Source organism: Pseudomonas sp. 382 (assembly GCF_002759075.1).
In the GTDB taxonomy this organism is placed as follows: domain Bacteria; phylum Pseudomonadota; class Gammaproteobacteria; order Pseudomonadales; family Pseudomonadaceae; genus Aquipseudomonas; species Aquipseudomonas vlassakiae.
On the sequence record NZ_PEMX01000001.1, the window covers coordinates 1 to 55505 of the forward strand.

The window sequence follows — 55505 nt, forward strand, 5'->3', positions numbered from 1 at the left end:
CCGTATGCCTATCTCAAGGACGTGTTGACGCGACTGCCAACACAGCGGGCTAGCGAGATTGAGGCTTTGCTGCCGCATCAATGGGAACCGGCCTGACTTACGCAAGGTGAGTTGGGCGGACGCTTACGTTCGAAAGCCAGAACGATGAGATGGTCGTGGTTCGCGATATTGAACTGTACTCATTATGTGAGCATCACATGTTGCCGTTTATTGGAAAGGCGCATGTTGCTTACCTGCCAACAGGGCGTGTATTAGGTCTTTCCAAAGTGGCACGCTTAGTTGATATGTTCGCCCGCCGTTTGCAGATTCAAGAGAATTTAACCAGACAGATTGCATGTGCCGTACAGGAAGTGACTGACGCTGCAGGGGTTGGGGTGGTTATCGAGGCTAAGCACATGTGCATGATGATGCGAGGTGTAGAAAAGCAGAACTCGGTGATGATTTCGTCGGTAATGCTTGGTGAGTTCCGAGAGTCCCCGACTACCCGGTACGAATTCCTGAAGCTCATTGGGCGACACACCTGAAAACTGATCCTGAGCCTTAGAGGAGTGACGTACCAATGAGTACTGTTTTCGATTCGTTATCTCCACGTCGCTTTACAGTCTTGGGTTACAGTGGATTGCTACCATTTGTTGGTTTGACACTGCTGATTTGTTTGGCGGCTGAGTATCGAGAGTTTCTATCTGTTGCATTGGTTGGCTATGGGGCTGTGATACTGAGTTTTGTGGGGGCTCTGCATTGGGGGTTCGCTATGACGCTACAGGGCTTGCCTGCGGCTGAGCGACAGGAGAGGCTCGTGTGGAGTGTGGTTCCAGCCCTTATCGGTTGGATTGGCATGTTGTTACCTGCGCCATGGGGCTGCTTCCTTTTATGCTTTGGCTTTATTGGACACTTTTGGCAAGATCGTAAATTGATGAATTTTTTGCCTGAGTGGTATTTACCTATGCGAATGAACTTAACGATTGTGGCGAGCTTGTGTTTGATCATTGGCGCGCTTGTAGTGTCTTTTGAAAACTGAAACTACTGTTCCGGTGTCGGTGCCTAGGTAACAATTGAAGCGTCACCAGCCAGGCCCTACCAACCCTATCGTTCGCAAATGTTGGCCCGGGGCGCTGGCTCTCCAGGCTCTATACGAAATTCCGAGAAACCCAATCGCCGCCACAAGATCACAGAGATTTTGTAGAGTCCCCTCGCCATTAACGAAAAGGAATTCTGTGATGGCAAAGCGTTACGGACTCTCGGACGAAGTCCGCGATTGCTGTGCCAGGCTGGCTATGCACCAGGGATCACCGCAATCCCCAATGCGTTGATTGGATCGGGTGCCAGATGGCTCATTAGCGGTTGCGTAGGGTATCTAGAGCAGGAGACCAGATGGAATGGCCACATCGGGTGCAAGCGACTGACTCCTGCGCCTCGTGGTAAGTCGGGAATCCGCAGTTCACGCAGCAGTGGAGGCCTGCAGTCGGGGGTGATGCAAACTCTGTCCGGTGTTCTTCAGGGAGCACCGATAGGCCAGGATGAGTGTCTTCAGCATCGTAAAAATAAAGGCTGAGATCCCCATCGGTTTCCAGCAGGCCAAGACGTACCTGGCCCAAGTGTTCCACACCTTGTTGACGAAGCTCCATGAACAGTTCATTGGAGGATATGTTCAGGTTCCGCAGAGAATGGATTTCGTACATCCCGTCTTTTACCACCGTGATGGGTAAGCCATCGATCCACGCCTCACAGGTTTTGCTTCGCCGCATGAGGTAGAGGGTGCCGCGATAGAGCAGCAATAGCGTGAGGAAAACGAGCGCGACCGGAAGCAGGGGCACATCTTCGTAAAAGGTCACATCGCCTGCTGCAGAACCAAGGGTAAGAATGACGACGAGTTCGAATCGGGAGAGCTGTCTGATTCCACGTCGGCCACTGAACTTCAAGAAAAAGAATACGGCCAGGAATGCTGCAGAAACCCGCAAGGCAACCTCGAGAAGGAAGGTTAGCGGGAGCTCGCCTATCAGCATCCGTTGCAGATCGAATGTGACCATTCTCTATTCCATTTTCATTGTTGTTCAAGCAGCGGGCAGGCCGCTCCTCTAGCGCTTGCTGATCGTTATAGAGAGTCTCGAAACCAACGAAGAATTCAATTCCGGTCGCGATCGGCCACGAAGCATTCGCGCTTGAGCACCTCTACAGGCGGCGGTTTGATCGCAGAACAGATAGCCCAGGCAATCATGGTCCACGAGTTGTTCGGGATGCAGCGGAGTCCCTTTGCGTGACCTCAGAGGTCTTCGCCGAGATCCAGACTTTGGTAGATGGCCAAGCGGACTGCGGGGGGGGCGTTTCACGCTAGCGGATACGCCGTCAAAGCATGCGCGGCGGTTATCAGCAGCCCGGTTGATGTCACGATTACCTTTGGGTCCTTAAGCAAATGTCACAGGTCATGCACGCTGAACTCCCTTCGATTGCAACGCGTCCCTCGCAAGAATGCCTCTCAAAACCGGCATTCACTTCCAATCAGCTTCGAGGGTACAACGATGGAAAAGACCGACCAAAGCTCGACATCCCCACCCGGCAACCTCCAGGACCACGTGCATGCCATCCATCAAGAGGCCGGAGCGTTGCTGGGTGAAGCCAGGCACCAGGGCAGCGAACAGTTTGAGCATTATCGCGATACTGCAGCCGACCAGCTCGATTCGCTGAAGGAGGGTGCGCGATCAGCGGCGTCGGCGCTGGAAGGCAACGACAGCCTGGGTCTCTCGCACTATCTGAGCCAGGCGGCTGAATATGTGGGCGAGTTCGCCGAACAGGTACGTCACGAAAGCGCCGAGAGCCTGCTGCAACGCAGCGCACAGCTTGCCCGCAGCAACCCGGCACTGTTTCTGGCCGGTAGCGTTGCAGTCGGCTTTGCCGTGTCACGTTTCCTCCGAGCCAGTGCCACCCAGGAACCAGACCGTCCTGCGGCTGCGGCTTTCAGCCCGCCGCATCCTGCGCAGCCAGAAACACCTGACAGAGGCAGCGACATATCCACCAGCACTCTTTACACCCCGAACGATCCCGTTGGGACAGGTGCCGGTACGCCAGTCAGTGGCAGCCCGTTCGAGCGCGACCCGCTCAAAGGAGGTGAATGATGAACAACGATCCTTTGCATAACACAGGCTTGCACTCCTCGGAAAACGATTCGGTCGGCGTGGGTGGGCTGCTGCGCCAATTGATGCGGGAAGTGCCCGAGCTGTTCACCAAGGAACTGGCGCTGGCCAAGGCTGAATTGCAGCACAACCTGGCCACCTTGAAGGCGGGTACGGCGGCGGTGGCAGCCGGGGCGATCGTGGTGCTGGCGGGCTTTGTCATCCTTCTGATGGCGGCGGTCTACGCGTTGGCGCTGGTGGTCGCGCCGTGGTTGGCAGCGTTGATCGTCGGCGCAGTCACGGTAGTGATTGGCTTCATCATGCTGCAGTCTGGCAAGAAGCAATTCGAGCCCGGCCATTTGGCACCTGATCGCACCTTGCATGCCATGCAACAGGACAAGGACACGCTGAAGAGGAAATTGCCATGACCACTCCTTTCGAGACTGATGCGCAAAAAGACCCGCAGATGCTGGAGCAGGAAATCAACGCCAAGCGCGAGCATATCAGCGACCTGGTGGACGCACTCGAACAGCGCCTGAGCCCAGGCCAGATGCTTGACCGGGTGTTGGCCTATTCCAAAGGCCATGGTGGCGAGTTTTTCCAGAACCTCGACACCACGCTCAAAAATAATCCGGTACCCGCTACCTTGACGGTGCTGGGCCTGGCATGGCTGGGCCTGAACCAGAACCGCCCGTTCAACCCTGGGCCGGCGCATGACGGTCCCGGATTGGGCGAGAAACTCGGCGATGCCGTAGACACGGTGAAAGATGCCTTCGCCCATGCCGGAGCAGCGATGCACGACGCAAGCCAGAAAGCACGCATGAAGGCCCATGACGTGCGCGATCGGGCCAGTGAGCTGGGCAGCGGTGCGCGCGATTCCGTGGGTGCGTCAGCTGATACCGTGCGCAGTACCGCACACAGGGTCGCGGACCAGACCACGGCATTGAAGGGGCAATTCGATCATCTGCTGCAAGAACAGCCGCTGGTGCTGGCAGCCTTGGGCATCGCCCTAGGTGCGGCATTGGGGGCGGCGCTACCGAGCACGCACAAAGAAGATCAACTGATGGGCGCCAGCAGTGACCGGTTGACCGATACCCTCAAGGCCAAGGGCAGCGAGGTGAAGACGTCGGTCGAGCAGTCTATCCATCAGGCGGGTGATGCCGGGTCATCACAGGCGGGCCGCAAAGCTGAAGGCTCTGACCTTTCTGCCGGGCTGGGTTTCACCCCATGATTGGCAAGCCCATGTCTCGCCAGCCCTTTCAGTATGCAAAGGGCTGGTGTTCATCCCGATCGATTATCAGTAACGGGTAAGCAGGGAGGATCAGCATGATCCATCTGGGATGTGCGGGCTGGAGCCTGCCAAGTCGCTATACCGAGCACTTTCCACAGTCGGGGTCCCACCTGCAACGCTACGCTGGCCAGTTGAACGCTGTGGAGATCAACAGTTCGTTCTACCGACCCCATCGGCCAGAAACCTATGCTCGCTGGGCTTCGTCTGTGCCTGAGGATTTTCGCTTCGCAGTGAAGGTACCCAAAAGGATCACCCACGAGCTGCGCTTGCAGGGCTGCGAGAGCCCGCTTGCCGAATTCCTGGCCCAATGTGGGCAACTGGGTAGCCGCCTGGGATGCCTGTTGATACAGCTACCCCCGTCGCTGATCTATGATTACGCCGTTGCGCGGCGTTTTTTCGAAAGGGTGCGTGAATGCTATGAAGGCCCGCTGGCTCTGGAGCCGAGGCACAGCAGTTGGCATGACGCACAGGCGTTGTTGATGGAACAGCAGGTAGCTCAGGTTGCGGCCAACCCAGCGCGATTCGGCACCGACGCATCGCCGGCTGGATGGCCAGGCCTGAGCTATTGGCGCTTGCACGGCGAACCGCGGATCTATCACAGCGAGTATTCGGGTGAGTACCTGAATGGTTTGGCTGAACATTTGCGCCTCAGTTGCGCAGCCGGACACCGCACATGGTGTATTTTCGACAACACTGCCTCGGGTGCAGCGACCGCCAATGCGCTGCAGTTGCAGCGCTGTTTGTCGATGCAGGCAGGTTGAGCCTGTTCAAAGGAAACCCGCGGCCAGTCAAGAAAGGGTGAGGCTGCGGATCGGATACTGAAAAGCCCCAGGAATGTAATGAGAAAGTACCTCACCGTAGCAATCGCACTGCTGGCCCCGCTGGTGCTCTGCGCCTGTTCCACACCCGGCACAGCAAAGCCGCCAAGTGAAACGGCAAACACAGCGCCCAGGTACCTGAAAAGCGACCTGTATGGCGTCTGGTACTCCAACGCCGATGATGGCACGTCCCAGGCGCTGGCGTTGTTGCTACTCAGGGCAGACGGTTCGGCCACCGACTTTCTGATCCTCAGCGAAAAGAACTCAATGCAGAAGATCGTGCAGCAGTCGTCCTGGTCGTTTGATGCTGAACACAACAGGTTCGAGCAGACCGTCAGCGAAGTTTCCATCCAGAAAGGCAAGGCGCCCGCAGAAGTCACTCATCCCCACGAAGTCATCCGGGCATCGGTCGAGCTGGTCAAGCTGGACAACAAGGTGATGGGCATCAAATTCAAACGGGACGATGGCGAGGTCACCGGTTACCTCAAGGGCAGCGCCGCCATGCTCGAAAAGCTCAAGCACATTCAGTAAGCGCGCTTTGCCATGGCTCTCGCTAGCGACGCAGTTCGGTGGCGAACTGCGCAGCCTTCAGCTGTAGCTGCGCAGGCCCACCCCAGAAGGCGCCGTGGCGCACGATCACCCGTTCATGAATGGCTGCCGCCACCGCCGCTGCTGCATTCGGAGCCTTGAACAGGATGAAGCTGGCTTCATTGCCGACCTTCAACCCGTAATCCTGCTTGCCCATCACCCCGGCGCTGGCCACGGTCGCCATTTCCAATGCTACGCGCAGCTCCTCGTCGGTATTGAAACCAGAGCGGTAACTGACCAGCATCGCCCGCTGCAGCATGTCGCCGTTGCCATAGGGCCACCAGGCGTCCTGGATATTGTCGTTGCCAGTGAACACCCGCACGCCACCGGCACGCAGGCGCAGCACAGGCGGGAAGGCGTGGTCGCCGGGTGCATTGGTCATGATCGAAACGCCGGCAAGGGCCAGCACTTCGGCAGTGCGGTCAACCACGGCGTCGCTGACATCACCCAGGCCGTAGGCATGGCTGACCGCCACCAGGCCTTGCATGCCCAGTGCCTGGGTACGGGCGGCGATACGCTCGAGCTGGGCGATGCAGCTGTCGCCGGGTTCGTGCAGGTGAATGTCCACCTTCACGCCATGGCGGTCGGCGATACCGAAAACGATATCAAGCTGGGCGTCGGCGTCGCCGTCCAGGGTGGTCGGGTCGATGCCGCCAACCACCTGCACACCTTCACGCACGGCGGCCTCCATCACCTGCGCGGTGCCAGGGCAGGTCACTACACCGGCCTGCGGGAAAGCTACCAGCTCGATGTCGACCAGGTCTTTCCACTTGTCGCGGGCTTCAAGGATGGCGCGCAAGTTGGCCAGGCCAGTGGTGGCATCGACGTCGACATGGCAGCGCATGGCCAGGGTGCCGAACGAGGCGGCCTGGCGGATCAGCGCGTCGGCGCGCTCGACGATCGGTGGGGCGCTGGCAAGTTCGCGTTTTTCCACGGCCAGGCGCTCGCGCAGGCTGGCGACCGGCTGGTGCGGGCGCCAGCGGTCACCGACAAAGCTCTTGTCCAGATGGATGTGGCCGTCGACGAAGCCGGGCAGCACCAGCAGGCCTTCCAGGTCGATGGTCTCAATGGCGGCGGTGCGGGCGCGGTGCGCGCCGAGGTGGCTGATGCGGCCGCCGCGCACGGCGATGTTCAGGGGTAGCCCATCGGCGTCGATGGCATTGATGAACTCACGGTCGTTCATGAAAGGGGCCTTTGCTTCCCAGACTTGACTAGCGTCATACGGTAGGGATGATCCGGCCCCCTCACAAATTAATTATCAGGATCGACCACAGTGTATTTCTTGATACAGGCAAGGGCCGTTTGCTTACCTACTGCAACGTTGGTGGTTTGGCCTCTGCGGGCAATGCAGCCACCACCGCTTCGATGCGCGAAATTTCCTGCGCCAGTCGTTCAGCCTCCTGATGCTTGCCTTCGGTCCTCAAGCGATCCCGTTCACGACGCAGATTGAGCAGATTTTTCTGTAAGGCCAGGCCAGATTTGTCGTATTGATCCATGTTGCTCTCGCGGCATTGGCGTCCGTGCCGTTGTAGGAAAAGTGGACCGTATCAGTGACAAAATCTTGCAGAAACTGGGGTTTCATACAGGAAAGGGGCGATGCGGCGATTCTGCCTACAGCGCTCGGAAGAAACGTCCTACAAATCCGCCTGCTAGCTGTTTCAATTCATGTGCATTGAATGTCAGCCAAATGCCCGTATTTGCTGAGCTTCGCGGCAGGCCGTCGTCGCCATGAGCGTGGCCAGCGCAGCCAAGGCGTTTTCACCTTGGCTGCAACTTTATGTAGCAATTGCCAGGCGGCACCATCGCCCGGGCGCCTGGCAGTTGGCGGTGGTCACTTGAAGAACTGACTGGGCGTGATACCGAACTGGCGCTTGAACATGCTGGCGAATGCACTGGGGCTGTCATACCCCAGCGTGGCTGCGATATCGACGATGCGTTCGCCCAGAGCGATGCGCTCCAGCGCCTGCATCAGGCGCGCCTGTTGGCGCCACTGGCCGAATGTCATGCCGGTTTCCTTGCGGAACAGGCGCTGGATGGTCTTCTCGTCAACGCCCAGGTGCACACCCCAGTCGGCGAGGGTCGACGTGTCGTGGGGGCGTGCCTGCAAGGCTGAGCAGAGCGTGCGCAGGCGTTTGTCGCTGGGCTGCAACAGTTTCAGCGGCAAGGTCGGCAGCACGCAGATCTCGTCGAGGATCAGGCGCATGATCCGCGCCTCGCGTGAGTCCTCGACAAAAGGGCCAGCGAAGTCGACCGACGCCTTGATCAGCTCGCTGAGCAGCGGCGAGATACTGATGGCCTTGCTTTGCTGCGGCAGTTCGAGCGCCGTATCAGGGCGCACGAACACGCTGCGCATCTTCACGTCACCGACGCAGCGGATGGCGTGCACCTGGCCGCTGGGCATCCAGATGCCGCGGCTGGGTGGCACAGTCCAGCGCTCGGCCTCGGACTCGACCAGCATCAGCCCCTTGATGGCGTAGATCAATTGGTGCTTGGCGTGCGAGTGAGGGGCGATGTACCAGTCTGGCGGGTAGTCGGTTGCCCGGCTGCCCACCTCCCAGGTCCATTCATCGACCTCCATCAGCAGTTCGTGCTGGGGTTTGACCATGATCGTGTCCAGTCCAACAGGCGCGGCCATCTTAGCAGCAGCGGGCAGGCCGTGCTTTCGAGCGGGTGGCCGGCAGCAGCGCGGTGGCCAAGCCCAGCAGCGGCAGGAACGAAATCACCTGGTAGACCCACTCGATGCCATGCAGATCGGCCAGTTCGCCGAGGCCTGCAGCGCCGATGCCACTGATGCCGAACATCAGGCCGAACATCACCCCCGAGACCATGCCGACGCGGCCAGGCACTGCCTCCTGGGCGTACACCACCAGCGCGGCGAAGGCCGACGACATCACCAGGCCGATGGCCACCGCCAGCACCGCAGTCCAGGCCAGGTTGGCGTAGGGCAGGGCGAGGGCGAACGGGGCTACACCGAGGAACGAAATCCAGATCACCGCCTTGCGCCCGATACGGTCACCCACCGGCCCGCCGGCAAAGGTGCCCAGGGCCACGGCAGCAAGGAACACGAACAGATACAGCTGGCTTTGCTGCACGCTCAGGCCGAAGTGTTCGATCAGGTAGAAGGTGAAGTAGTTGGTGAACGACGCGATGTAGACGAATTTGGCGAACATCAGTACGGCGATCACGCCCACTGCGCGCCACATGGCGGCTGTGGGCAGCCCTGGCGCCTGTTGCCCGGCCAGGCCCTTGAGCTGGGTCTGGCCGTGGCGGATGGTCCAGCCAGTGACGCGCAGCAACACGAAGATCGCCAGGGCGGCCGCCAGCATGAACCAGGCGATGGCAGGCTGACCGTGGGGGATGACGATGGCGGCGGTCAGCAGCGGGCCGATGGCGGAACCGGTGTTGCCGCCGACCTGGAAGGTTGACTGTGCGGTGCCGAAGCGCCCGCCGGAGGCCATGCGCGCCACCCGTGAGGCTTCGGGATGGAAGGTCGCCGAGCCGATGCCCACCACCGCAGCGGCGAACAGCAACATCGGGTAGCTGTTGGCGAAGGCGAGCAGGGCGATACCCACCAGGGTGAACAGCATGCCGGTGGGCAGCAGGTAAGGCATGGGGCGCTTGTCGGTGTACATGCCGACCCACGGCTGCAGCAGCGAGGCGGTGACCTGGTAGATCAGGGCGATCCAGCCGATCTGGGCGAAGCTCAGCGAGAAGTCGCTCTTGAGCATCGGGTAGATCGACGGCAGCACGGCCTGGATCAGGTCGTTGAGCAGGTGGGCGAAGGCGGCGGCACCGACGATGCGGACCAGAAAACCCTGGGGTTGGTCGGCGGTGGTGGGTGGGGCCAAGGTGGCGGCAGGAGTCGTCATGGGCGAGGCTCTTTTTCGAATGATGGCAAGGCATTGCCCGACGAAGGTTATCCAGCCGGGCAATGCCTGTCTCACGCCGAACAGGCACCCACTGTCGCGATTCGGACATTCAGTAGGCGGGGGTCGCGTTATGACGTGCCTGCCCTGGCCATCCACTTCAACAGCGTGGCGATCGGTATGCGGCGATGCACTTCGTGGCGCTGGGTATCGCCACCGTCGGCATAACGTTCCCGATAACGGCTGAGGATCAGTTCGCGCCCATCGTCCGAGACGCGGGCTTCGAGCTCGTGCAACAGCACCGGCTGCTCGGCCCGCCCTGCACGCGGCGGAACAGCGACACGGCATCATTCACCGGCAGGCCCTCCCTGGCACTGGTCGGGGCGCTTGCCTGGCGCGCCGAGCCTGCCCTCGAGCACCCGGTTGGCGCGCTGTTGTGCGGTGAAATCGCGCAGGGCCTGATAGTAATCTGGCTCCGTGCGCAGTTTGTCGGTCAGCGGTAACGCCTGCGCCCGGGCATCCACCACGCCAGCAGTTGTTCGACCTGGCCCGGGGTGAGTCGTATGAAGCCTATGACCGCAGCATCGACGTGCAAGTCAGCCGGTTGCGGCGCAAGCTGGAGAGCGACGCGGGTGCCGAACCGTTGATCCGCACGTTGCGCAATGTCGGCTACCTGTTCACTGCCAGCGTGGTCAGGCGATGACGCTGTTGAGCAGGCTGCGCAGGGCCTTGCCGCGGCCACGCATCACCATCGCCCGCTGGATTGCCCTGACCACCCTGACGGCGATGTTCATCCTGCTGTTGCTCAAGGGGCTGTTCAGCCTGCTGCTGAGCGTGTGGGCGCAACCGCCGCTGCTGGAGAGCGGCGTGATCGAGAAGGTCGCCGCGGTCACTCGCATCCTCGATACAGCGCCCGTCGCACAGCGCCCCGGCATCGCCAGCGCAGCAGGCGATGGTTCTTACTCCGTGCAATGGCTGCGCAGCCGTGACCAGGCCGGTATACCGGAACTGGTCGATGCCGAGTTTCGCCAGGGCGCGCCAACCCTGCGGGCCTTGTTGAAACGGCCTCATGCTCGGATCCAGGCCTTTGAAGCGTCCGAACCGTGGGAGTTCGAACCCGCGCGCGGCTACGCCCTGATGATCGAGCTGAGTGACAAACTCGACGCGCCGCGGCGCTGCGTCTACGTTGGCAGGCCGGTGGGTATCAAGCGGGTGCTGGTGAACCTGGTGGACAACGCGGTCAAATACGGTCTGGCGCCTGAGCTGCGGCTGGCGGTAACCGCCGAGCAACTGGAAATCACCGTGCTGGATCGCGGGCCGGGCATCGCGCCCGAGTTACAGGAGCGCGTGTTCGCGCCGTTTTCCGCATCGAAGGTTCGCGCAATCGTGACACCGGTGGTGCCGGCCTCGGCTTGCCGGCGGTACGCGCGATCGTGCTGGAGCAAGGCGGCAGTGTGACATTGGCCAACCGCCCGGGCGGCGGGCTGGAGGTCAAGGTCAGCTTGCCAGTGTGCTGATCAGAGGCTCAGGTGGCTCAGGCCGGTATTCGTAGGCATAGCGCACGGCGGTGTGGTAGTGGTCAGTGGCAGGTTTCCCCGTCTTTGCCAGTTTTCAGGGCTCGACTTCGTCGATGTACGCATCAAAGAACCAGTCAGGAATCTGTTCAGCTCGGTACTCAAGCTCGGTGCCTTCAGTAATCTCCGCCAGCCACACAGCACACTCACCTGAGTTGTCGAATACGTAGGCGCGATTGCTGACTGCGATAGCGTCCGGCAGCAAGTCCAATGCCCGTGCGTAGCGCTCTCTGACTAGATCCGGTCTGACTGGATGCCCACCTTCCTGCACTCGAATGTGTACCCGGTCGATATTGATTTCAGGGTTTTCAGTCGAGACGAAGTAAAGGTAAGTACGGTAGCCCCGCGCTTGGGCACTGCGCATGAACTCGACCTTGCTGGGGTGCGACATGACAGTTTCGAAACTGAAGCTGACACCCTCATCGAGCAAGCGGTGCCGAATGAAGTCAGACAGAACGGAGGCGAAATAGGAATTCACCTTGATCTGCCTGTAGTCGACGCACGAGCCGTGCAGGCCCAGCATTCTGGCTTCATCAGTCAGTTGCTTCTGCCGTATCAGGTAATGATCGGTGTGAAATAGAACCAGCTCAGCCAGGCTGGCTTCGATTTCAAAGACTGCCAGGTCGATAAAGCCATTGGCCTTGGCTTCTCTCTCCAATTCATCGGCATTGACGAAAATTCGCGTGAGGGCTGCCGGCAGGTCAGCCTTGATAGTACTTTTGCCAGATCCATTGGGGCCGGCGAATACCCGCAGCCTGCGGGCCTTCACTGGGTCGGATTCTCGCTCACCTTCCTTACGCTGATCTTCTCGCCAATATTGACTCTGCGCCGGGGTTTGGCCTTGGCCACGACTGTTCTGGAGCCGTCAGCAGCAACCCGCACGAGATGGCCATCATCGGTGCGCAGTACGCCGTGCCGGCTCACTTGCAGCGCCCGCAGATAAGCGGAATGCGTCGCTTCAGTGGCGCAGTCGGGAATCAACTGCTCCAGTGCGTCGAGCTCAGTTTCAGTGGCATGCTTGGCTTTTGCAGCCATGGGTAGATACCTCCAGACAACCTGAAACAGATTGTGTGCATAGGGGACATCATAGCGCTGGCACGGTAAAAAGGCATCAAAGGATGGCATCTTGGCGGTCCTGATAAGAGGTCGTGCCTGAGTGTGGCACGAAGGCGCTTAGCTGTTTTCGCCATGATGTGTAGTCCAATTCTGATTCATTGCCCAATTCGGCCGCTGGCCGCTTCAGCGCAATTGCAATCCTGGACCCACGGACCGGAGCACAACAACCACCAGGAATTGATCGGCATCGAGCGTATCTACACTGACGGCCTGCTATGGGGCGCGGCGACCTTCAAGAACTCGTTCTCCCAGCGCTCTTACTACGCCTACCTGGGCAAGGTCTGGGAGCACGAGCGCTATCCCGTGTATGCCAAGCTGAGCGCCGGCCTGATCGAGGGCTACAAGGGCGAATATGACGATAAGATCCCGTTGAACCACTTCGGCGTTGCGCCGGTGATCATTCCGTCGTTCGGCGTGCATTGGGGGCCGGTGGGGGCCGAGTTCGTGGTGCTGGGAGGGGCTGCGGGGATGATCAACGTAGGATTGAGATTCTGACAGGTAGAGCGCCGCTCCCTCAGGTTCGGCGCTATCCGTGAGGTCAGGCGGTGCCCAGGGTTTTATCCGCAGCCTTGCTGCGCCCACCGAGCCATACCAGCAGCAACCCGGCAGCCGCCAGCACACCACCGGCCATCGGCACTGCGGCATAGCCGAGGTTCAGGCTGATTACCGCGCCGCCCAAGGCTGCGCCAAGCGCGTTACCCAGATTGAACGCACCGACGTTGATCGACGACGCCAGCCCAGGTGCCTCGATGGCGGCGATCATCACCCGCATCTGCAGTGGCGGCACCACGGCGAAGGTGAACATGCCCCACACCAGCAAAGCGATGGCGGCACCGATATGGCTGCCCAGCACCAGCGGCATCAACAGCATGATCACCGCCAGCACGCCGAGGAAGATCCGCGCCGAGCCGTCCAGCGACCAGTCGGCCAGGCGCCCACCCAGGCTGTTGCCCAAGGTGAAGCCAACGCCGATCAGCACCAGGCCAAGGGTGATGAAACTGTCCGAGGCGCCGGTCAGCGCCGCCAGCACTGGCGCCACGTAGGTATACAAGGTGAACATGGCGCCAGCGCCCAGCACCGTGGTGGCCATCGCCAGCAGCACGCTGGGGCGCGCGATCACCGCCAGTTCCTTGCGCACATGTGGCACGCTGCCGCGCTCACCCTTGGGCAGGGCATACCACAGGGCCGCCATGGCCAGCAGGCCGAGCCCCGCAGTGCCAGCGAAGGCCATGCGCCAGCCGACCTGCTGGCCTATCCAGGTGGCCGCCGGCACACCGCCGATGTTGGCGATGGTCAGGCCCATGAACATGGTCGCCACGGCGCTGGCCTGCTTTTCCTTGGGCACGACACTGGCGGCCACCACGGCGCCCAGGCCGAAGAAAGCGCCGTGGTTGAGGCTGGTGACCAGGCGTGAGGCGAGCAGGGTGTAATAGTCTGGCGACAGCGCCGAGAGCAGGTTGCCTGCGGTGAAAATCGCCATCAATGCCATCAGTGCCGCGCGTTTGCCGAAGCGGCTGAACAGCAAGGTCATGATCGGCGCACCGACCATGACGCCGATGGCATAGGCGGTAATCAGCATGCCAGCGCTGGGGATGCTGACGTCTACGCCTTGGGCGATCACCGGTAGCAGGCCCATCGGCGTGAATTCGGTGGTGCCGATGCCAAAGGCACCGATGGCCAGGGCGAACAGGACACGTCCGGCTTTCATGATGCAGCCTCCTGCGCGGTGTGATGAACGCGCTGCAATCGGTATTCGGCGACAGTCATGGCATCAGTCCCAGATCGGTGCCAGGCCTTCAGGGCTGACTTCACGGCCATTGCGCTCGAGCGTGGCGATGCGCGCCATGTCTTGGTCATCCAGGTGCAGGTCGCGGGCGAGCAGGTTGCTGGCCAGGTTTTCACGCTTGGTTGAAGACGGGATGACCGCGTAACCGAGCTGCAGGGCCCAGGCCAGCGCAACCTGGGCGACGGTGGCCTTGTGCTTGTTGGCGATCTCGGCCAGTACCGGGTCTTTCAGCACCTTGCCGTAGGCCAGGGTCATGTACGAAGTGACGGTGATGCCTTGTTCCTTGAGGAACGCGGTCAGCTTGCTGTTCTGCAGGTACGGGCTGAGCTCGATCTGGTTGGTGGCGATTTCGCCTTTGCCGACCACGGCGATGGCCTGGCGGGTCAGCTCGATGTTGAAGTTGGAGACGCCGATCTGACGGGTCAGGCCCAATGTCTTGGCTTCAGCCAAGGCTTCCATGTATTCGGCCAACTCAACGCCGTTGCCTGGGGCCGGCCAGTGGATCAGCAGCAGGTCGACATAATCGGTGCGCAGTTTCTGCAGGCTGTCGCGCAGGCTGGGGATCAGCTTGTCGGCGGCGTAGTTCTCGACCCAGATCTTGGTGGTGATGAACAACTCGCTGCGTGGCACGCCGCTTTCGGCGATGGCCTGCCCGACGTCAGCTTCGTTCTTGTAGATCTGCGCCGTGTCGATGACCCGGTAGCCCAGTTCCAGGGCCGACTTGACCGAATCGATGACGGCTTGGCCGGTTAGACGGAATGTGCCGAGGCCGAAGGATGGGATGCTCATGAATCTGCTCCAGGTGAGAGAACGGTAAGGAGCAGTGTGCGGGATTCCGCGTGTTTGATTAAGGCAGGGCAGGGCCAAGGTCATTTGACTTGAAGTCACAAATGACCCCTGAGCTCATGCAATTCAGGCAAGGTGGCGCAATCAATGCTTGATCTGCGCCGGATTGGATTGCAGCAACCACAATTGGCTCAGTCCCAGCAGTTGTTGTTCCAAGGCCGACTGCGCGCCGATGCGCTGCGCTTCACTGTCCTTTCGCAGCAGCGCGTCGAGGACGCCCAGCAGGTCCCGATCCTTGCTGTTGGAGAAGTGCTTGTCGACATCCGAGATCTCGATGCCATTCTGGTAGGAACGGACCCGCTCCGTCTGGCTAGCCTGTTGCGACACGCGAGCTTCAGTCAGAACGCCGTTGCTGAAGCCGAGGCGGGTCGTGCTGTTCGACTGGTCGTCGACCTCGTGATAGCGGTAGTTCTGCGATTCGCTGTCACGGGTCAGCTGCAGGGCCACCAGTGGGTTGAACCCTTGGTGCCAAGCGGCCTTCAGACTGGCCTGTTGCTGTTGCTCCACGGACAGGTGGGTGCCGCCCTTGATCTGGGTTGCCTGTGAAACCTGGTAGCTGAAGTAGTCTGCCTCTTCCGGCTTCACCGGATTGGGCTGCAGCGTGGGCTGACTGACAGACGCGTTGAAGTCGGCCAGGCCGTTGAGCAGCAGGCGACTGTTGCGGTTCAGGGCGGCTGCCGCACCGGCTGTGCGAGGTCTGTCGTCATCGACGCTGTTGAGCTGGCTGAAGGCATCCTTGAACAGGCTCATCAGGTGTTCGTCGCCATGGCCGCGTTGCTGCGCGGCGTCAAATTGCGTCAGGTAGTTGGCCACCGCAGCCTGACGCATGGCCTGATTACCCAGCAAAGCGCCGCCCTGGGTGTCGAAGTTCATCTTCACTTCGCCACCGGGCCCCAGCAGTTTCAGGCTACGGGTCTGGTCGTCCAGGCGCAGTTCGAAGGTTTGTCGTTCACCGCTGCTGGTGACCAGTTGCGCGTCCAGTTGCAGGCCGGTGAACAGGTTTGGGTCGAGCTTGACCAGTGCGCCCAGCTGGAGGCTCGGCGGCTCCAGGGTCAGGCCGTTGATGGCCGACTGGAAGCCGTTGGCGAGCGCTGCCAGGCCATCGAGCTCCTTGGCGCTGAGCGTACCGCCTTGTACCTGCGCATCCACGGCCAGGCCTTGATCGCTGCTGTACAGGCCCAAGGTCACAGTGGCGCCGGAAGCGGTGGTGAGGTTGAAAGTGATGCTATTGCTGGCGTATTCGCGCAGGCGCGACTGCTGCAGGCCGAGGATCAGCTCGTTGGGCGCGGATGTATCGCTGACCAGTAAGCCGGATTGGGCGATGGTCTCACCGCCATTGGCGGCCAGTTGCGCCAGCAGCGCCGCCCCCAGGCCCTGGAAGCGTGTGCTGGTTGCACCCGATTGCACGGCGCTGGCCATGTATTGGCTGAGCTTGTCGACAGCCGGCGTTTCCCAGATGTAGCGGTTCGAGGTGTTGCCCAAGTTGCCTTTGGCGGAGTAGATGTCGCTGTCCGTGCCGACCGTTGGCTGGCCGAGGATCACCTGCGTACTGGCGCGCGTCACCGTGCTGGGGGCTTGGCTGGCTGCGTTGATCTGGGCTGTCGCTGCAGGCGCGATCTGGACGGGAAAGGTGCGAACGGCAGCTATCGGGTTCATCATCGGCGTTCCATGCGGATTCTGTGGGTATCCATGCTATCGGCGTGCCATCAGGAAACCTGAATGTGTATTGCGCACAAACGAAACGGCCCGCCAAAAGGCGGGCCGTAGGGCATTGCAGGTGCCGATCAGCGGCGCCGGAACAGCGGCAGCGGCTCGTCGGTGGCGCCCTGGTAGGTAACCGAGAAGTCCTTCAGACTTTGCAGGGCATCTTCCGGGTCCTTGTCGGCACGCAGGGCGAAGGCGTCGAAGCCGCAGCGGGCCATGAAGAACAGCTGGTCGCGCAGCACGTCGCCGATGGCGCGCAGCTCGCCCTTGAAGCCATAGCGGTCACGCAGCAGGCGCGCGTTGGAATAGCTGCGCCCGTCGGTGAAGGCCGGGAAGTTCAGGGCGATGACCTGGAAGTGCTGCACGTCCTCGCCGATTTCTTCCGCTTCCTGGTCGCTGTCCAGCCACACGCCCAGGCCGCCATCGCGGGCCTTGAGCACGTGGGCGTGGTCGCGCCACATCTGCAGCGGGACGATGTAGTCGTCGCAGTTGGTCAGCTCGTCGAACGCGGTGTCCTTGGGCAGCAGGTGCCAGGTTTCGTCGACGATCTGGTTGTTCTTAATGATTCGCTGCATAGACGCGTTCCTTGAAGGGGTCGATGCCGATACGCTGGTAGGTGTCGATGAAACGCTCTTCCTCGGTACGTTGTTCGACGTACACGGCGATCAGCTTCTCGATCACATCGGCCATGTCATCCTGGGCGAAGGACGGGCCGAGGATCTTGCCCAGGCTGGCGTCGCGCGCGGCGTTGCCGCCCAGCGATACCTGGTAGAACTCCTCGCCCTTCTTGTCCACCCCGAGGATGCCGATGTGGCCGACGTGGTGGTGGCCGCAGGCGTTCATGCAGCCAGAGATGTTCAGGTCGATCTCGCCGATGTCGAACAGGTAGTCCAGGTCGTCGAAACGGCGCTGGATCGATTCGGCGATCGGGATCGACTTGGCGTTGGCCAGCGAGCAGTAGTCGCCGCCCGGGCAGCAGATGATGTCGGTCAGCAGGCCGATGTTCGGCGTGGCGAAGCCGTTTTCGCGCAGTTCCATCCACAGCGCGTGCAGCTGGCGCTGCTCGACGTCGGCGAGGATGATGTTCTGCTCGTGGGAGGTACGCAGGAAGCCGAAGCTGTAGCGCTCGGCAAGGTCGGCCACGGCGTCCAGCTGCTTGTCGGTCAGGTCGCCCGGGGCAACACCGGTCGGCTTCAGCGACAGGGTCACGGCCACGTAGCCAGGGCGCTTGTGGGCGCGGGTGTTACGCGAACGCCAGCGGGCGAAGCCCGGGAACTCGGCATCCTGGGCGCTGTAGTCGACGTTGTCGAGGGCCAGGTAATCCGGATCGACGAAGTGGCGCGAGACGCGCTGGACTTCTTCCTCGGTCAGGGTGGTGCTGCCGCCACGCAGGTAGGCCATTTCGGCCTCGACCTTCTCGGCGAACACTTCAGGGGTCAGAGCCTTGACCAGGATCTTGATCCGCGCCTTGTACTTGTTGTCACGACGACCGTAACGGTTGTACACGCGCAGGATGGCGTCGAGGTAGCTGATCAGGTCCTGCCACGGCAGGAACTCGTTGATGAACGAACCGACCACCGGGGTACGGCCCAGGCCACCACCGACCAGCACGCGGAAGCCCAGCTCGCCAGCGGCGTTGCGCACCGGCTCCAGGCCGATGTCGTGCACTTCGATGGCGGCGCGGTCTTCTTTCGAGCCGTTGATGGCGATCTTGAACTTGCGCGGCAGGTAGGCGAATTCCGGGTGGAAGGTGGTCCACTGGCGGACGATTTCGCACCAGGGGCGCGGGTCGACGATTTCATCCGCAGCCACACCGGCGAACTGGTCGGTGGTGGTGTTGCGCAGGCAGTTGCCGCTGGTCTGGATCGCGTGCATCTGCACGGTGGCCAGTTCGGCGAGAATATCCGGGATGTCTTCCAGCGCTGGCCAGTTGAACTGCACGTTCTGGCGGGTGGAAATGTGGGCGTAGCCCTTGTCGTAGTCGCGGGCGATCTTGGCCAGGGTGCGAACCTGTTTGGCGTTCAGCTGGCCGTACGGCACGGCGACGCGCAGCATCGGCGCGAAACGTTGGATGTAGAGGCCGTTCTGCAGGCGCAGAGGGCGGAATTCTTCTTCGCTCAGCTCACCGGCCAGGTAGCGGCGGGTCTGATCACGGAACTGCTTGACGCGGTCCTCGATGATCCGCTGATCGTACTCGTCGTATACGTACATAAAAGTCCTGTCTCAGGCTGCATGCAGCTATTCGCGCGCACGGCCGCGCACTCCGGTTCGGAGCCGGGGAACGATAGCAGGTTGGGTTTATGCGCTAAAGTGATGTTTTTGCATATGAAAAGAACCAAACGAACTAAGTGAGACTGACTGGCATTTATTCCCCTATCAGGCGACGGGTTTATACTCAGTGGTTTGTTTCAAAGGGTGTATCCGCATGCTCAAGGCGCTTTGCCAAAGCTTGTGCCTGAGCCTGCCTTTGGCAGCTTCCGCTCAGGCCGCTTCGGTGGTCTTCCTGAACCCTGGCCACTCCAACGAGACGTTCTGGGTCAATTACTCGCGTTTCATGCAGGCCGCCGCCGATGAGCTGGGCATGACCCTGCGGGTCGAGTACAGCGAGCGCGATGCCGGGCGGGCGATGAGCCAGGCCCGGGCGACGCTCGATGGCCCGCAGCGGCCGGACTACCTGGTGCTGGTCAACGAACAGTACCTGGCGCCAGAGATCATCCGCTTGTCCCGTGGGACCGGGGTCAAGCTGTTCCTGGTCAACAACGGCCTCACCGCCAACCAGGCCCGGAGCATCCAGGCCCAGCCCGACAGATATGGACAGGTGCTCGGTACCTTGACCGCCAACGATCAGCAGGCTGGCTTTCGCATGCTGCACGAGATGGTCGCGTTGTTGCCCCGAGACAATGAGCCGATCGACCTGGTGGCCTTTGCCGGTGTCAAGACCACCCCGGCTTCGCAGTTGCGTGAAGAAGGCATGCGCCAGGCGTTGGCAGACTTTCCTCAGGTGCGCCTGCGCCAGGTGGTGTATGGCGGCTGGAACCGCGAGCGCGCCTACGAGCAAGCCAAACAGTTGGTGCAGCGCTATCCCCGGACCCGGCTGGTGTGGGCAGCCAACGACCAGATGGCTTTCGGTGCCATGCAGGCGTTCGAGGAAGCCGGGCGCAAGCCTGGGCGCGACGTGGTGTTCGCCGCTGTCAACAGCTCGCCGCAAGCCTTGCGCGCCCGTATCGATGGGCGCCTTGGCGTGCTGATGGGCGGGCATACCACACTGGGGGGCTGGGCCATGGTATTGCTGCACGACGATGCCCAAGGCCTGCAGGTCAACCGCGACGGTAAGCAAGAGCATGTGCTGCCCGTGCTGCAGTCGATCGACCAGGCCAAGGCACGGCGTTGGCTGAAGCTGCTGGAGCGCGACGACTACGGTGTCGATTTCCAGCATTACAGCGCCCAAGGGCAGCCGCCGAGCTACCAATATCCGTTTCTCACGTCACCCGTCGACTATTGAAAGACCTTGCTTGAGTGAAGGGCATAGCTCGTCTTAACTGCTGGTGGTGAAGTGCATTCCCATAACCACTACAAGAGGCAATGCAATGGGAAACTCTACCAAGGTCCGCAAAGCTGACAGCAGTGTCGATGCCTGGGCGATCCTTTGCCTGATCGTCCTGGTGGTGGTCACCGCGGTGTATTGGGTCAGCCACCAGTGACCTGAACTCAAGACCGTGATCCAGGCAGAACGCCTGCGGGAGGGAATCTCGCAGGCGTTTGCGTTTTATTTCAGCGTGCTCAGCGCGCAGTGAGGTGCAGCGCCAGTTGCACCAGGCCGATCAGTACGGCAATGAACACCAGGGTGAACAGCGTGCCCAGCACGATGAAGTGGCTGGCCTTGCCGTGGGTGAAGTCGCGGGCGCGGTTCTTGCCGCTTTGCACACCAAAGGCGGCGGCGAGAATGCTGTGCAGCATCTGCCAGAAGGTCGGGGGCTTGCCCTGGCTGGAATCGTCCATGGTGGCTCCTGAAGAATCAGCGGCAATCAGCAACAGTGTAGGCAACGCGCATGAGCTTGGCTGGATACATTGCCACGGTCGGTTCCTCACGTTAAGGTTTTCGGCTTGACGCGGTGGCGCGATGAACAATAGACGTGTCCGCCAGCACGGACCTGATTGCAGACCAAAGGTGACTCGATTTGAACCCTGACTCCATGCTGGCGGCGTTGCCAGGCTTCGCCATCGCCCCCGAAGCGATCCAGGTGTTGCCGGATGCCGCGGCCTACCGCACCTGCCTGCTGAAACGCATCGCCACGGCGACCCGGCGAATCGTGATCGTTGCCTTGTACCTGCAAGAGGACGAGGCCGGCCAGGAGGTGCTCGATGCCCTGTACCAGGCCAAGGCCGAGCGGCCGGGCCTGGAGATCGTCATCGTGGTCGACTGGTTCCGTGCCCGCCGTGGCCTGCTGGGGGGCGGGCGCCAGCCGGGCAATGCCGCCTGGTATCAGGCCCAGCGCCAGTTGCGTGGGCTGGATGTGGTGATTCATGGTGTGCCGGTGCAGACCCGCGAGCTGTTCGGTGTACTGCACTTGAAAGGCAGCGTGATCGACGATTGCGTGATCTACACCGGCGCCAGCCTTAATAACGTCTATCTCCACCGGTTCGACCGCTACCGGCTCGACCGTTACCACCTGTTCCAGTCGCCGGCCCAGGCCGATGCCATGGTCGGCTTGGTTCGACGCTTGTTGCACCACACCGCGACGCCGCGTCTGGACCTGCCTGCTGCCCCTGCAACCCGCAGCCTGCGCGGCGATATCCGGCGCCTGCGTGCGCGCCTGCGGCGTATGGCCTATGACGCACCGCCCGCCATTGCGGGGCAGGGGCTGCGTGTCATCCCGCTGCTGGGCGTCGGCCGTGGCAACCCGCTCAACCGCACGCTGTGCGCGCTGCTGGCGGTGGCACGTGCGCAGATCATCATCAGCACACCGTATTTCAACCCGCCTCGGGTGGTAATGCGCGAGATCGATCATGCACTGGGCAGGGGCGTGCGCATCGAGCTGATCGTCGGCCACCGCACCGCCAACGACTTCTATATCGCCCCGGGCGAGCCGTTCAGTGCCAGTGGTGCCTTGCCGTACCTGTACGAGGACAACCTGCGGGCCTTTGCCCGGCGCCGTCAGGCCGCGATTGCCAGCGGCCAGTTGCTGATACGGATATGGAACGATCCGGGCCACACCTTCCATGCCAAGGGGGTGTGGGTCGACCAGCGCTATTCGCTGCTGACCGGCAACAACCTCAACCCACGCGGGTTCAACCTGGACCTGGAGAACGGGCTGCTGATCGATGACCCGCACGGGCAGTGGCTGGTGCCACGGGCGGTGGAGCTGGAGGGCATTCGCCGGCATGCGCCGCAGATCGGCACGGTGGATGAGCTGGGCGAGAAAGCCGAGCATCCCAAGGAAGTGCGCAAGTTCCTGCGGCGCCTGCGCTACAGCCGGCTGGAGCCGTTGATCAAAAGGGTCCTATAGGCCGCCAGTCGTCAGCTGGATCGATCCTTGCCAATCGGTCGGGGTCCACTTTGACGAACCCTGGTAAAAGGCTCTGCGAATGGAATCACTTGTTGGCAATGGCTCGCCGCGCAGTCTCGTGGTCCGACAGCTGGTCCTGGCCTTCTCGGCACTGTTGTTGGTGGCGTTGGTGCTGGGCATGGTCTCGCTGTACCGGATCGCCCAGTCACTCGATGAGCGCGAACGTAGCCAAAGCAGTTTTCACACGCAGTCTTCCCTTGAGCAACTTCAGAAAAACGAGCGTGCCTACCTGCTCAGCTACGCTTTCTGGCAGGCCGCCTACGATCACCTGGCAGGGCCGGTGGACAGCCACTGGGCGTATGACGAGGATAATGTCGGCCAGACCCTTTATCGCGACAATGGCTACGAGGGCGTGTTTGTACTGGACGATGACGGTACCCACTATGCGGTGATCAAAGGCGAACTCAGCACCCGCACGTTTGACGATTTCAGCGCCAGCGGCAGCAGGGTCATGCAATTGGCGCGTGCCGCGGTCAAGCAGGATCAGGCCGCGTCCGGGTTTGTCATGTTCGCCGGACGACCTGCATTGTTTTCTGCTGCCGTCATTCGCTCCCCCTCGACACCGCACCATGTGGCGGCGCCGAATGCGGTGCTGGTGTTCGTGCGTGCACTGGACGCGGTCATGCTCGCAGAGCTGGCCAAGGCGGTCGGTTTGAGTGGTTTCGCCACCACCGCGAGCAAAGTCCCGCAAGCGGGCCTGGGTTACTTGCCGCTGGAAGGCACCGGGCAGGCCCTGACCTGGGAAATCGAGCGCCCCGGCACCATTTTGTTGCGCACGGTGGTCGCACCCTTGAGCCTGGTATTGCTGGTGTTTGGCCTGCTGACGGCATTGCTCACCCGCTATGCCATCCGCGCCAGCGCCCGTATCGACCGCAGCCACCGCCAGCTGGCGGCCTCCAAGAACGCCCTGGAAACCAGCGAGGCGCGTTTCAAGGCCGTCGCCGAGGCGGCCTCGGACTGGATCTGGGAAACCGATGTCCAGCAGCACCTGACCTACCTCTCCGCACGGTTCGCCGAGCTGACCGGCCACCCTGTCGAGCAATGGCTGCAGCGCCCCCTCACGCAACTGCTGGCCTGCGACACCAGCCCTGTCGAGACCTGGCTGCATAATCTGGCAGCCACCGAAGCGACCGCCAGCCTGCGCTGCCAGTACCGCGACCGCCTGGGCCAGCAGCGTGAGTGCCGCATCGCGGCGCGGGCGATCATCGAGCAGGGTATCTGCAAAGGCTTCCGTGGTACCTGCAGTGACATTACCGACGAAGTGGCTGCCCACGCCCAGATCCAGCACCTTTCCTTGCACGATGCGCTTACCGGCCTGCCCAATCGCAACAAACTGTTCCGTTTTCTCGAGCAGGACCAGCCCGTGCCCGTGGCCGTGCTGATGCTCGACCTGGACAACTTCAAGCCGATCAATGACAGCCTCGGCCACCCGGCTGGCGATTCGGTGCTGATCGAGGTAGCCCGGCGCCTCGGCGAGGTGACCCGTGACAGTGACCTGGTGGCGCGCCTGGGTGGGGACGAATTCATCGTCGTGCTGGTGCGGCCTGGTCAGCGAGAGGAAATGGACCGCTTCTGTGCGCGGCTGATCGACACCTTGCGTCGGCCGATCACGCTGGGTGGCCATGCCGTGCAGGTCGGCGCGAGCCTGGGGGTGGTGCTCTCGTCCGAGTACCCCGGCACCCCCGGCGACCTGATCCGCTATGCCGACGTCGCCCTCTATAGCGCCAAGCAGGCCGGCAAAAACACCTGGCGCTATTTCTCGACGCAGATGAACGCGGCGCTGCTGGAAAAACGCACGCTCGAAGGCGAACTGCGTGCGGGCATCCCGCGTGGCGAGTTGCTGTTGCATTATCAGCCACGCTTCAAGGTCGATGGCAACACGGTGGCCTCCGTCGAGGCGCTGGTGCGCTGGCATCACCCGCGCCTGGGGCTGCTGCACCCGGACCGTTTCATCCCGTTGGCCGAAGAGTCGGACCTGATCGTGCAACTGGGCAGCTGGGTGCTGCATGAAGCCTGCAGCCGTGCGCGCAGCTGGCCGCTTGACGTGCTGGTCTCGGTCAACATGTCGCCGGCGCAGTTTCGCCGCAGCGATGTGGTACGTGACGTGGCGGAGGCGCTCAGGCACACCGGCCTGCCGGCGCACCGCCTGGAGCTGGAAATCACCGAAAACGTCATGCTCAACGATGTCGAGGGCGCGCTACATACCATGAATGCGCTCAAGGAACTGGGCGTGCGCCTGAACATGGACGATTTCGGCACTGGCTATTCGTCGCTCGGCTACCTGCGTACCTACCCGTTCGACAGCATCAAGATCGACAAGCGTTTCGTGCAGTCGCTGGGCAAGAGCGACAGTGACCGCAGCGTGGTTCAGGCCATCATCAACCTGGGCAATGCCATGGGCATGACCGTCACTGCCGAGGGTGTCGAGACCCCGCAACAACTGGCGCTCCTCAGCGATGACCAATGCCACGAGGTGCAGGGTTTCTTGCTCAGCAAACCGGTGGAAAACCAGGCGTTGGTGCGTTTGATGGAGGCGGGGATCGCCACCGGACCTGTCGTACCTTGAACGGTTACACTCATTTGCATGCAGCGTGACCGTTCGCCCCTCTGAAAAGTCATGCCAAGCGCATACAATCGGCCTTTTCCACGTTATCAGACAGGCCAGACCGTATATGGCGCTTGATCCACCCACAATGCTGACGATCACCATCGCCCTGGCCGCTGCCGCTGCGCTGTACCTGGCGATCGAGTGGCGCAGTGTCCGCGAATCGTCGCTGCTGTTCTGGAGCGCCGGTTTCGCCACGATCACCGTCGGTTCGACCCTGGCACTGTTGCGCGGGATCGGCCTGCTGCTGATCGGTATCTGGTTCGCCAATGGCTTGTTGGTGGTTGCCCATGCGTTCTTTCTGCTGGGCGTGGTGCGTTTCACCCAGGCCCGGCTGTCGCGGGCATGGCTGCTGATCGTGGTGATCTGGTTCGGCTTGTTGCTTCTGCCCGTGGGGCCGCAGTGGTCGAAACTGATGCTGATGGTCAACTCGCTGCTGGTAGCGTCGCTCACGCTCAAGGCCAGCTACCTGCTGCGCCCGCATGGCAAGTCGCTGAGTGTGGGGGCGGTGCAGCTGCGTTACGTGCTGTTGATCCATGGCCTGTTCTATGTAGCCAAGGCGGCCGTGGCGGTGATACCGGGCACGTTGATCGACCTGGCGACCTTTGGCGGCCTGATCATCCAGGTTTCGCTGGTCGAAGGGGCGATGGCGATCATGCTGATCGCGCTGTCGATGACCGGCACCGAGCGCTATCGCCGTGAAGAACGCATCGCCCGGCTGGCTGCTCGCGATCCGCTGACGGCGTTGTACAACCGTCGGGCCCTGGAAGTGCGGGCGACGCACCTGTTCAAGGCGGTCAGCCCGGCTCAGCCGGGGGCGTTGCTGCTGATCGACATCGACAACTTCAAGCTGGTCAATGACCTGCATGGACATGCGGCGGGTGACCGCCTGCTGATTGCCTTGAGCGAGATGATTCGTACGGTGTTGCCGGAGCGTTCGTTGGCGGCAAGACTGGGCGGCGATGAGTTCGTCATCCTGCTCAATGGTGCCAGCAGCGAGAAGGTGGTGGCACTGGGCAGCCAGCTGCGTGACCAGTTCCAGCAGTTTGCCAGGGAGGCGATGCCGACCCCGCAGGCGGTGACCTTGAGTATCGGCGCCAACCTGTTCGATCAGCCACCGGCCAGCCTGGCGGCGTTGATCGAGCAGGGGGATGTGGCGTTGTACCAGTCCAAGCGGGGCGGGCGTGACAGCATCCGCCTGGTTGACCGGACCGTGGCGAGTCCGGTCAGATAGATTGATGCTGGCCCCTTCGCGGGCACGCCCGCTCCCACAGGAATACCGCTGGCTTCGATGTCTGTGAAACCCCTGTGGGAGCGGGCGTGCCCGCGAAGGGGGCGCAAAGCGGCCCCCTGCAATCTCAGGTCACGACCTGATAGCAAGGTACATAAGCAGCGCCACCTGGCAGCTTCATCCGGTGCTGGTCGACGAACGCCTGCAACAGGCGCCCCAACGGTTCCAGCACCGCCGCATCACCGCGGATCTGATACGGCCCGTGCTCCTCGATCAGCCGGATCCCTTTGTCTTTCACGTTGCCCGCAACGATGCCGGAAAACGCCCGGCGCAGATTGGCCGCCAGCTCGTGGGCTGGCAGGTCACGGCGCAGGGCCAGTTCGGCCATGTTGGCGTGGGTCGGGTCGAACGGGTGCTGGAAGCCACCGTCGATCCTCAGCAGCCAGTTGAAGTGGAACGCGTCATTGCGCTCGCGGCGGAACTGCTTGACCTGCTTGAGCCCCTCGACCATGTGCCGGGCCACTTCCGCCGGATCATCGATGATGATCTGGTAGTGGCGTTGCGCGGCCTCGCCGAGGGTGGCACCGACGAAGGCATGCAGCTGCTGCAGGAAGGGTTCGGCACTGCGCGGCCCGGTGAGCACCACCGGGAAGGGCAGGTCCTGGTTGTCGGGGTGCATGAGGATGCCGAGCAGGTAGAGGAATTCCTCGGCAGTGCCGGCGCCGCCGGGGAAGATGATGATGCCGTGGCCGACGCGGACGAAGGCTTCCAGGCGCTTCTCGATGTCCGGCAGGATCACCAGCTCGTTGACGATCGGGTTCGGCGCCTCGGCGGCAATGATGCCCGGCTCGGTCAGGCCCAGGTAGCGGCTGCCGTGCATGCGTTGCTTGGCATGGGCGATGGTGGCGCCCTTCATCGGGCCCTTCATCACGCCCGGGCCGCAGCCGGTGCAGATGTCCAGTTTGCGCAGGCCCAGTTCGTGGCCGACCTTCTTGGTGTACTGGTACTCCTCGCTGCTGATCGAGTGGCCACCCCAGCACACCACCATCTTCGGCTCCACGCCAGGGCGCAGGGTCCGGGCGTTGCGCAGCAGGTGGAAGACATAGTCGGTGATGCCCTGGGAGCTTTCCAGGTCGATGCGCTGGCTGGCCAGCTCGCTTTCGGTGTAGACGATGTCCCGCAGGGCGCTGAACAGCATTTCGCGGGTGCTGGCGATCATTTCGCCATCGACGAAGGCGTCGGCTGGAGCGTTCAGCAGCTCCAGGCGCACGCCGCGGTCTTGCTGGTGGATGCGGACTTCGAAGTCCTTGTACGCTTCGAGAATGGTCTTGGCGTTGTCGACATGGGCGCCGGTGTTGAGAATGGCCAGGGCGCACTGGCGGAACAAAGTGTAGAGGCTGCCGGTACCGACTTCACTCAGTTGCTGGACTTCACGTTGCGACAGCGTCTCCAGGCTGCCTTTGGGGCTGACGGATGCATTGATGACATGGCGTTGAGGCATCTAAGTCGTTCCTGTGCAGGTAAAAACATCCTTGCAAGACAACACCATACCGATCAAGGCGCGTCAACCTAAAAGGCGTTGCACACCGAGGGTGATTGCCAGGCCACCGGCCACCAGCCACAGGTTGAGGACTGCCCCGGTGATCAGTGCCTTGGGCCCGGCCTGGCGGATCTGGCTCCAGCGGGTTTCCATGCCCAGCGCGGTCATGGCCATGGTCAGGCCGAAGGTGTCCAGGCTGTTGACCGCCTGGGTCACGCTGCCCGGCAGCACCTGCAGCGAGTTCACCAGCACCAGGGCGAGGAAACCGAAGGCGAACCAGGGCATGGCGATGCGGCCGTTGCCTTGTGCCTGGCCGGGCTGGCGCGAACGGCTGATCCACAGGCCCACCACCAGCAGCACCGGCACCAGCAGCATCACCCGGGTCATCTTGACGATGGTGGCGATGTGCGTGGCTTCGGGGCTGACATTACTGGCCGCGCCCACCACTTGCGCCACTTCGTGAATGGTCCCGCCGAGGAACAGGCCGGCGCCCAGGGTGTCCAGGTGCAGCCAGCCGGCGTTGATCGCCAGTGGATAGAGGAACATCGACAGGGTGCCGAACAGCACCACGCTACCAACGGCCATGGCGCTCTTGTGCGGGGCGCTGCGCAGTGCCGATTCGAACGCCAGCACGGCGGCAGCACCACAGATCGCGCTGCCCGCTGCGGTGAGCAGGGCAGTATCGCGGTCCAGCTTGAACAGTCTGGTGCCGCACCACAGGCCGATCAGCAAGGTGCTGGTCACGACCAGCAACGATACCGTCAAGCCGGACCAGCCGACTTCGGCGATCTCCTGCAGGCTCACGCGCAGGCCGAAGAAGGCCACGGCGATGCGCAGCAACCCACGGGCCGAGAAGTTGATACCGGCTGCCCAGCTGGCCGGCACGCCATCGCGCAGGGCATTGCCATAAAGGGCGCCGGCGACAATCCCGACGATCAGCGGGCTGATGCCCAGGCCGGCGATGGCCGGCAGGGCTGCCAACTGGGTGACGGCGAGCGCGAACAGCGCGACGAACAGGATGCCGTTGAGCCGCCCTCGGGTGGAGAGGGTAGGCGCCAACGTGGGGTTGGAAGTTGCCGTGGCCATGTGAGTCCTCCGGAAAATGTTTCGACATGACCTACGTTAATCTGGTTATAAGCTTATAAAAAATCGTAATTTAGGATGGCAAATATCCGTTTGGCTGATATTTTTACTAGATGACCCCAGAACAGCTGATAACCTTCGCCACCGTAGCCGAGCATGGCAACATCAGCCATGCGGCCCTGGCCCTGCATCTGTCGCAACCGGCGGTGTCCGGTCAGCTCAAGTTGCTGCAGGAAGACTTTGGCGAACCCCTGTACCAGCGCGCCGGCCGTGGCGTGCGCCTGACCGCTGCCGGCGAGCAACTGCTGGCCCATGCCCAGCGCCTGCGCGATACCTTCCGCCAGGCCCAGGCTTTGTGCGAGGCCATGCGCGGGCTGGAGCGCGGCACCTTGCGCATCGGCGCCAGCACCACGCCGGCCAGCTACCTGCTGCCGTACCTGATTGCCGATTTTCACAAGCGTTATCCGGACGTGCTGGTCAGCACCTCCCACGGCAACACCACGGAGATCGTCGCGGCGTTGGACAGTGTCGATATCGCCTTGATCGAGGGGCCGCCCGGGCAGGATCTGCCCTTGGGCACGCAAGTGACGGCGTGGCGCGAGGACGAGATCGTGGCCATCGTGCCGAGTGATCATCCGCTTGCCGAGGCCGAGGAGCATACCTTGGCGTCACTCGGCGCCTACCCACTGGTACTGCGCGAAAGCGGCTCGGGGGTCCGGCAGATCGTCGAGCGGGCGTTTGCCCGCTACGGCGTAGCGATGCGCGTGGCGTTGGAGATTGCCGGGGTGGAGGGGGTGAAGGAGGCGGTGCGGGCCGGGATGGGCGTTGGGTTCGTCTCGGCCATGTCGATCCGCCATGAGGACGGGGCATTGCGGCAGGTGCGGATTGCGCCAGTGCCACTGGTCAGGCGCTTTTCCATTCTGTTGCCCCATGCTGCCACGCCTTCGCGGGCGGCGGCGCGGTTCATGGAATTGTGCGTGGGGCGGCTCGATGATGCCGGGCGATGATGGGTCAGCCTTTGCCAGGCCAAAGGTGTCAGCCCTTCAGCCCTCATGAAAGCTCGGCAAAAGTGCGCTTGATCGTAGAACCCACAATCTAGCGCGATATCTGCCAGCAGCATCCTCGCGTCGAGCAGCAGTTGCTTGCTTTTCCTGATCCGTTGCTCGCGCATCCATTGCTGTGGCGGCACCCGGGTGCTTTCCTTGAACATTCTGCTGAAGTGGCTGCGCGACAGCGCGCATGCCTCGGCGAGCTCGGTCACCGATATGCCCACGTCCAGATGCGCCAGCATCATCTGCTTGGCGGTCCGCAATTGCCAAGGTTTGAGCTGCCTGGTCGATTTCAAGGCGACAGTCGCCAGCACAGTGCAATCGCCACTGTTCATGAAGGTCCATTCCTGTTCGCGAGGGAAGAACGCTCAGCGGGCAGCTGTGCCCGCTGAGGGAGGCTGATGCGGGATCAGAGAGGCGCGGCAACCGGCGCCAAGGTGGGGCCATGCTTAACGCGCTCAGGCGCCTTGTGGACCATGGTGTAGGCGTAGTCCACGCCCATGCCGTATGCGCCGGAGTGTTCTTTGACCAGCTCCATCACGGCGTCGTAGGTTGCGCGATTGTTCCAGTCGCGCTGCCACTCCAGGAGCACCTGCTGCCAGGTCACCGGCACGACGCCTGCCTGGATCATGCGCTGCATGGCGTAGTCGTGGGCCTCCTTGGTCGTGCCGCCGGAGGCATCGGCAACCATGTAGATCTCGTAGCCGGCATCGTGCATCGCGGACAGCGCGAATGTGGTGTTGCAGACCTCGGTCCACAGGCCGGAAACGATGATCTTGTTGCGGCCGTTGTTCTTCAGGGCATCACGAACCTTCTGATCGTCCCAGGAGTTCATGGAAGTCCGTTCCAGCAGCGGCGCATCAGGGAATACCGCTAGCAGCTCGGGGTAGGTGTGCCCGGAGAAACTCTCGGTTTCGACCGTGGTGAAGATGGTCGGCACGTTGAAGATCCTGGCCGCCTTGGCCAGGCCAACGGTGTTGTTCTTCAGCGTTTGTCGATCAATGCTCTGGACGCCGAAAGCCATCTGCGGTTGTTGATCGATGAAGATCAGCTGGCTGTTGAACGGGGTCAGGACTTCAGTGTTTGGCGTGCTCATTGCTAATCCCTGTGCTGGTTTGTGGCGAAGGTTTGCTCAGCGGTTGTCGGCGAGTGCCAGCAAACGATAACCAAACCATCAGCGATGCGGTGGCGCACTTTTGCGTCGCTAAAGGCGCATTAATGCGCCACCTGTTGCGCTGGGTACGGTGCTAGCCTCTGCGCTACCCGGATCACTACGATCCGTCATTCACTTGGAGAATGCAGTGGCCGCATCACGACCTTTCAACGACGACACCGCCTACTGGGGCGTCCCCTGGGAAGCAAGCTACGGCTATCCGCAAGCCCGGCGGGTAGGTAACGAGATTTTCGTATCGGGCCAGTTCAACCATGACCAGGACGGCAATCTGGTCGCTCCGGCGCCTCTGGATGCCGACGGCAGACCCAGCGATTTCTCATCGATGGGGGAACAGATGCGTGTGGCCTATGACAACATCTCGTCGTTACTCGCCCTCTACGGCGCCAGCCTTGATGATGTCGTCGAAGAAACCCTTTACGTGCTGGACATGGATGCAGCCTTCGCCGTGGTCGGCAAGGTACGCAAGGCGGCCTATGGTTCGGAACGCCCGCAGGCGGCGAGTAACATCATTGGTGTGTCGAGGCTCGCCCAACGCCCTCAGCTGATCGAAATCGCCTGCCGGGCGGTGATTGGCGCCCGAACCCGCTGACCTGCGTTCCCGCCATCAGCCTGTCAGGCCGAGACCGCCTGCTGCCCTTCGACCAGCGGTTTCAGGTCGGCAACGGCAGCCGCGCAGAATGTCATGAAGGCTTTGACCCGCCAGGACTTGCGTATGTCCTGGTGGGTCAGCAACCACAATTCGTCCTGCAGCTGCGGCACTACCGGGCCGAGGCGAACCAGGCCTGGCGTAATGTCGCCCAGCATGCAGGGCAGGAACCCGTAACCCAGGCCCGCCGCAATGGCTGCACTGGCTGCGGCCACTGAATCGGTGCGATAGGCAATGGACTCGGGCGCAACCCTGGATTCGACATAGCTTGTCGCTTTCAAACCGCACAGCGCCGCGGAATAGGAAACCCATCCGTGGCCTTCGGCAAAGGGGTTGGCAGGTAGAGGCTGCTTGATGCTGGCATAGGGGGCCCAGGCGATGTTGGCCAACTTTCGGCCGACCAGGCTTTGCGCTGGCTTACGGGTCGCACGGACGGCGATATCAGACTCATCGCGGGCAAGGCTCAGCGTCTCGTTCCCGACCAGCACTTCAATGGTTATGCCTTCATTGAGCGCTTTGAAGTCCGCGATGATCGGGGTGAGAAAGTACAGCAGCAATGAGTCGCTCGTGGTGATCCGCAGCTTGCCGAGAGGGCCTTGGCCGGCTCGGGAGACACGCCGCGTCACGCTCACGATGTCGAGTTCGACGCGCTCGGCCAGGGCACGCAATTCCGCACCTTCGGCCGTCAGCAAGTACCCGGCTTTACGGTGATCGAACAGCGCCACCCCGAGGGCTTTTTCGACCTGGGAGACCCGGCGCGATACCGTGGAAACGTTGATGCCAAGTTTCTTGGCCGTGGCGGAGCGATTGCCGCAATCACTCAAGGTCTTGATGATTCGCAGGTCGTCCCAGGACAGCTGGTTGACCGCCGCACCTGCATCCCATTTGGGCCCGGTGGCGTTGACAGGGGTCGGCAGGGCACTTCCAGGTGACGGCTTCACGGCGTTCATTCCAGGTACGGTGTGCAGATGATACGAGAAGGGGCGGGGGCAACCAAGATGGCCCACCCGCTCATCCCGGCCCTATCCATTCACCTTGAACACATGCTTCATGTAGGCCACGAAGTTCGCATCCCGGCACTGGGTCTTGCCCGGGCTGTCGGAGATCTTCGCCACTGGCGCGCCATTGCAGTCGGTCATCTTGATCACGATGTTCATCGGCTCTACCCCGGGGATATCGCAGGTCAGCCGGGTACCAATGCCGAAGCTTACGTTGATCCGCGAGTGCAACGCCCGGTACAGGCCCAGCGCCTTGGCGAAATCCAGGCCGTCGGAGAAGATCAGCGTCTTGCCCTTCGGGTCGATCCCCAGCCGCTCATAGTGGGCAATGGCTTTCTCCGCCCATACCAGCGGGTCCCCAGAGTCGTGACGCAGGCCGTCGAACAGCTTGGCGAAGTACAGGTCGAAATCTTCCAGGAAGGCGTCCATGGTGATGCAGTCGGTCAAGGCGATGCCCAGCAAGCCACGGTACTCGCGCACCCAGGCTTCCAGTGCGGCGGCCTGGCTGTCGACCAGCCGTGGTCCGAGTTGCTGGTGGGCCATGAACCATTCGTGGGCCATGGTGCCGAGCGGCTTGAGTTCGAGTTCGCGAGCCAGGTGCACGTTGCTGGTGCCGACGAAGCGGCCGGGGAAGTCGTGCTTGAGCAGGTACACCACTTCTTCCTGCACCCGGTAGGAAAACCGCCGCCGGGTACCGAAGTCGGCGAGCTGGAAGCCGGCCAGCTCATCGGCACTGGCCTCGGCCTTGAGCCAGTCCATCTTCTGGTACAGGCGCTCGCCCACCTGTTCGAGTACCACGTCGCGATAGCGATAGCGGTTGCGCACCTCGCTGATGATCGCCAGCAACGGGATCTCGTAGAGGATCACGTGCAGCCACGGCCCGCGCACGCGGATCGCCAATTGACCGGCCGCGTCCAGGCCGACCTGCACGTAGCGCAGGTTGAAGCGGAACAGGCTGAGAAAGCGGATGAAATCCGCTTTGAGGAACGGGATCTTCTCCAGATAGGCCAGCTGATCATGGGTAACCGTGACCTCGGCAAGTTGCTCTATCTGGTAGCGGATCTCCGCCAGGTAGGGGGACAGATCCTCCCCATTGCGGCAGCGGAACTCCCACTCCACCTCGGCGTTGGGGTAGTTGTGCAGCACCGCCTGCATCATGGTGATCTTGTAGAAGTCGGTGTCCAGCAGGTTCTGGATGATCCGTGGGCCGAAAACGCTTTCGCTCATGGGCGGTCTTCCTTGATCAGTGAGAGCTGGTAGTCGAGCGCGGCTTCATCGCCGCAGAGGATAACGCCCTCGGCGGCCAGCGCACCGCAGGCGCTGATGGCGCCTTCCTGGGTCAGGGCGCGACAGGCCGGCAGGTACAGCAGCACCTGGAAGCCGGCCTGGCGCAATTGCCGGGCGGTGGTCTTGACGCAGTAGTCCAGGGCCAGGCCGCCGACGATCACCGCGCCTACTTCCTGCACCTTCAGGTATTCGATGACCCCGGTGGAGCGGCGCTCGGCGAGGTCGTGGAAGCAGGCGCCGTAGGGGTGCAAGTCGGGCTCGACACCTTTCCAGACGAAGTAGTCGTAGTCGATGGGGGCGGGCAGGCCGGGCAGCAGCTCGAAGCCGGCGGTGCCGGGGACGCAGTGGCTGACCCAGGTCAGGTCGGCGTTGGCCAGGGTCAGCGGTTGCAGCATCTGGCCGGGCTCGGCCACCACCCAGGCAGCGTTGGCCGGGTGGGCGTCCTTGCTGCCCAGGCGCAGGTCGGCGCGCAAGGCCATGGCGTTGAGGTCCGGGACGATCTCGTTGCCTTCCGGCACCGGCAGCTCCTGAGGGGCGTTGGCGGTGAAGCCGTTCTGCGCGTCGACATCGAAACTGGCGATCTTCATGGCGGGTCTCCTCGCTGGAATGATCATATAATTCACCTGGTGTATTAAGTATGTCAAGTGACAATTGCTGTGAGTTTGCGGGTTGCCATACTTAGAAGCTCTGGTGGATTATTGCGTTGATGAACAAGGAGTTCCCGGTGAGTACAGTCGAAGTTCTGGCCAGTGTCGACATCGTCGCCCTGCGCCTGGCCCCTGATGCCCAGCATCTGCAAGTGTTGTTGCACCGTCGTGAGCGCGAGCCCCATATCGGCCAGTGGGCCTTGCCCGGCGTGATCGTCAATGGCCGCACCCCGGACACCAGCCTGGAGGGCGCTGCTGAGCGTGCCCTGCGCGAGAAAGCCCAGGTACTGCCACGTTACCTCGAACAGGTGGGTACCGAAGGCAATGCTTTCCGCGACCCGCGTGGGTGGTCGTTGAGTACCTACTACCTGGCTTTGCTCGACCCGCAACAGCAGGTCGAAGGTGAGCAGCTGGCGTTTTTCGACCTGGACAGCGTGATTGACCGCAAGGTGTTGCTGCCGTTCGACCATAACCTGCTGGCCGAGCGTGCGCGTGAGCGGTTGGCTTCGAAGACGGTGTATAGCAGCTTGCCGCTGTACCTGCTGGCGGAGAAATTCACCGTGCTCGATGCGCTGGGGGCGGTGCAGGCGTGCCTTGGGCAGGCGGTGAACAACACCTCGCTGCGCAAGCGCCTGGAGCGCCTGCGCGAGCTGGGGTGGGTGCGGGATACCGGGGAGAAGAACCAGCCCAGGCTGGGCCGGCCGCAGCAGTTGTATCAGTACACGCCGCAGGGGGAGCGGGTGTTCATGTTCGACCGGAGCCTTCTACCCGAAGGCCTGTAGGAGCGGCCTTGTGTCGCGAAAGGGGCGCGTAGCGGCCCCAGCAATCTGTGCGTTTGCGCTGATATTCTGGGGCCGCTACGCGCCCCTTTCGCGACACAAGGCCGCTCCTACAGCGGTCGCGTTCGGTCAGGTCAATGCGCGCCGCCGCCAGGATGGTCGCCAACACGATCAGCGCAGCACCGGCCGCCATGCGCAGGCTCGGCTGGTCACCGAACAGCCACCAGGCGCCGAGGATCGCATACACCGGCTCCAGCGCGATGATCATGCCGGCGGTGCGCGCCTCCAGCCCTTCCAGGCTCTTGACGAACAGGAACTGCGACAACCCGGTGCAGAACACCCCCAGCAGCGCCAGGTTGATCCAGTCATTGCTGCCGAGGCTGGTGTTGCCCAGGTGGGTAAAGGCAAATGGCGCTACCAGCGCGGCCACCACCACGTTCTGCCAGAACGCCACCTGCATGGCATTCATGTTCGACTGGTGGCGGCGGTTGGCCACGGTCAGCAGGGCGAACGCCAGGCCTGAGCCCAGGCCCCAGAGCAGGCCGATGGTGCCTTTGTCCAGCAGGTCGAAGGTCGGTACCACCAGCACCAGGCCCGCCGTCACCATCAGCAGCAGCAAACCTTGCACGGCGCCGATGCGCTGGCCGAACACGCTGCGTTCGATCATGGCGATAAAGGCCGGGAAGCTGGCAAAGCCCAGGGTGGCCAAGCCCACGCCACCGACTTTTACAGCGATGAAGAAGGTTACCCAGTGGGTGGCCAGCAACGCACCGGTCAGGCCCAGCACCGGCAGGTTGCGCAGGGTCAGCGCGTCGAGCAGGCGGGTACCCTTGAGCCCGGCGACGAAGCCCAAAGCGATGAAAGCGAAGGTGGCACGGCCGAAGGTGATGATGCTGGCGTCGGCCTCGATCAGGTGACCGAGGATACCGGTCAGGCCGAACAGCACAGCGGCGATATGAGCAACGCACAGGGCGTTACGGTGGCCAGTGGCAGCACCGGCTACGGGGATTGAAGTCGCGATCATGGCAGTCAAGTCTTCACAATGTGGCGCGCGCAAACACTCCCGATCAGCGCGACGCGGGTCTTTGATTCTGGGAGTTTTATCGTTATGAGCCCGGACGAACTGCCCGGTGCAAAAAGGCGCCACAGCGTTGGAATTGTGAAGCGAGGCTGTTTTACTCGCGACTACCACACCGATCAGCCCACGGCGCGGGGCTGGTCGATGTGTGTATTATTTTTGTAGACACGGTTTGGAAGCCGATTGCGGGCGACGTGTGCTTGTCTGATCGCGACGTCGGCTGTTGCCTTGTAGCGCCTTGTTATTCCTCACCGTAATTCATGATCGACAGCAGGCGGATCGGCACCTGCACCAGCTGCTCAGGGCCGTGCGGGGTTTCGCCATCGAAGGTCAGGCTGTCGCCGGCCTGCATGTGGTAGAGCTGGTTGCCGTGGCGGTAGACCAGTTCCCCCTCCAGCAGGTGGAGGAACTCGGTACCGGGGTGGGCGAAGGTCGGGAACTCTTCGCTGGCGTCATCCATGGTCACCATGTACGCCTCGAAATTCTTCTTCGGCCCCCTGGCGTGATTGAGCAAATGGTAGGTATGGCCCTTCTCGGTGCCGCGGCGCACCACCTCCAGCCCTTCACCGGCCTTCACCAGCAAGGCATTGCCATCGGGCTGGTCATACTGGCTGAACAGCTTGGCCATCGGCATGCCCAGCACATCGCACAGACGGCTCAGGGTATCGAGGCTGGTGGACACCTGGGCGTTCTCGATCTTGCTCAGCATGCCCTGGCTGATGCCGGCGATGCGCGCCACATCGGCGAGCTTGAGCGACTGGGCCTGGCGCTGGCGCTTGATCTGCAGGCCCAGGTACTGCTCCAGGCGAAGGCGCGGTGGGGTTTCGGATGGCATCGAATGTCCTGCACGGTTTCAGTTCAAGAATAAAGATTTCGCACTGGGAAAGTGCGAAAGGCAGCTGCGTTGGCGGCTTCTTTCCTCAGATGAAAACAAGTTTCCCATAAACAGAGCATAAAAACCTGCATGGGTTTTGTGTTGTCTGTGCGGGCCTCTTCGCGGGCACGCCCGCTCCCACAGGGACTTTGCGCCGATCTCTGTGGGAGCGGGCGTGCCCGCGAAGAGGCCGGAACAGAAAGCAAACACCAGCCATCAGGCAGAGTTGGCAAGCACGTTGCATTCCTGTGAGGAAAGTAAATTTCTCATGTGGAATTAGTGCCCCTCACCCAGGAGTGATCAACCCATGTTGCCAGCAGAAACCCAGCGCACCCTCGACCAGTACGGCATCAAGTATGTGCTGGCGCAGTTCGTCGACATCCACGGTTCGGCGAAGACCAAGTCGGTGCCGGTATCGGGCCTAAAGATGGTGGCTGAAGAGGGCGCCGGCTTTGCCGGGTTCGCCATCTGCGGCATGGGCATGGAGCCCCATGGCCCGGATTTCATGGCCCGTGGTGACCTGTCCACATTGATCCCGGTGCCCTGGCAGCCGGGCTATGGGCGGGTGGTGTGCGTGGGCCATGTGAACGGCAAGCCGTGGCCCTACGACAGCCGTTACGTCTTGCAGCAGCAGGTGCAGCGCCTGGCCGCCAAGGGCTGGACCCTGAATACCGGCCTTGAGCCCGAGTTCAGCCTGTTTCGCCGTGACGAAGGTGGCAAGCTGCAGCTGGTGGACGCCTCCGACAACCTCGACAAGCCTTGCTACGACTACAAGGGCCTGTCGCGCTCGCGGCTGTTTCTCGAACGCCTTACCGAGGCCCTGCAGCCGGTCGGCTTCGACATCTACCAGATCGACCACGAAGACGCCAACGGCCAGTTCGAGATCAACTACACCTACAGCGAGGCGATGGAGTCGGCCGACCGCTTCACCTTCTTCCGCATGGCAGCCGGCGAGATCGCCAACGACCTGGGCATGATCTGCTCGTTCATGCCCAAGCCAGACCCCAAGCGCGCCGGCAACGGCATGCACTTCCACCTGTCGCTGGCCAGCAGCAGCAACAACAACCTGTTCCACGACCCCTCCGACAGCAGCGGCATGGGCCTGTCGAAACTGGCCTACCACTTCGCCGCCGGCCTGCTGGCCCACGGCCCGGCGCTGTGCGCCTTCGCCGCGCCCACGGTCAATTCGTACAAGCGCCTGGTGGTCGGCCGCTCGCTGTCCGGTGCCACCTGGGCCCCGGCCTTCGTTGCCTACGGCGCCAACAACCGTTCGGCGATGGTGCGCATCCCCTATGGCCGCCTGGAGTTTCGCCTGCCGGACGCCGGCTGCAACCCGTACCTGGTCACCGCAGCGATCATCGCCGCCGGCCTCGATGGCATCGACCGCCAGCTGGAGCCGGGTGAGATGTGCAACGAGAACCTCTACAACCTGAGCCTGGAAGCGATCGCCGCACGCGGCATCAAGACCTTGCCGCAGTCGCTCAAGGAAGCCGCCGACGCCCTGGAGGCCGACCCGCTGTTCCGCGAGGTGCTCGGTGCCGAGATCGTCGATGAGTTCATCAAGCTCAAGCGCATGGAGTGGGTGGAGTACTGCCGCCACGTCTCAGACTGGGAAATCCAGCGTTACACCGAATTCTTCTGACCGCCAACCCTATCCCTGGGTAGCGGCGACAGCAGCGGCTACCCACTGCCTGGAAGGAGTATCACCATGTGTGGAATCGTAGGTCTGTACCTGAAAAAGCCGGAGCTGGAAGCCCAGCTCGGCAAGCTCTTCGAACCCATGCTCGAAGCCATGACCGACCGTGGCCCGGACAGCGCCGGCTTCGCCATCTACGGTGACGAAGTGGCCGATGGCTGGGTCAAGCTGACCCTGCAGGCGACGGACATCAACTACCCCTGGGCGGCCCTGATGGGCCAGCTGGAAGGTCGCCTGGGCTGCTCGCTGGACTGGTTCCAGAACGCCAGCGCGGCGGTACTCAAGGTGCATGCCGATGAAGCCAGCGCCCGTGGCGCGCTCGCCGAACTGGCACCGGGCGTGCGCATCATGAGCGCCGGGCAGAGCATCGAGATCCTCAAGGGCATGGGCCTGCCGGCAGAAATTTCCAGCCGCTTCGGCCTGGCCGGCATGAAGGGCAGCCACATCATCGGGCATACCCGCATGGCCACCGAAAGCGCGGTGACCATGGAAGGCAGCCATCCGTTTTCCACCGGCGCCGACCTGTGCCTGGTGCACAACGGCTCGCTGTCCAACCATTTCCGTCTGCGTCAGGAGCTCAAGCGCGAAGGCATCAGCTTCGAGACCGACAACGACACCGAGGTGGCGGCCGGCTACCTGACCTGGCGCCTGCAACAGGGCGACACCCTGGCCCAGGCCCTGGATGGCGCGCTGCAAGAGCTGGACGGTTTCTTCACCTTCGCCATCGGCACCCGCAACGGCTTTGCCGTGATCCGCGACCCGATCGCCTGCAAACCGGCCGTGCTGGCCGAGACCGACGACTACGTGGCCATGGCCTCCGAGTACCAGGCCCTGGCCAGCCTGCCGGGTATAGACAAGGCCAAGGTCTGGGAGCCGGCGCCGGCCACCCTGTACGTCTGGGAACGCGAAAGCGCCTGACCCTCACCGAATCACTGGAGACATCCATGAAGACGATCGACCTTTCCAGCGCCTCGGTGCGCATGCTCAACCAGTCCCTGCATGTTGACGTGCAGGACCGTGAATGGCGGGTGACCCACCCTGACGGCAAGCACAACCTGGCGGTGGGCATCAACGCCGCCGTGTCGGTGGATATCGAAGGCCATGCCGGCTACTACTGCGCAGGCATGAACCAGCAGGCCAGCGTCACCGTGCACGGCAACGTTGGTGTCGGCGTGGCCGAGAACATGATGTCCGGCTCGGTGCGGGTCAAGGGCAGCGCCTCCCAGGCCGCCGGCGCCACCGCCCATGGTGGGCTGCTGGTGATCGAGGGCGATGCCGGCGCGCGTTGCGGCATTTCCATGAAGGGCGTGGACATCGTGGTCGGCGGCAGCATCGGCCACATGAGCTGCTTCATGGGCCAGGCCGGGCGTCTGGTCGTCTGTGGCGATGCCGGCGATGCCCTGGGCGATTCGCTCTATGAGGTGCGCATCTACGTCAAGGGCTCGGTGCAGTCGCTGGGCTCGGATTGCATCGAGAAGGAGATGCGCGCCGAGCATCTGCAAGAGCTGCAAGAACTGCTGAACAAGGCGGGCCTTGCGCACAAGGCCGCCGATTTCAAGCGCTACGGCTCGGCCCGCCAGCTGTACAACTTCAAAGTCGACAACGCCAGCGCGTACTGATCCAGGAGCATTCCCATGAGCGAACAATTCCCCCCGGTACTGCGTGAGTCGGCCACTTTCGATCGCCTGACCATCCAGGAAATCCAGCGTGCCGCCGAAACCGGCATCTATGACATTCGCGGCGGTGGCACCAAGCGCCGCGTGCCGCACTTCGACGACCTGCTGCTGCTCGGCGCCAGCGTGTCGCGCTACCCGCTGGAAGGCTATCGCGAAAAATGCGGCACCGACGTGGTGCTGGGCAACCGCTTCGCCAAGAAGCCGATCCACCTGAAGATCCCGGTGACCATCGCCGGCATGAGCTTCGGCGCGCTGTCGGCCAACGCCAAGGAGGCCTTGGGCCGTGGCGCGACCATCGCCGGGACCAGCACCACCACCGGCGATGGCGGCATGACCCCGGAAGAGCGTGGTCAGTCGCAGCACCTGGTCTATCAGTACCTGCCTTCACGCTATGGCATGAACCCCGATGACCTGCGCAAGGCCGACGCCATCGAGATCGTCCTCGGCCAGGGCGCCAAGCCGGGCGGTGGCGGCATGCTGCTGGGCATGAAGGTGACCGAGCGCGTGGCCGGCATGCGCACCTTGCCGATCGGCGTCGACCAGCGCAGCGCCTGTCGGCACCCTGACTGGACCGGCCCGGACGACCTGGCGATCAAGATTGCCGAGATCCGTGAAATCACCGACTGGGAAAAACCGATCTACGTCAAGATCGGTGCCAGCCGCCCGTACTACGACGTCAAGCTGGCGGTGAAGGCCGGCGCCGACGTGATTGTGCTCGACGGTATGCAGGGCGGCACGGCGGCCACCCAGGAAGTGTTCATCGAGCACGTCGGCATCCCGATCCTGCCGGCCATTCCACAGGCGGTGCAGGCGCTGCAGGAGATGGGCATGCACCGCAAGGTGCAACTGATCGTCTCCGGTGGCATCCGCAACGGTGCCGACGTGGCCAAGGCGATGGCGTTGGGTGCCGATGCCGTGGCCATCGGTACGGCGGCGCTGATCGCCTTGGGCGACAACCATCCGCGGCTGGACGCTGAGCTGAAGAAGATCGGCTCGGCCGCCGGGTTCTATGACGACTGGCAGAACGGCCGCGATCCGGCCGGCATCACCACACAGGACCCGGGCCTGGCCAAGCGCCTCAACCCGGAGGAGGCCGGCCGGCGCCTGGCCAACTACCTGAGGGTGCTGGTGCTGGAAGCGCAGACCATGGCTCGCGCCTGCGGCAAGTCGCACCTGCACAACCTCGACCCCGAGGACCTGGTGGCGCTTACCGTCGAGGCCGCTGCCATGGCCCGGGTGCCGCTGGCAGGAACTGCCTGGGTACCAGGACAGGCGCAGTACTGACTGGACCATTGGGGCCGCTTTGCGGCCCTTTCGCGGGTAAACCCGCTCCCACAGGGATATCACAAGTTTCAAGTCTTGAGTTTCCCTGGGGGAGCGGGTTCACCCGCGAAGAGGCCGGTGCAGATGAATCAGTGCCCCATTGCCAACTTGGCAGTGGTCTGCCGACGGCGATAGGCACTGTCACGGCTGGCCAGCCACCAGTACAGCGGCGAGGTCACTGCCAGGCCCACCAGCCACGACAGGTCAGCGCCGTTGATGTGCTCGGAGATCGGCCCGACGTACAGCGGCGTGTTCATGAACGGAATCTGCACCACGATACCCACCACATAAGCAATCAGTGCCTGGGGGTTGTAACGGCCGTAGATGCCGCCATCGACCTTGAAGATCGACTGGATGTCGTAGTCGCCCTTGTGGATCGCATAGAAGTCGATCAGGTTGATCGCCGTCCACGGCACCAGCACCACCAGCAGCACCAGCACCATGTCGACGAAGTGGCCGATGAAGTCGGCCGAGGCGAACACCGCCACCACGCAGCAGGCGGCCAGCACGATCAGCGACAGCACCGCACGGCTCTTGGCGGTGGGGATCCAGCGGTAGGCGAAGGTCTGCACCAGGGTGATGATCGACAGCACCGCGCCATACAGGTTGAGGGCGTTGTGGCTGATCACGCTGAGCAGGAACAGCACCAGCATCACCGGGCCGAGGGTGCCGGTGGCGAGCTTGACTGCATCCATGGTGTCCACACCTGCAGGGATCGCCAGCACCGCCACGGCGCCGAAGATGAACGACAGGCTCGAACCCAGCGCCGAACCCAGGTAAGTGGTCCAGAAGGTCGAGCTGACTTTCACGTCTGCCGGCAGGTAGCGCGAGTAATCCGACACATACGGGGCGAAAGCGATCTGCCACAGCGCTGCCAGCGACACGGTGGCCAGCCAGCCGGCCAGGTTGAAGCCGCCACGGGTGAGGAAGTCGTCACTTTGCACATGGCTGAAAATGTAGCCGAAGCCGACCACGATGCCGATGCCCAGCACCCAGGTGCCGATGCGGTTGAGCACGTGGATGAAGCGGTAGCCGATGATGCCGATAATGCCCGACCCCAACGCACCGATGACGATGCCCACCGGCACCGGTACGGCCTCGACCACCCCATGCAGCGACTTGCCAGCCAAAACGATATTGGAGGCGAAGAAGCCGATGTACATCACCCCGGCGATCACCACCACCAGCAAGGCGCCGAGCGTGCCGAACTGGGCGCGGCTCTGGATCATCTGCGGGATACCCATCTGCGGGCCCTGGGCCGAGTGCAGCGCCATCAGCACGCCGCCGACCAGGTGGCCGACCAGGATGGCGACGATGCCCCACACCAGGTTCAGGTGAAACAGCTGCACGCCCAGCGCGCCGGTGACGATGGGCAGCGGCGCGATGTTGCCGCCGAACCACAATGTGAACAGATCCCTTACCTTTCCATGGCGGTCTTGCGGCGGTACATAGCCGATCGTGTGTTTTTCTATGAGGGGTGCCGAATTGGCTGCACTGGTCATGACTGACTCCAAGGCAAGGTGGGGCATCGGGTGCTGCCCGGATGCGTGCCGGCGAAGGGCGACGCGTTCTTGTTGGAGCGATGATGCGGGGCGCGGGGATAACGAGAAATTAGTAAATATGTGCCCATAAACCTTAAAAAACCTAAGGCTGACAAAAGGTTAAGCGGTGGACGGTAGCAAGGAGGGTGCCAGTAGGCTGGAGGGCTTGTGATAGAGGGCGTTGCGACGGTGGGCGGCAATAAGGGTGGGCCGTGTTGGTGCACAGCGAGCCTTTACAGGGCAGCTTGAAGGTTTGCCTGTACCGGCCTCTTCCCGGGCTTGCCCGCGAAGAGGCCGGTACAGGAGAAAATGCTACATCGGCAATAACCGGTCCTGAATCACTTCCTTCATCACCAAGGTCGAACTCAGGCGTTTCACATTGGGAATGCTGGTCAGTTGCTCGTCATACAGTTTCTGGAAGGCTGGCAAGTCCTTGGCCACCACATGCAACAGGTAATCCGGGTCGCCGAACAGCCGCTGGGCCTCGACGATCTGCGCAATCTCCGCCAGCGCCGCCTCGAAATCCGCCACCGGCTGGCGGGTTACCTCGCGCAGGGTGACGAACACCAGCGCGGCAAAGTTCAGCCCCAATGCGCTGGGCGCCAGGCGCGCGTGGTAGCCAAGGATGGCGCCAGACTCCTCCAGCGCCTTCAATCGCCGATGGCAAGGTGAGAGGCTGAGACCGACACGGTCGGCCAGCTCAGTCACCGAGAGGCGACCGTCTTTTTGCAGTTCAGCAAGGATCTTTCGGTCTGTTCTGTCCACCGGGAAGAATCTTCCAGAAAAAATGGCTAGAGGGGAAATATACGAAAGAAAATCCCTTGGCGGAATCCGTAGGCTTTCTTCACCCGCAAACTGTGTGAAAGGAAGACTCAAGTGGCAATCAGCCTGCTGTCCGCGTTCTGGGCCGTGTCGTTGTTGTTCGTGATTACCCCCGGTGCCGACTGGGCCTATGCCATCTCTGCCGGGATGCGCGGGCGCTGGGTAATGCCTGCGGTGGCGGGCATGTTGTCAGGGCATTTGCTCGCCACCCTGGTGGTGGCGGCAGGGGTGGGCAGCCTGCTGGCTGGTCACCCGCTGGCGATGACCCTGCTGACCCTGGCTGGCTGCGCCTACCTGTTGTGGTTGGGCGGCAACCTGCTGCTGAGCCCGGCTGCGCCAGAAGCCGCGCAGGCCAGCGTGGGCGAGTCGGGATCGCGCTGGGCATTCAAGGGCTTTTGCGTGAGCGGGCTCAACCCGAAGGTATTTCTGTTGTTCCTGGCCTTGTTGCCGCAGTTCACCGACCCGCACTCCAGCTGGCCGGTGCCATTGCAGATCCTGCTGCTGGGGCTGGTGCACCTGTGCAGTTCGCTGGTCATCTATTCGCTGGTGGGTTACGGCGCCAAGGCGGTGTTGAGCAGCCGACCCGGCGCGGCCAGGTGGGTAGGGCGCGTGTCTGGCATGGCAATGGTGGCGGTGGCGCTGGGGTTGATTGGCGGCCAGCTGCGCTGAACGCAGCACCGCTGATCGCCCGGCAAAATTCAGTGGAACGAACGGCTGGTTGCAGGTCTCCTATCCACAGATGGATGGCAATGTGCCCGGGACCTCCCAGACATGAGATCGCTTCAGCAACACAACACGGACACCCTGAAACCCCCGTCGAACTTCTTGCTCAACGGCGGCAGCATTGGCAATTTGCTGCAGACAATGGACTGGAGTGGCTCGCCGCTGGGCCCGCCACATAGCTGGTCACCGCACCTGCAGGCGGTGATGGCCATGCTGCTACCGGCACAAGCTCAGTTCGTACTGTTCTGGGGCGAAGCCTATGTGGCCCTGTACAACGATGCCTACGCCCCGACGATCGGCACCAAGCACCCTCATGCACTCGGTCGGCCAGCGCAGGAGCACTGGAGCGAACTGTGGGACGACCTCGAACCGCTGCTGCGCGGCGTGCGTGAAACCGGCCAGACCTTCTGGGCCAAGGATCGCCCTTTCTATATAGAACGCCGGGGCCTTGGCGAAACCGTGTATTTCGACGTGTCCTATTCTGCGGTGCGTGAAGCCGATGGCAGCGTCGGCGGCGTATTGTGCCTGGTCGCCGACACCACCGAGCGGGTGCGTTTCCAGCAGCGCCAGGCGTTCTTGCTGGAACTGGGCCGGACCTTGCCAGGGCTGGGCGAGGCCGAGCGCATCGAGGCCTATGCGGTCAGGCGCCTGGCGCAGGAGCTGGGTGCTGCACGGGTGTGCTTCGGTGAGGATCAGGGCGACGGCCGCAGTTTCCGGGTGGCCCATGACTGGGCCGACGGCTTGCCCTCCCTGGTCGGTCAGCATGACTACGCCACCTTTGGCACGACGCTGCGAGAGCAGTTGGCGGCGGGCCAGGTGGTGCAGCAGGCCTACCAGGCACGCCGCGATGGCTTGTGCACCACGCTGCATGTCCCGGTGTTGCGCGCCGGGCGCCTGGAGGCGATGCTGGGCGTGCACTTCCATACCCCGCGCCAGTGTTTTGAAGACGACTGTCAGTTGGTCGAGGAAGCGGCCAAGCAGACTTGGGCCGCCATCACCCACGCCCGTGCCGAGCGCGCGCTGCACCTGCTCAACGAAAGCCTGGAGGACCGCGTCGCGGCGGTGCTGGCCGAGCGCGAGGCGGCCATGTTGCAGTTGCATGAGGCCCACAAGCTGGAAATGATCGGGCAGTTGACCGGTGGCATCGCCCACGACCTCAACAACATGCTCACGCCGATCATCGCCTCGTTCGAACTGCTGCGCCGACACCCTCAATCCGAACGTGCCCCGCGCCTGATCGAAGGCGGCCTGCAGGCGGCCGAGCGGGCGCGCAACCTGGTGGGGCGCCTGCTCAGTTTCGCCCGGCGCCAGACGCTCAAGCCGCAGCCGGTGTCGCTGGCGGACCTGGTGGTGGACATGCGCGAGCTGATGGCCCGCTCGCTAGGGCCGACCATTGCCGTTCAGGTGCAGATAGACCCGGCACTGCCCTCGGTGGTGGCTGACCCCCACCAACTGGAACTGGCCTTGCTCAACCTGGTGGTCAATGCCCGCGACGCCATGCCCGACGGCGGAGCGCTGCAGATCAGGGCCGGGCTCGATGCCGACGGCCCGCCCCGGCCATCGGGCCTGGCTGCGTCGCGCCTGCTCTGGTTGCAGGTGCGTGACAATGGCTGCGGCATGGATGAAGAGCAATTACGCCGCTGCATCGAGCCGTTCTACTCGACCAAGGGCGTGGGCAAGGGCACCGGCCTGGGGCTGCCGATGGTTCAGGGCCTGGCGTTGCAGTCGGGTGGGGGCTTCGCCATCGATTCGCAGGTGGGGCAGGGCACGACGGCCACGTTGTGGTTGCCGCTCAGCGATGTGGCGGCGCCTTGCAAGGACAGCGAAATACCCGAGGCGCCGCAGGCTGACCGGCCCTACCGTGTACTGCTGGTGGATGATGAGGAAATCGTGCGCCATGCCACCGCCGCGCAGTTGCGCGACCTGGGTTATGACGTGACCGAGGCCGGCAATGCGGCGGCGGCACTGCATCTGCTGGAGCGGGGGTGGCTACCGGATGTGCTGGTCACCGACCATGTCATGGCCGAGATGACCGGTGTGCGTTTTGCCCAACAGATGCGCGAGCGGCGGGTGGATCTACCGGTGCTGATCATCACCGGTTATGCCAACCTCACGCCGCGGGAACTCAAGGGTTTCGAAGTGCTGCGCAAGCCTTACCGGCAGGCGGAACTGGCGCAGAGCGTCGCACGTTTGCTGGCCAACCCGCGTTAAAGGGCGGTGCCGGCGCTGAGGCCGGCACGCCTCAGCGCATGAAATGCACCTTGCCGGTGTCGTCATTGCCCATGTAGATGCCGTACACCCCGGCCTGGCGCTCGAGGATGTAGCGCTCGAGAATCTGCCGGATCGCCGGGTAATAGATGTCGTCCCAGGGAATCTCGTCAGGGGCGAAGAACTGGTACGCCAGCGTCTCCGGCCCATACTGCCCGGTCTCCTCGGTGGCGATGGCGCGGAAGATGATGTACACCTCGCTGATCTTCGGCACGCTGAAGATCGAGTAGGGCGAGACGATGTCGGCGCGCACGCCGCTTTCTTCCCAGACCTCGCGCAAGGCTGCCTGCTCGGTGGTCTCTCCGGCTTCCATGAACCCGGCCGGCAAGGTCCAGGTGCCCGGGCGCGGCGGGATGGCGCGCTGGCACAGCAGGTACTTGCCGTCACGCTCGATAATGCAGCCGGCGATGATCTTCGGGTTGATGTAATGGATATACCCGCAGCGGCTGCAGTGCAGGCGTTCGTGGGTGTCGCCGGTGGGTACGCCCCGGGCCAGCTCCGTGGTGCAGTGTGGGCAGTAGCGCGGGGCGTTGGGCATGGTCAGCGGCCTGTGCAGGGGCTTATATACGTGGGTCCTTCAGGGCCAGGGGCTCGACCATGTCGCGCACCTTGGGGTTGTCGTCCTGCTTCTGGCGCAGGTACTCCAGGGCCACTTTGGCGGCGGCGCGCACGTGATCGACCGATGCCTGGTGGGCCACCAGCGGGTCGCCGCTTTTGATCGCCTCGACGATCTTTTCCATTTCACGGTTACTGGCGCCGCGGCGGTTCTCCTGCGACACCGAGGTAGCCCGCAGGTAGCTGATGCGTGCCTGCAGCTGGCGCAGCTGCTGGGCTGCAACCTGGTTGCCGGAGCCTTCCAGAAGCACATCGTAGAAGCCTTGTACCGAGTCCAGCACCTGCTGCAGCTCGCCTTCTTCCAGGGCTTCGCGGTTGACTTCGAGCGCGCGCTCCAGGGCACGGATGTCCTTGGCCTTGGCGTTGAGGGTAAACAGCTGCACGATCAGGCCTTCGAGCACGCAGCGCAGCTCGTAGATGTCGCGGGCGTCTTCCAGGGTAATGATGGCCACGCGCGGGCCCTTGGCATCGGCGAATTCCACCAGTCCTTCGGACTCGAGGTGGCGCAGCGCTTCGCGCACCGAGGTGCGGCTGACGCCGAGGCGGTCGCAGAGGTCGCGCTCGACCAGGCGGTCGCCCGGCAGCAGGTGGAAGTTCATGATCGCGCCGCGCAGCTTGTCGAGCACGATTTCGCGCAGGGTAACGGGGTTGCGATTGACCTTGAAGCTGTCGTCGAGGGGCTGGCGTTTCATCAAGTGCGCTCTGAATGAGGCTGCACGTCCGCAACCGCAATAGCACCACGAACCATCGGTGCTCCTTGCGTGGGTTCGAACAGCCCGCGGTTAACGGGTTGACTCCGCATCGGCTTCTGCGAACGCTTCGCGGGCCAGGCGGAAGCTGTCCACCGCCGCGGGCACGCCGCAATAAATGCCGACCTGGAGCAGGATCTCGCGAATCTGTTCACGGCTCAGGCCATTACGCAATGCGCCGCGAATATGCAGCTTGAGCTCGTGGGGCCGGTTGAGCGCGGAAATCATGGCCAAGTTTATCATGCTGCGCTCTTTCAGCGAGAGGCCTTCGCGGCCCCAGACGTGGCCCCAGCAATACTCGGTGACCAGCTCCTGCAGCGGCTGGGTGAACTCATCGGCATTCTGGATCGAGCGGTTGACGTACGCCTCGCCCAGCACCTGGGTGCGGATCTGCAGGCCTTTCTCGTACTTTTCGTTACTCATGCGCAGTACTCCGGATTAAAACAGGGGCCGCAACCGAGGGTGAGACGATTAGCGCGGCCCCTGAAAAACAGGGTCATCGGTGTTGGCTTCTTCGCGGGCAAGCCCGCTCCCACAGGGACTGCACAGGTTTCAGCATCTGTGCGATCCCTGTGGGAGCGGGTTTGCCCGCGAAGGCCCCAGCATCGACCTGACGGGTGATCAGCCCAGCGGCGGCAGGGCACCCAGCTTGCCTTTGTGGTAGACCATCGGCGTCACCGGCTCGGCCGGCAGCACCAGGTTCTTCACCGCGCCGACGATGATCGCGTGGTCGCCGCCGTCGTACTCGCGCCACAGTTCGCACTCGATGATCGCGGTGGCCTTGGTCAGCAGCGGGTTGCCCAGTTCGCTCAGCTGCCACTCGATGCCTTTGGCCTTGTCCTTGCCCTTGCCGGCGAAGGCGTAGGCCTCGGCGGTCTGGTCGGCGGACAGCAGGTGAATGGCAAACTGCTTGCTGTCACGCAGGATCGGGTAGGTGTCCGAAGCGTAGTTGGGGCAGAACAGCACCAGCGCCGGGTCGATCGACAACGCGCTGAACGCGCTGGCGGTGATGCCGACGATGCCGCCGTCGGCGTCCAGAGTGGTGACCACGGTGACGCCGGACGGGAACGAGCCCATCACGTCTTTGTAGATGCCTGGTTCGATCATCTCGTGCTACCTCTTAGCGCATCACAAACGGGTCGGGCATCGGCGCGGTGGACAGGTTGATCCACACGGTCTTCAGCTCGGTATAGGCCAGCACCGAATCGATGCCGCTCTCGCGGCCGTAGCCGCTGTTCTTGAAGCCGCCGATCGGCGCCATGGCCGACACGGCGCGGTAGGTGTTGACCCAGATGATCCCCGAACGCACATCGCGGGCCAGACGGTGGGCCCGCCCCAGATCGCGGGTCCAGATGCCGGCAGCGAGGCCGAACTGCGAGTCGTTGGCGATGGCCAGCGCCTCTTCTTCGGTCTTGAAGCGGATCACCGCAGCGACCGGGCCGAACACCTCTTCCTGCATGATGGTCATCGAGTTGCTGTCGCACTCGAACAGGGTCGGCTCGTAGAACCAGCCGTCACCCTCGACCTCGGCCCGTTTGCCGCCCATGTGCAGCCTGGCGCCTTCGGCCTTGGCCGCGGCGACCAGGCCCTCGACCACGGCCAGCTGCTGTGCGGTGGCCATCGGGCCCATTTCGCTGGCGTCGTCCTGCGGGTTGCCGATGCGGATGCGCTTGGCGCGGGCAATCAGGCGCTCGACGAATTCGTCGAAGATCTCGTCCTGTACCAGCAGGCGCGAGCCGGCCACGCAGCTCTGGCCGGAGGCTGCATAGATGCCGGCCACGGCGCCGTTGATGGCGCTGTCCAGGTCAGCGTCGGCGAAGATGATGTTGGGCGACTTGCCGCCCAGTTCCAGCGACAACTTGGCAAAGTTCTCGGCGCTGCTGCGCACCACATGGCGAGCAGTGGCGGCGCCGCCGGTGAAGGCGATCTTGCGCACCAGCGGGTGACGGGTCAGGGCTGCGCCGGTGCTTGGGCCGTAGCCGGTGACCACGTTGACCACGCCGGCCGGGAAACCGGCTTCGAGGGCCAGACGAGCCAGTTCCAGGATCGTCGCCGAGGCGTGCTCGGACGGCTTGAGCACGATGGTGTTACCGGCGGCCAGGGCCGGTGCCAGCTTGATCGCGGTCAGGTACAGCGGACTGTTCCACGGGATGATTCCGGCCACCACGCCGATCGGCTCATGCACGGTGTAGGCGAACAGGTCCGGCTTGTCCAGCGGCAGGGTGCCGCCTTCGAGCTTGTCGGCCAGTCCTGCGGTGTAGTGGAAGAACTCTGGCAGATAACCGACCTGGCCACGGGTTTCGCGGATCAGCTTGCCGTTGTCACGGCTTTCCAGCTGGGCCAGGTGCTCCTTGTTCTCGGCGATCAGGTCGCCCAGGCGACGCAGCAGCTTGCCGCGCGCAGTGGCGGTGATGCTGCGCCATTGTTTGCTGTCGAAGGCACGCTGGGCGGCCTGGACGGCCAGCTCGACATCGGCTTCGTCGGCGTCGGGCAGTTGCGCCCAGGCCTGGGCAGTGGCCGGGTTGAGGCTGTCGAAGGTCTTGCCGCTCTGGGCATCGAGCCATTGGCCATCGATGCACATCTGGAAACGAACGAGGGTCATGCAACAATCCCCTTGGCGGATTCGGTGAGGGTGCGGGCTTGGGCGAGGAAGTCCAGCAGCATCTTGTTGACTTCCCGGGGTGCTTCCACTGGCATCATATGCCGTTGCTCGGCGAGGACCACGCTTTGTGCGCCAGGAATGCTGGCGGCGAGCTGGCGGGTCATGGCCGGAGTGGAGCCCGAGTCGAGTTCGCCGGTGGCGATCAGGGTCGGCACCTGAATGCTGCCCAGGTCGCCGGCGCGGTACATGTCCTGGGTGGCGAACAGCGAATAAGTGGTGTGGTAACCCTGCGGGTCGTTGTTCGCCAGCACTTGGCGAATGGCAGCGACCTGCGCCGGGTTGGCAGCCTTGTATTCACGGCTGAACCAGCGGTCGAGAGCGGCGTCGACGTTGGCATCGGGGCCGAGCTCCGCAGCCTGGGCGGCGCGGGCGATGACGCCGGCACTCTGTTCAGGGGTGCGGTTGAACACGCTGTTGAGCACTACCAGCGCAGCCAGGCGCTGCGGGTAGTGGAGGGCGAATGCACGGGCGACCAGGCCACCCATGGAGAAGCCGATCACGGTGGCTTGTTGAATCTGCAGGTGGTCGAGCAGTTCGGCCAGCTGGGCGGCATAGCCTTCCAGGCCGGTGTCGGCGGCCGGCAGCGCGCTCTGGCCGTGGCCGAGCATGTCGTAGGTGATGACGCGGTAGTCATTGGCCAGGCCAACGATCTGCCCGCCCCACATTTCCTTGTTCAGGCCCACGCCGTGGATCAGTACCACAGGTTGGCCCTGGCCGACGGACAGGTAGCTGGTGCCGGCGGGTGTGCGTTCAGCGACAGGCTGAATCATGGAGGGCGCTCCTTGAAGGTCGGGCGCGGCGGGTAAGCACGCCACGCCCCGGCCCGTCTTGGTTGTTGTTATTGAGCGTTGGCTTTTTCGGCAGCCAGTTCTTCCAGGTCGATGTAGCGGTTGCCGATGCGCGGGTGCAGGCGGCCACCATCGGCGGCGCCCAGGACCACAACGATTTCATCGGCGCGCGGAGCGTCTTCGATCTGCATTTCCAGGGTGATGTAGTGCGAACGCAGGCCTTCGTCGTCCTTCTGCATCATCGGGATCTGGATCGAGGTGCCTGGGCCGCCGCGCTTGTTGGTGAAGCTCAGGTAGCTCTTGGCCTGTACCGCTTCGCGGTAGTGGTTGCCGAAGCGCAGGGTGTGGATCACCGCCGAGGCGTGCTCGATCTCACCATCGGCGCCGACCACTGCGGCCTTGCCGTAGGCTTCGATCTTGTCGGCGCCGCCGATGGCAGCGGTCAGGCGCTCGACCATCAGGGCACCCAGCTCCGAGCAGTTGGCGCGGATTTCCGGCTTCAGATCTTCAACGAAACCGCGACCGGCCCATGGGTTCTTGATCACGACGGCCAGGCCGACCATGGTCACCGGCTTGTCGGTGGCCTTGCCGCCTTCGATGCGGGTCTCTTCGGAGTAGGTGACGATCTTGCGGATTTCGAAACTCATGGGTGGCTCCTGGTGAGGGTTATCAGCTCTTGTTGTCTGATGGTATACCATAATATTTGTTGCGCAAGAGGTGGCTTGAAATTTCTCTTGCGGGGGGACGAAAGGTGGGGTCCGCCTTGAGTTGTATGGCGCCTGTGAGATCGAGCGCCGCCCGCGCGGCGCATCGCGGGCAAGCCCGCTCCCACATCTGTTTCAGGCCAGTTACTCCTGTTCCGCCAACAGGATCCGCCTTGGTGCATGACTGGAGACAGGTGGGGCTGCATCAGCGCCCACCGAGATGCATCGCCATGCCAACAAGGCGGTCCCTGTTGGCTTCACAGGAGAGATTGGCCCGAAACAGATGTGGGAGCGGGCTTGCCCGCGATGCGCCGCGCGGGCGGCGCTCGATCTCAAACACACCACAAAATCCAAGGCGTACACCCCAAAAAAAGCCCGCTCACGCGGACACAAGGGCCCACGGGAGCGGGCGCGTCCCGCAATGTCTCAGGCAATGGGAATTCAGGCGAAGGCCGGCACCACTTCCTTGATGAACAGCTCGAGCGACTTCTTCTTCTCGGCGTGGGGCAGGCTGTTGTCGCACCAGAAGCTGAACTCGTCGACACCGAGCTCCTGGTAGTACTTGATGCGGGCGATGATCTCTTCCGGGGTGCCGATCATGGTGTTCTTGCGGATGTTCTCCAGTTGGAACGCCGGCACTTCGGCAAACTTCGACTCAGGGCTCGGCTCGAGGAAGCCGTTGACCGGGGTGGTCTTGTTGCCGAACCAGGCATCGAAGGTGCGATAGAAGCGCGAGATGGCCTGGGCGCCGATTTTCCAGCCTTCGGGCTCGGACGGGCTATGCACATGGGTGTGGCGCAGCACCATCAGTTGCGGGCGCGGTACGTCCGGGTTGTTGTCGAGAGCGGCCTGGAACTTGTTCTTCAGGTCCAGTACTTCTTCGTCGCCCTTCATCAGCGGGGTGACCATGACGTTGCAGCCGTTGGCCACGGCAAAGTTGTGCGAGTCCGGGTCGCGGGCGGCGATCCACATCGGCGGGGTGGCGTTGAACGGCTTCGGTACGCTGGTGGAGGTCGGGAACTTGTAGACTTCGCCGTCATGGGCGTAGTCGCCTTCCCACAGCTTGCGCACCACCGGGACCATTTCGCGCAGGGCCTTGCCGCCGTCGGTGGCCGGCATGCCACCGGCCATGCGGTCGAATTCGAACTGGTAGGCACCACGGGCCAGGCCCACTTCCATGCGGCCGTTGCTGATCACGTCGAGCAGGGCGCATTCGCCAGCCACGCGGATCGGGTTCCAGAATGGCGCGATGATGGTGCCGGCACCCAGGCGGATTTTTTCGGTGCGCGCGGCGAGGTACGCCAGCAGCGGCATCGGGCTTGGCGAGATGGTGTACTCCATGGCGTGGTGTTCGCCGATCCACACGGTGCTGAAACCGCCGCGCTCGGCCATCAGGGTCAGTTCGGTCAGGTCTTCGAACAGCTGGCGGTGGCTGACCTGTTCATCCCAACGTTCCATGTGCACGAACAACGAAAATTTCATGGGGCTTTCCTCAACGCTTGAAAGTGTCTGTCGCCAGGCTGCGCAGGCGCCAGGTGTCTCGATTCAGAATAGGCTTCAGGCAAAGGCCGGCAGGCTGGCCATCTTGCCGCGGCAGTAGACCATTGGTCGTGGTGCGTCTTCAGGGACGATCAGGTTGTGTACCTTGCCGACCATGATGGCGTGGTCGCCACCTTCATATTCGCGCCACAGTTCGCATTCGATGACGGCGGTGGCGCCGGCCAGGATCGGGTTGCCCAGTTCGCTCAGGGTCCACTCGATGCCGGCGGCCTTGTCCTTGCCCTTCTTGGCGAACGCGTAGGCTTCGGCCTGCTGCCCACCGGAGAGCAGATGGATGGCGAAGCGCTTGTTCTTGATCAGGACCGGGTAGGAGTCGGAGGTGTAGTTGGGGCAGAAAAGCACCAGCGGCGGGTCCATCGACAGGGAGGAGAACGCACTGGCGGTCAGGCCGACGACCGAGCCGTCGTCGTCCAGGGTGGTGATGACGGTCACGCCGGACGGGAAGGAGCCCAGGACGTTCTTGTAGATGCTTGCGTCGATCATCTGGTGTACCTCTAAAGGGCTGCGGTGGTCCGCGGTTTTTATCGTTGATGTGTCTGATGGTATACCGTAATACCTATTTTGCAAGCGGAATTTTCAGCCCTTGTTTTTCACGATGAACGGCTCAAGGCCACGTAAACCGTGGGATTGAGCGGTGAGGCGGTTTGTCGCAGGGGTTGTGCGAGCAGATCAGCGGGCGTTTTTTACTGCGGATCAGTGTTGTCAAAAGTTTGGAATACCATAATATGGTCCGCAGCTGAGAGGCCGCCTAGATGCGGTTTCCTTACAAAGATAAAAACGACCTTTCGAGCTGAATCCTATGTCCCAACCGTCGTCGCAACACCAGTTTGTCGAGAATCACACGGTCGATTACGTTCCACCTGCCGAGCGCCATGGGAAGGCGCGCGACCTGTTCACCCTCTGGTTCAGTACCAACATCGCGCCACTGCCTATCGTCACCGGCGCCATGGTGGTCCAGGTGTTCCACCTGAACCTGCTGTGGGGGCTGATCGCAATCGTGCTGGGTCACCTGATCGGGGGCGTGTTCATCGCCCTGGCCTCTGCGCAGGGACCGCAGCTGGGGATTCCACAGATGGTCCAGAGCCGTGGCCAGTTCGGCCGTTACGGCGCGCTGCTGATCGTGT

Annotated in this window: 55 protein-coding genes and 5 pseudogenes (1 of these 60 running past the window's edge); 25 read left to right on the plus strand and 35 right to left on the minus strand. The window is 62.7% G+C overall.

The features are described 5' to 3' along the window. The 3 genes and pseudogenes from CQW31_RS00005 to CQW31_RS00015 all read left to right on the plus strand — a co-directional run. On the plus strand, positions 1-96 hold a 96-nt coding region (locus CQW31_RS00005), incomplete at its 5' end, for a transposase domain-containing protein (protein ID WP_143524198.1). A gap of 32 nt (positions 97-128) precedes the next feature. After that, positions 129-524 (plus strand): annotated as a pseudogene (gene folE, locus CQW31_RS00010) (GTP cyclohydrolase I FolE); the annotation flags it as partial. Positions 525-559: 35 nt separating this feature from the next. Next, positions 560-1018 carry a DUF3429 domain-containing protein gene (locus CQW31_RS00015; RefSeq protein WP_099813355.1) on the plus strand — a complete coding sequence of 153 codons (459 nt, stop codon included), beginning with the start codon at positions 560-562 and terminating at the stop codon, positions 1016-1018. A 316-nt stretch (positions 1019-1334) separates the two neighbouring features. Here the strand turns inward: CQW31_RS00015 and CQW31_RS00020 are convergent, their stop codons facing one another. Then, entirely contained in the window at positions 1335-2027 is a 693-nt protein-coding gene (locus CQW31_RS00020) for a DUF421 domain-containing protein (RefSeq protein ID WP_099813357.1), read from the minus strand. Between the two features lie 489 nt (positions 2028-2516). Here CQW31_RS00020 and CQW31_RS00030 point away from each other — a divergent pair, with 489 nt between their 5' ends. From CQW31_RS00030 to CQW31_RS00050, 5 genes are all read left to right on the plus strand, one after another. Continuing rightward, positions 2517-3110 carry a hypothetical protein gene (locus CQW31_RS00030; protein ID WP_099813359.1) on the plus strand — a complete coding sequence of 198 codons (594 nt, stop codon included), beginning with the start codon at positions 2517-2519 and terminating at the stop codon, positions 3108-3110. Continuing rightward, positions 3110-3535, plus strand: a complete 426-nt coding sequence (locus CQW31_RS00035; RefSeq protein ID WP_099813361.1) for a phage holin family protein — start codon at positions 3110-3112, stop codon at positions 3533-3535. Before CQW31_RS00030 ends, CQW31_RS00035 begins: the two co-directional genes overlap by 1 nt. After that, positions 3532-4338, plus strand: coding sequence for a DUF3618 domain-containing protein (locus tag CQW31_RS00040; protein ID WP_099813363.1), 807 nt, complete (start codon positions 3532-3534; stop codon positions 4336-4338). The genes CQW31_RS00035 and CQW31_RS00040 overlap by 4 nt, the downstream gene beginning before the upstream one ends. Before the next feature lie 95 nt (positions 4339-4433). Next, entirely contained in the window at positions 4434-5159 is a 726-nt protein-coding gene (locus CQW31_RS00045; RefSeq protein WP_099813365.1) for a DUF72 domain-containing protein, read from the plus strand. A 78-nt stretch (positions 5160-5237) separates the two neighbouring features. Beyond that, on the plus strand, positions 5238-5747 hold the full coding sequence (locus CQW31_RS00050) for a hypothetical protein (RefSeq protein WP_054885164.1): 510 nt from the start codon (positions 5238-5240) through the stop codon (positions 5745-5747). A gap of 22 nt (positions 5748-5769) precedes the next feature. Here the strand turns inward: CQW31_RS00050 and CQW31_RS00055 are convergent, their stop codons facing one another. From CQW31_RS00055 to CQW31_RS00080, 6 genes are all read right to left on the minus strand, one after another. Beyond that, the gene (locus CQW31_RS00055; RefSeq protein WP_054885163.1) at positions 5770-6987 is read right to left on the minus strand and encodes an amidohydrolase family protein; all 1218 of its coding nucleotides are present in this window, start codon (positions 6985-6987) and stop codon (positions 5770-5772) included. Positions 6988-7114: 127 nt separating this feature from the next. Then, a complete protein-coding gene (locus CQW31_RS00060) occupies positions 7115-7300 on the minus strand; it encodes a hypothetical protein (RefSeq protein WP_054885162.1) in 186 nt (61 codons plus the stop codon). Positions 7301-7635: 335 nt separating this feature from the next. Continuing rightward, on the minus strand, positions 7636-8409 hold the full coding sequence (locus CQW31_RS00065) for a helix-turn-helix transcriptional regulator (RefSeq protein ID WP_099813367.1): 774 nt from the start codon (positions 8407-8409) through the stop codon (positions 7636-7638). 31 nt (positions 8410-8440) lie between these two features. Continuing rightward, positions 8441-9673 carry an MFS transporter gene (locus CQW31_RS00070; protein ID WP_099813369.1) on the minus strand — a complete coding sequence of 411 codons (1233 nt, stop codon included), beginning with the start codon at positions 9671-9673 and terminating at the stop codon, positions 8441-8443. A 128-nt stretch (positions 9674-9801) separates the two neighbouring features. After that, entirely contained in the window at positions 9802-9972 is a 171-nt protein-coding gene (locus CQW31_RS00075) for a hypothetical protein (protein ID WP_249342000.1), read from the minus strand. A gap of 45 nt (positions 9973-10017) precedes the next feature. Next, on the minus strand, positions 10018-10197 hold the full coding sequence (locus tag CQW31_RS00080) for a hypothetical protein (RefSeq protein WP_371858349.1): 180 nt from the start codon (positions 10195-10197) through the stop codon (positions 10018-10020). Between CQW31_RS00080 and CQW31_RS00085 the strand changes: the two are divergent. Both CQW31_RS00085 and CQW31_RS00090 read left to right on the plus strand, forming a co-directional pair. Next, a pseudogene (locus CQW31_RS00085) lies at positions 10197-10373 on the plus strand (helix-turn-helix domain-containing protein); the annotation flags it as partial. The gene CQW31_RS00080 and the pseudogene CQW31_RS00085 overlap by 1 nt on opposite strands. Then, positions 10370-11187 (plus strand): annotated as a pseudogene (locus tag CQW31_RS00090) (sensor histidine kinase). The pseudogenes CQW31_RS00085 and CQW31_RS00090, both read left to right, overlap by 4 nt. Positions 11188-11281: 94 nt before the next feature. On the opposite strand, the gene CQW31_RS00095 reads toward CQW31_RS00090, so the two are convergent. Both CQW31_RS00095 and CQW31_RS00100 read right to left on the minus strand, forming a co-directional pair. Then, on the minus strand, positions 11282-12013 hold the full coding sequence (locus tag CQW31_RS00095) for a zeta toxin family protein (RefSeq protein WP_099813371.1): 732 nt from the start codon (positions 12011-12013) through the stop codon (positions 11282-11284). Then, entirely contained in the window at positions 12010-12369 is a 360-nt protein-coding gene (locus CQW31_RS00100) for a hypothetical protein (protein WP_256587324.1), read from the minus strand. Before CQW31_RS00100 ends, CQW31_RS00095 begins: the two co-directional genes overlap by 4 nt. Before the next feature lie 141 nt (positions 12370-12510). On the opposite strand from CQW31_RS00100, the pseudogene CQW31_RS00105 reads away from it, so the two are divergent. Beyond that, positions 12511-12855: pseudogene (locus CQW31_RS00105) on the plus strand (sn-glycerol-3-phosphate transporter); the annotation flags it as partial. Positions 12856-12898: 43 nt separating this feature from the next. On the opposite strand, the gene CQW31_RS00110 reads toward CQW31_RS00105, so the two are convergent. From CQW31_RS00110 to CQW31_RS00130, 5 genes are all read right to left on the minus strand, one after another. Beyond that, positions 12899-14068, minus strand: a complete 1170-nt coding sequence (locus CQW31_RS00110; RefSeq protein ID WP_054885153.1) for an MFS transporter — start codon at positions 14066-14068, stop codon at positions 12899-12901. Between the two features lie 63 nt (positions 14069-14131). Next, positions 14132-14935 (minus strand): 2,5-didehydrogluconate reductase DkgB, encoded by an 804-nt coding sequence (gene dkgB, locus CQW31_RS00115; RefSeq protein WP_099813373.1) that lies wholly within the window; start codon positions 14933-14935, stop codon positions 14132-14134. Between the two features lie 141 nt (positions 14936-15076). Next, a complete protein-coding gene (locus CQW31_RS00120) occupies positions 15077-16651 on the minus strand; it encodes a hypothetical protein (protein WP_249341999.1) in 1575 nt (524 codons plus the stop codon). A 125-nt stretch (positions 16652-16776) separates the two neighbouring features. Continuing rightward, positions 16777-17271 carry a DUF934 domain-containing protein gene (locus CQW31_RS00125; RefSeq protein ID WP_054885151.1) on the minus strand — a complete coding sequence of 165 codons (495 nt, stop codon included), beginning with the start codon at positions 17269-17271 and terminating at the stop codon, positions 16777-16779. Next, entirely contained in the window at positions 17255-18907 is a 1653-nt protein-coding gene (locus tag CQW31_RS00130) for a nitrite/sulfite reductase (RefSeq protein WP_054885150.1), read from the minus strand. The genes CQW31_RS00125 and CQW31_RS00130 overlap by 17 nt, the downstream gene beginning before the upstream one ends. Before the next feature lie 214 nt (positions 18908-19121). Between CQW31_RS00130 and CQW31_RS00135 the strand changes: the two genes are divergently transcribed. Further along, entirely contained in the window at positions 19122-20198 is a 1077-nt protein-coding gene (locus CQW31_RS00135; RefSeq protein WP_099813375.1) for an ABC transporter substrate-binding protein, read from the plus strand. 278 nt (positions 20199-20476) lie between these two features. On the opposite strand, the gene CQW31_RS00140 is transcribed toward CQW31_RS00135, so the two are convergent. Next, positions 20477-20695: a DUF2970 domain-containing protein gene (locus CQW31_RS00140; protein WP_054885148.1), complete on the minus strand. Its 219-nt coding sequence runs from the start codon at positions 20693-20695 to the stop codon at positions 20477-20479. A 179-nt stretch (positions 20696-20874) separates the two neighbouring features. Between CQW31_RS00140 and pssA the strand changes: the two genes are divergently transcribed. The 3 genes from pssA (at position 20875) to CQW31_RS00155 (ending at position 26102) form a co-directional block, all read left to right on the plus strand. Further along, entirely contained in the window at positions 20875-22203 is a 1329-nt protein-coding gene (gene pssA / locus CQW31_RS00145; protein ID WP_099813377.1) for a CDP-diacylglycerol--serine O-phosphatidyltransferase, read from the plus strand. Between the two features lie 79 nt (positions 22204-22282). Further along, positions 22283-24829, plus strand: a complete 2547-nt coding sequence (locus CQW31_RS00150; protein ID WP_099813379.1) for an EAL domain-containing protein — start codon at positions 22283-22285, stop codon at positions 24827-24829. Between the two features lie 106 nt (positions 24830-24935). Next, the gene (locus CQW31_RS00155) at positions 24936-26102 is read left to right on the plus strand and encodes a GGDEF domain-containing protein (RefSeq protein WP_099813381.1); all 1167 of its coding nucleotides are present in this window, start codon (positions 24936-24938) and stop codon (positions 26100-26102) included. Positions 26103-26226: 124 nt separating this feature from the next. On the opposite strand, the gene ppnN is transcribed toward CQW31_RS00155, so the two are convergent. Beyond that, on the minus strand, positions 26227-27600 hold the full coding sequence (gene ppnN, locus CQW31_RS00160; protein WP_054885144.1) for a nucleotide 5'-monophosphate nucleosidase PpnN: 1374 nt from the start codon (positions 27598-27600) through the stop codon (positions 26227-26229). Positions 27601-27663: 63 nt separating this feature from the next. Then, positions 27664-28725, minus strand: a complete 1062-nt coding sequence (locus CQW31_RS00165; protein WP_099813383.1) for a YeiH family protein — start codon at positions 28723-28725, stop codon at positions 27664-27666. A gap of 110 nt (positions 28726-28835) precedes the next feature. Here CQW31_RS00165 and CQW31_RS00170 point away from each other — a divergent pair, with 110 nt between their 5' ends. Then, positions 28836-29729, plus strand: a complete 894-nt coding sequence (locus CQW31_RS00170) for a LysR family transcriptional regulator (protein ID WP_099813385.1) — start codon at positions 28836-28838, stop codon at positions 29727-29729. An 8-nt stretch (positions 29730-29737) separates the two neighbouring features. On the opposite strand, the pseudogene CQW31_RS00175 reads toward CQW31_RS00170, so the two are convergent. Together CQW31_RS00175 and CQW31_RS00180 are read right to left on the minus strand one after the other, a co-directional pair. Continuing rightward, a pseudogene (locus CQW31_RS00175) lies at positions 29738-30106 on the minus strand (helix-turn-helix domain-containing protein); the annotation flags it as partial. A 74-nt stretch (positions 30107-30180) separates the two neighbouring features. Then, positions 30181-30867: a hydrolase gene (locus CQW31_RS00180; protein ID WP_054885141.1), complete on the minus strand. Its 687-nt coding sequence runs from the start codon at positions 30865-30867 to the stop codon at positions 30181-30183. A gap of 205 nt (positions 30868-31072) precedes the next feature. Here CQW31_RS00180 and CQW31_RS00185 point away from each other — a divergent pair, with 205 nt between their 5' ends. Next, complete coding sequence (locus tag CQW31_RS00185) at positions 31073-31534, plus strand: RidA family protein (RefSeq protein ID WP_099813387.1); 462 nt, start codon at positions 31073-31075, stop codon at positions 31532-31534. 23 nt (positions 31535-31557) lie between these two features. On the opposite strand, the gene CQW31_RS00190 is transcribed toward CQW31_RS00185, so the two are convergent. The 3 genes from CQW31_RS00190 to CQW31_RS00200 form a co-directional block, all read right to left on the minus strand. Further along, positions 31558-32541 carry a LysR family transcriptional regulator gene (locus tag CQW31_RS00190; protein ID WP_082433547.1) on the minus strand — a complete coding sequence of 328 codons (984 nt, stop codon included), beginning with the start codon at positions 32539-32541 and terminating at the stop codon, positions 31558-31560. A 72-nt stretch (positions 32542-32613) separates the two neighbouring features. Next, positions 32614-33816 (minus strand): nicotinate phosphoribosyltransferase, encoded by a 1203-nt coding sequence (pncB, locus tag CQW31_RS00195; RefSeq protein ID WP_099813389.1) that lies wholly within the window; start codon positions 33814-33816, stop codon positions 32614-32616. Beyond that, entirely contained in the window at positions 33813-34463 is a 651-nt protein-coding gene (locus CQW31_RS00200; protein ID WP_099813391.1) for a nicotinamidase, read from the minus strand. The genes pncB and CQW31_RS00200 overlap by 4 nt, the downstream gene beginning before the upstream one ends. Before the next feature lie 137 nt (positions 34464-34600). Between CQW31_RS00200 and CQW31_RS00205 the strand changes: the two genes are divergently transcribed. Continuing rightward, positions 34601-35305, plus strand: a complete 705-nt coding sequence (locus CQW31_RS00205; protein WP_054885181.1) for an NUDIX domain-containing protein — start codon at positions 34601-34603, stop codon at positions 35303-35305. On the opposite strand, the gene CQW31_RS00210 is transcribed toward CQW31_RS00205, so the two are convergent. Both CQW31_RS00210 and CQW31_RS00215 read right to left on the minus strand, forming a co-directional pair. Further along, entirely contained in the window at positions 35268-36326 is a 1059-nt protein-coding gene (locus CQW31_RS00210; RefSeq protein ID WP_249341998.1) for a DMT family transporter, read from the minus strand. The two genes, CQW31_RS00205 and CQW31_RS00210, sit on opposite strands and share 38 nt — an antisense overlap. 295 nt (positions 36327-36621) lie before the next feature. Then, positions 36622-37215 (minus strand): cupin domain-containing protein, encoded by a 594-nt coding sequence (locus tag CQW31_RS00215; RefSeq protein ID WP_054885137.1) that lies wholly within the window; start codon positions 37213-37215, stop codon positions 36622-36624. A gap of 346 nt (positions 37216-37561) precedes the next feature. Between CQW31_RS00215 and glnT the strand changes: the two genes are divergently transcribed. From glnT to CQW31_RS00235, 4 genes are all read left to right on the plus strand, one after another. Beyond that, the gene (gene glnT / locus CQW31_RS00220; protein WP_054885136.1) at positions 37562-38896 is read left to right on the plus strand and encodes a type III glutamate--ammonia ligase; all 1335 of its coding nucleotides are present in this window, start codon (positions 37562-37564) and stop codon (positions 38894-38896) included. A gap of 66 nt (positions 38897-38962) precedes the next feature. Continuing rightward, the gene (locus CQW31_RS00225; protein WP_099813393.1) at positions 38963-39868 is read left to right on the plus strand and encodes a glutamine amidotransferase family protein; all 906 of its coding nucleotides are present in this window, start codon (positions 38963-38965) and stop codon (positions 39866-39868) included. A gap of 26 nt (positions 39869-39894) precedes the next feature. Beyond that, complete coding sequence (locus CQW31_RS00230) at positions 39895-40569, plus strand: protein glxC (RefSeq protein WP_099813395.1); 675 nt, start codon at positions 39895-39897, stop codon at positions 40567-40569. Between the two features lie 15 nt (positions 40570-40584). Beyond that, the gene (locus tag CQW31_RS00235; protein ID WP_054885133.1) at positions 40585-41910 is read left to right on the plus strand and encodes an FMN-binding glutamate synthase family protein; all 1326 of its coding nucleotides are present in this window, start codon (positions 40585-40587) and stop codon (positions 41908-41910) included. Between the two features lie 128 nt (positions 41911-42038). On the opposite strand, the gene CQW31_RS00245 is transcribed toward CQW31_RS00235, so the two are convergent. After that, positions 42039-43451, minus strand: a complete 1413-nt coding sequence (locus tag CQW31_RS00245; RefSeq protein ID WP_054885132.1) for a cytosine permease — start codon at positions 43449-43451, stop codon at positions 42039-42041. Between the two features lie 351 nt (positions 43452-43802). Next, complete coding sequence (locus CQW31_RS00250; protein WP_054885131.1) at positions 43803-44255, minus strand: Lrp/AsnC family transcriptional regulator; 453 nt, start codon at positions 44253-44255, stop codon at positions 43803-43805. A gap of 111 nt (positions 44256-44366) precedes the next feature. Here CQW31_RS00250 and CQW31_RS00255 point away from each other — a divergent pair, with 111 nt between their 5' ends. Together CQW31_RS00255 and CQW31_RS00260 are read left to right on the plus strand one after the other, a co-directional pair. Next, complete coding sequence (locus CQW31_RS00255) at positions 44367-44981, plus strand: LysE family translocator (protein WP_099813399.1); 615 nt, start codon at positions 44367-44369, stop codon at positions 44979-44981. 102 nt (positions 44982-45083) lie between these two features. Next, on the plus strand, positions 45084-47246 hold the full coding sequence (locus CQW31_RS00260) for an ATP-binding protein (RefSeq protein ID WP_099813401.1): 2163 nt from the start codon (positions 45084-45086) through the stop codon (positions 47244-47246). Between the two features lie 31 nt (positions 47247-47277). Here CQW31_RS00260 and CQW31_RS00265 read toward each other — a convergent pair whose 3' ends face one another. From CQW31_RS00265 to CQW31_RS00315, 9 genes are all read right to left on the minus strand, one after another. Then, positions 47278-47841 carry an NUDIX hydrolase gene (locus CQW31_RS00265; RefSeq protein WP_099813403.1) on the minus strand — a complete coding sequence of 188 codons (564 nt, stop codon included), beginning with the start codon at positions 47839-47841 and terminating at the stop codon, positions 47278-47280. A 22-nt stretch (positions 47842-47863) separates the two neighbouring features. Next, positions 47864-48610: a GntR family transcriptional regulator gene (locus CQW31_RS00270; RefSeq protein WP_054885128.1), complete on the minus strand. Its 747-nt coding sequence runs from the start codon at positions 48608-48610 to the stop codon at positions 47864-47866. Positions 48611-48700: 90 nt separating this feature from the next. Continuing rightward, complete coding sequence (locus tag CQW31_RS00275; protein ID WP_099813405.1) at positions 48701-49090, minus strand: carboxymuconolactone decarboxylase family protein; 390 nt, start codon at positions 49088-49090, stop codon at positions 48701-48703. A gap of 198 nt (positions 49091-49288) precedes the next feature. Next, on the minus strand, positions 49289-49774 hold the full coding sequence (locus CQW31_RS00280) for a flavin reductase family protein (protein WP_054885126.1): 486 nt from the start codon (positions 49772-49774) through the stop codon (positions 49289-49291). A 13-nt stretch (positions 49775-49787) separates the two neighbouring features. Then, positions 49788-51269 carry an aldehyde dehydrogenase gene (locus CQW31_RS00285; RefSeq protein ID WP_054885125.1) on the minus strand — a complete coding sequence of 494 codons (1482 nt, stop codon included), beginning with the start codon at positions 51267-51269 and terminating at the stop codon, positions 49788-49790. After that, positions 51266-52099, minus strand: coding sequence for an alpha/beta fold hydrolase (locus tag CQW31_RS00290; RefSeq protein WP_054885124.1), 834 nt, complete (start codon positions 52097-52099; stop codon positions 51266-51268). The genes CQW31_RS00285 and CQW31_RS00290 overlap by 4 nt, the downstream gene beginning before the upstream one ends. Positions 52100-52167: 68 nt before the next feature. Further along, positions 52168-52764, minus strand: a complete 597-nt coding sequence (locus CQW31_RS00295) for an amino acid synthesis family protein (RefSeq protein WP_003256068.1) — start codon at positions 52762-52764, stop codon at positions 52168-52170. A 498-nt stretch (positions 52765-53262) separates the two neighbouring features. Further along, positions 53263-54303, minus strand: a complete 1041-nt coding sequence (locus tag CQW31_RS00310) for an LLM class flavin-dependent oxidoreductase (protein WP_054885123.1) — start codon at positions 54301-54303, stop codon at positions 53263-53265. 75 nt (positions 54304-54378) lie between these two features. After that, entirely contained in the window at positions 54379-54864 is a 486-nt protein-coding gene (locus CQW31_RS00315) for a flavin reductase family protein (protein WP_054885122.1), read from the minus strand. A gap of 316 nt (positions 54865-55180) precedes the next feature. On the opposite strand from CQW31_RS00315, the gene CQW31_RS00320 reads away from it, so the two are divergent. Beyond that, on the plus strand, positions 55181-55505 hold the 5' portion of the coding sequence (locus tag CQW31_RS00320; protein ID WP_054885121.1) for a cytosine permease. 1082 nt of this gene lie beyond the right edge of the window; the window shows 325 of its 1407 coding nt (coding positions 1-325); it begins with the start codon at positions 55181-55183; its stop codon lies beyond the right edge, outside the window.

Bases quoted from the DNA above. Each gene is read 5' to 3' on its own strand.
- CQW31_RS00190 (WP_082433547.1), bottom strand. From the start codon at position 32,541: ATGAACGCCGTGAAGCCGTCACCTGGAAGTGCCCTGCCGACCCCTGTC.
- CQW31_RS00260 (WP_099813401.1), top strand. From the start codon at position 45,084: ATGAGATCGCTTCAGCAACACAACACGGACACCCTGAAACCCCCGTCG.
- CQW31_RS00030 (WP_099813359.1), top strand. From the start codon at position 2,517: ATGGAAAAGACCGACCAAAGCTCGACATCCCCACCCGGCAACCTCCAG.
- CQW31_RS00200 (WP_099813391.1), bottom strand. From the start codon at position 34,463: ATGAAGATCGCCAGTTTCGATGTCGACGCGCAGAACGGCTTCACCGCC.
- CQW31_RS00225 (WP_099813393.1), top strand. From the start codon at position 38,963: ATGTGTGGAATCGTAGGTCTGTACCTGAAAAAGCCGGAGCTGGAAGCC.
- CQW31_RS00210 (WP_249341998.1), bottom strand. From the start codon at position 36,326: ATGATCGCGACTTCAATCCCCGTAGCCGGTGCTGCCACTGGCCACCGT.
- CQW31_RS00120 (WP_249341999.1), bottom strand. From the start codon at position 16,651: ATGATGAACCCGATAGCTGCCGTTCGCACCTTTCCCGTCCAGATCGCG.
- CQW31_RS00275 (WP_099813405.1), bottom strand. From the start codon at position 49,090: ATGAGTAACGAAAAGTACGAGAAAGGCCTGCAGATCCGCACCCAGGTG.
- CQW31_RS00295 (WP_003256068.1), bottom strand. From the start codon at position 52,764: ATGAGTTTCGAAATCCGCAAGATCGTCACCTACTCCGAAGAGACCCGC.
- CQW31_RS00215 (WP_054885137.1), bottom strand. From the start codon at position 37,215: ATGCCATCCGAAACCCCACCGCGCCTTCGCCTGGAGCAGTACCTGGGC.
- CQW31_RS00065 (WP_099813367.1), bottom strand. From the start codon at position 8,409: ATGGTCAAACCCCAGCACGAACTGCTGATGGAGGTCGATGAATGGACC.
- CQW31_RS00285 (WP_054885125.1), bottom strand. From the start codon at position 51,269: ATGACCCTCGTTCGTTTCCAGATGTGCATCGATGGCCAATGGCTCGAT.
- CQW31_RS00050 (WP_054885164.1), top strand. From the start codon at position 5,238: ATGAGAAAGTACCTCACCGTAGCAATCGCACTGCTGGCCCCGCTGGTG.
- CQW31_RS00140 (WP_054885148.1), bottom strand. From the start codon at position 20,695: ATGGACGATTCCAGCCAGGGCAAGCCCCCGACCTTCTGGCAGATGCTG.
- CQW31_RS00180 (WP_054885141.1), bottom strand. From the start codon at position 30,867: ATGAGCACGCCAAACACTGAAGTCCTGACCCCGTTCAACAGCCAGCTG.
- CQW31_RS00045 (WP_099813365.1), top strand. From the start codon at position 4,434: ATGATCCATCTGGGATGTGCGGGCTGGAGCCTGCCAAGTCGCTATACC.
- CQW31_RS00230 (WP_099813395.1), top strand. From the start codon at position 39,895: ATGAAGACGATCGACCTTTCCAGCGCCTCGGTGCGCATGCTCAACCAG.
- CQW31_RS00265 (WP_099813403.1), bottom strand. From the start codon at position 47,841: ATGCCCAACGCCCCGCGCTACTGCCCACACTGCACCACGGAGCTGGCC.
- CQW31_RS00040 (WP_099813363.1), top strand. From the start codon at position 3,532: ATGACCACTCCTTTCGAGACTGATGCGCAAAAAGACCCGCAGATGCTG.
- CQW31_RS00070 (WP_099813369.1), bottom strand. From the start codon at position 9,673: ATGACGACTCCTGCCGCCACCTTGGCCCCACCCACCACCGCCGACCAA.
- CQW31_RS00135 (WP_099813375.1), top strand. From the start codon at position 19,122: ATGCTCAAGGCGCTTTGCCAAAGCTTGTGCCTGAGCCTGCCTTTGGCA.
- CQW31_RS00315 (WP_054885122.1), bottom strand. From the start codon at position 54,864: ATGATCGACGCAAGCATCTACAAGAACGTCCTGGGCTCCTTCCCGTCC.
- CQW31_RS00035 (WP_099813361.1), top strand. From the start codon at position 3,110: ATGAACAACGATCCTTTGCATAACACAGGCTTGCACTCCTCGGAAAAC.
- CQW31_RS00015 (WP_099813355.1), top strand. From the start codon at position 560: ATGAGTACTGTTTTCGATTCGTTATCTCCACGTCGCTTTACAGTCTTG.
- CQW31_RS00055 (WP_054885163.1), bottom strand. From the start codon at position 6,987: ATGAACGACCGTGAGTTCATCAATGCCATCGACGCCGATGGGCTACCC.
- CQW31_RS00245 (WP_054885132.1), bottom strand. From the start codon at position 43,451: ATGACCAGTGCAGCCAATTCGGCACCCCTCATAGAAAAACACACGATC.
- CQW31_RS00100 (WP_256587324.1), bottom strand. From the start codon at position 12,369: ATGCCATCCTTTGATGCCTTTTTACCGTGCCAGCGCTATGATGTCCCC.
- CQW31_RS00235 (WP_054885133.1), top strand. From the start codon at position 40,585: ATGAGCGAACAATTCCCCCCGGTACTGCGTGAGTCGGCCACTTTCGAT.
- CQW31_RS00125 (WP_054885151.1), bottom strand. From the start codon at position 17,271: ATGCAGCGAATCATTAAGAACAACCAGATCGTCGACGAAACCTGGCAC.
- CQW31_RS00290 (WP_054885124.1), bottom strand. From the start codon at position 52,099: ATGATTCAGCCTGTCGCTGAACGCACACCCGCCGGCACCAGCTACCTG.
- CQW31_RS00155 (WP_099813381.1), top strand. From the start codon at position 24,936: ATGGCGCTTGATCCACCCACAATGCTGACGATCACCATCGCCCTGGCC.
- CQW31_RS00060 (WP_054885162.1), bottom strand. From the start codon at position 7,300: ATGGATCAATACGACAAATCTGGCCTGGCCTTACAGAAAAATCTGCTC.
- CQW31_RS00310 (WP_054885123.1), bottom strand. From the start codon at position 54,303: ATGAAATTTTCGTTGTTCGTGCACATGGAACGTTGGGATGAACAGGTC.
- CQW31_RS00130 (WP_054885150.1), bottom strand. From the start codon at position 18,907: ATGTACGTATACGACGAGTACGATCAGCGGATCATCGAGGACCGCGTC.
- CQW31_RS00270 (WP_054885128.1), bottom strand. From the start codon at position 48,610: ATGAAACGCCAGCCCCTCGACGACAGCTTCAAGGTCAATCGCAACCCC.
- ppnN (WP_054885144.1), bottom strand. From the start codon at position 27,600: ATGCCTCAACGCCATGTCATCAATGCATCCGTCAGCCCCAAAGGCAGC.
- CQW31_RS00110 (WP_054885153.1), bottom strand. From the start codon at position 14,068: ATGAAAGCCGGACGTGTCCTGTTCGCCCTGGCCATCGGTGCCTTTGGC.
- glnT (WP_054885136.1), top strand. From the start codon at position 37,562: ATGTTGCCAGCAGAAACCCAGCGCACCCTCGACCAGTACGGCATCAAG.
- CQW31_RS00170 (WP_099813385.1), top strand. From the start codon at position 28,836: ATGACCCCAGAACAGCTGATAACCTTCGCCACCGTAGCCGAGCATGGC.
- pncB (WP_099813389.1), bottom strand. From the start codon at position 33,816: ATGAGCGAAAGCGTTTTCGGCCCACGGATCATCCAGAACCTGCTGGAC.
- CQW31_RS00280 (WP_054885126.1), bottom strand. From the start codon at position 49,774: ATGATCGAACCAGGCATCTACAAAGACGTGATGGGCTCGTTCCCGTCC.
- CQW31_RS00150 (WP_099813379.1), top strand. From the start codon at position 22,283: ATGGAATCACTTGTTGGCAATGGCTCGCCGCGCAGTCTCGTGGTCCGA.
- CQW31_RS00020 (WP_099813357.1), bottom strand. From the start codon at position 2,027: ATGGTCACATTCGATCTGCAACGGATGCTGATAGGCGAGCTCCCGCTA.
- dkgB (WP_099813373.1), bottom strand. From the start codon at position 14,935: ATGAGCATCCCATCCTTCGGCCTCGGCACATTCCGTCTAACCGGCCAA.
- CQW31_RS00165 (WP_099813383.1), bottom strand. From the start codon at position 28,725: ATGGCCACGGCAACTTCCAACCCCACGTTGGCGCCTACCCTCTCCACC.